Here is a 57,671-nt window from a genome sequence, read left to right as displayed (position 1 = left end):
AGGGTGACGGCGGCGACCGCGGCCCCGCCGAGGCCGGCCACCCAGAACGTGCCGATCACCGAGGCGACCACCCCGGACAACAGCTCCGCGTAGACGGGTACCGCCAGTGCCGTGAGCCGGCGCGACTGTCCGCGCATGGCCCTCCCCCTTCCGTTGTGGCGCCCTTCCGCTGTGGCGCTCCTGCTCGGGCTCGGTCGGCGTCGACCCGGATCTCGGCTCGGCCTCGACTCGGCCGCGGCTTGGCGTCGACTCGGCCGCGGCTCGACCGCGGCCTCCCGCTCCGACCTCGAATAGAGATACATCGTTTCGAGGCACATCGACAAGAGGTAACATTGCTGCTCCACAGGGCGCACTCCGACCGAAGGGCTCCAGCCGTGTTGACGCTCGCGATCCTCGGCTTCCTGTACGACCAGCCGCTGCACGGCTACGAGCTCAAGTCCCGGATCACCGGGCTGACCGGCCACGTCCGGCCGGTCAGCGACGGCGCGCTCTACCCCGCGATCGCCCGGCTGGAGAAGGCCGGGCTGCTGCTCCGGCGCACCGAACCGGGCAGTGGCGCCGTTCCGCGGCAGACGCTGGAGCCGACGGCGGAGGGCCGGGCCGAACTGCTGCGCCGACTGGCCGATCCGGAGCAAGTCGAGATCACCGACCAGATCCGCTTCTTCACCGTCACCGCCTTCCTGCACCACCTCGCCGATCCGCCCCGGCAGGCCGCCGTCCTCCGCCGCCGACTGGGCTTCCTGGACGCGCCGAGCAGCTTCTTCCACGACGGAGCGGGCCGACCGGTGACCGCCGAACGCGAGCCGAACCCCTTCCGGCGCGGGATGCTGCTCGTCGCCCGGGCCTCCACGGCCGCCGAGCGGGCCTGGCTGACCGAGACCATCGCGGACCTGGAACGGCCGGGCGGCGCGGCACCCTCGGAAACCGCCGGCACGCCGGCGAAGCCGAAGCCCTCGGAACACTAGGCCGACAGCCGAACCGAAGACGGAAACGAAGGCGCACACCCCTGCCGAACGGCAGAGCGAAGAAGCGGATTTGGGCCGTTCGACACCTGGTTCCCCCCGGGCCCGGCATCGCTATGATGATCCGCCTCACGTCCTCGGCGTCCCCTCCGCGGCGTGATCCGCCACCGCGCCCCGCCGTCCCCCTGGAGGCCGCCGTGCCCACTTCCGAGTCCGCGGTCGAGGCCGCAGTCCACTCCGCGCCGCTGAAGCGGGACGACATCCCCGGCTGGTTCTTCAGCCTCGACCGGGCCGCCTTCAGCCACCTGCTGTCCGCCCAGACCTCGGCCGGCGTCACCGGCGACATCCTGGAACTCGGCAGCTACCTCGGCCGCAGCGCCGTCCTGCTCGGCGACCACCTGCGGCCGGGCGAGCGGCTGACGGTCTGCGACCTGTTCGACTCCGAGGCCGGCGACGCCGAGAACGCCGCCGAGATGGACATGTCCTACCGCAGGACCCTCACCCGCAGCGCCTTCGAGGCCAACTACCTCGCCTTCCACGGCGAGCTGCCCGAGATAGTGCAGGCCCCGACCGCGGTGCTGGCCGACGGCCGGATCCGGGCGCACAGCTGCCGCTTCGTCCACGTCGACGCCTCCCACCTCTACGAACACGTCGCCGGGGACATCGCCGTGGCCCGCGCCGCACTCTCCGAGAACGGCCTGGTCGCCCTGGACGACTACCGCTCCGAGCACACCCCGGGCGTCGCCGCCGCGGTCTGGGAGGCGGTCTTCACCGGCGGACTGCGGCCGGTGCTGCTCACCCCGATGAAGTTCTACGGCACCTGGGGCGACGCGGCGGCCGCCCAGGCGGTCCTGCGGGAGCGCGACTGGCGGGCCGACGGGTACACCGCCGACGAGGACACCATCGCCGGCGCCCGGGTGATGCGCCTCAACTACCAGGTCAAGGCTCCGGTCCAGCGCTCCGCCCCGCGCCGGCTGGCCCTGGAGCTGCTGCCGCCGGTCGCGACCAAGGCCACCCGGCGGATGCTCCGGACGCTGCGCGAGCGCCGCGCCGCGCCCCCGGTGCCGAGCCCCTGAGCCCCCGGACCCCTGAGTCCACACCGGACCGCACGCAGGACCGCACGCAGGACCCCGGCGCCGGGGCCCGCCCCTCACCGGGCGGGCCCCGGCGCCGTCCTGGCGTGGACGGCCCCGTCCTGCCGAACTGTCGACAAGTCAGCCCTCTTGTAGGACTTACCTTTTTTGCGTCTTTCCTATTGTCGACGCCATTTCACTCTAACGAGGGAATCTCATCTAAAGATTTGCCCACGGAACGTTAAAGGGCGCATAGTGATGACACCTCAGTTCGGTCTGATGAAAACCAAGTTCAGGCAAAGTCATCCCCAGTGAGGAGAAGACCTTGTTCCACGGAAACACGGCATCGGACAACCCCGGGCAGCGGCTGCGCGCGGAGATCGCGGGCCCGGGGACGACGCCGCTGATCGGCGTCTACGACATGTACTCGGCCTCCATCGCGGCCGATCACTACGACGGCATGTTCGTCTCGGGCTTCGGCTTCGCGGCCTCCTACTACGGGCTGCCCGACATCGGCTTCATCGCCTGGCCCGACATGGTGGGCTTCGTCGAACGGCTGCGCGGGGCCTTCCCCCGGCACCACCTCCTGGTCGACATCGACGACGGCTACGTCGATCCGGAGGTCGCCTGCCACGTCGTGCGCAGGCTCGAACGGATCGGCGCGTCGGGCGTGATCCTCGAGGACCAGAAGCGTCCGCGCCGCTGCGGGCACGCGGACGGCAAGCTGGTGCTGCCGCTGGAGGAGTACCTGGAGAAGCTGGAGCTCGTCCTCGCCAACCGGACGGACTTGGTGGTGGTCGCGCGCACGGACGCCACCGACGAGGACGACATCCTGCGCCGGGCCCGGGCGCTCGCCGCCACCGACGCCGACGTGGTGCTGGTGGACGGCGTGCGCAGCGAGGAGTGGATCCGCCGGATCCGCCGAGTGGTCGGCGACAAGCCCCTGCTGTTCAACCAGATCGCGGGCGGCAAGTCGCCCCGGCTGTCGCTCTCGGAGCTGTCGGCCCTGGGCGTGGACGTGGCCATCTACAGCACCCCGTGCCTGTTCGCCGCGCACCGGGCGATGCACGAGGCGCTGGCCGGGCTGAAGGACGCCGACGGGCGGCTGCCGGCCCCGGCCGGGGGCCGGGAGCAGGTCGGCGTGCGGGAGTCCACCGAGTTGCTGGAGCGGAACATCTCGCGCTCCCGAGGGCTGATGGCGGTGACGGCTTGAGCAGCGGGCTGCGCGGGTTCGCCCCGGCGTCGCCGGCCACCGCCCTGCGGGCCACCGCGCTGGGGCTGGCCGGCGCCTGCGCCCTGCTCGCGGGAGCCGCGTCGCCCGCGGCGGCCGGTGGCGGGCTGATCACGGTCGTGGACAACTCGCACGCCGACTCCTGGCTGGAGGTCGACCGGACGGCCAACCTCCAGAACGGCAGCGGCTCCGCGGGCAGCGACCACGACGGCGCCGGTTCGCTGGTCGGCGGACTGCTCGGGCCCGGTTCCTCGTCCGGGCACTCGGTCCGCCCGGCAGCGGAAGACGGCCCGTGACCGACCGCCTGGCGCGCCCGGAGCAGCCACCAGGGCTCCGGGCGCGCGGGGACCGGAGGATCCGGGAACGGGCGCGCGGGGGGAGGCCATTCGGGGAACGGTCACGCGCAGAACGGGCGCGCGGGGAAGGCACCCGGGCGCCGCGGCCCGGCCCCGGGCCCCGCTCCCGCAGGCTGCTGCCTCGCTGGCTGGACCCGTACATGGCTGCGCTGGCCGGGACGGTCGGGCTGGCCGCGCTGTTCCCGGCCTCGGGTGGCTCGGCACGGGTCGCCGAGGTGGCCTGCGACCTCGCGGTGGCGCTGCTGTTCTTCCTCTACGGCGCCCGGCTCTCCACCCGCGAAACGCTGGCCGGGCTGCGCCACCTGCGGCTGCACGGGCTGGTGTCGGCCGCCACCTTCGTCCTGTTCCCACTGCTCGGCGTGGCCACCGCGCTGCTCACGCCCGTCCCGCTGACCGAGCCGCTGCAGACCGGGGTGCTGTTCCTCTGCCTGGTTCCCTCGACGGTGCAGTCCTCGGTGGCGCTCACCGGCGCCGCCGGGGGCAACGTCCCCGCGGCGATCTGCGCGGGCACCTACTCCAGCCTGGCGGGGCTGGTGCTGACGCCGCTGCTGGCGGCCTGGCTGCTGGGTTCGCACACCGAGCTGTCCGCCGACGGGCTGCTGCGGATCGGGATCCAGTTGCTCGCGCCCTTCCTGCTCGGGCAGGTGCTGCGGCCGTGGCTCGGCGGCCCGCTGTCCCGGCACAAGCGGGTGCTCACACCGGTGGATCGCGGCTCGATCCTGCTGGTCGTCTACACGGCGTTCAGCGCGGCGGTGTCCCAGGGCATCTGGGGCCTGGCGACTCCCCTCGCCCTGCTCGGGCTGCTCGCGGTGCTGCTCGCCCTGCTCGCCACCGCCCTCGCGGCCACCGCGCTCGGCGCGCGGCTGCTGGGCCTCGACCGGCCGGCCGCCATCGCGGCGGTGCTCTGCGGCTCGCAGAAGAGCCTGGCCAACGGCCTGCCGATGGCCACCGTCCTGTTCGGGGCACAGGCCGGGCTGATGGTGCTGCCGCTGATGCTCTACCACCAGCTCCAGCTGATCGTCGGCACCGTCCTCGCCGGTCGCTGGTCGCGGGCACCGACGGCCGGTGCCCCGCCCGGCGCGGCACCGGCCGCGCTCACCGGCCCGGGCGCTCCGCCGACTCCCGGGTGATCCCCCCGCACCGGCCTGGCCGAGGCCCCGGGCCGGCCGCCGGGCCGGTGCGGGGCACGGCCCTAACCGGCGGCCGGCCCGCCCCAGTCCACGGCGACGGGGGTGCTGAGGGCGGTGGCCGGGAGGACGGGCGGCGGCCCCTCGGGCGGCAGCCTCCAGGCGGCCGGATCCGTGGCGAACGGTCCGGTGCGGTCCCGGAGTTGGGCGAGGGCGAGGTCCCGGGCCAGGTCCATCTGCCGGTGGGTGGCCTCGTCGACGACGCCGAGGCGCCGGGCATGGGCGTACTCGTCCTCGTCCTTCCAGCTGTACTCCGACAGATCGGGGTGATCACGAGGTCCAGAAAGAGGTCGAAGGTGTCGAGGCCGATGGCCGTCCGGCGGTACGGGCGCTCGAAGTTGACGTACCAGTGCAGCGGTCGGCCGGCGGGCGTCAGGAAGCGGTGCACACTGAACGGCGCTCCGGTGGTGAAGCGGCTGAGCACCACGGTGTCGCGCCAGGTCCACCGGTCGAGTTCCCACCGGCCGGCCGCGAGGTCGTCGATGCAGTGCAGGCGTGCGGTGTCGTCTCCGGCGCGGGTGGCCGCGGTCCAGCCGGCCGGAGCCAGGGTCTCCGTCCCCGGGCGGGCGCTCAGCGTCAGGGTCGCACCGTCGTCCCCGAGGACCGTGTAGGGCATGGCCGACCAGACCAGGCCATGGGTGACGTCCCGCCGCACCGCGGTGTCGCCCGGAGCGAAGACCGGCGCCGTCATCGGACGTAGTAGGCCCGGTTGTGGGCGGCGACCGGCGGGGACTGGTAGGTCCAGACCCCGGCGGCCGGCGCGTCGGCGATCAGGTGGGCGAGGTCGCGGGCGGACTCCTCGGCGGGGTTGCCGAGGTCGAGCCGGACGCGGTCGGCGGTGCGGTCGTCCAGGGCGTAGTAGCGGTAGGGCTGGTGGACGTTGAGCGGTCCGGCCAGCAGCCGGCCCTCCTCGTCGGTGCCGTAACCGGTGATCGGGGTGTTGTTGACGGACTCGGGGGTGAGGCCGATCAGGTTCACGTCCAGGGCGAGGAGTTCCTCGTCGTGACGGCTCAGTCCGTCCGGCCCGAGGGTGGCCCGGCGGCAGGAGACCGACCAGCGTTCGCGCACGGCGGGCGCGTTCAGGGAGGGCAGGGTGGTCTCGAACCAGCCCGGGTGCTTGGGCTCGGCGTACAGCCGGCGCCCGGCGTCGATCGCATGGGGGTTGTCGCAGAGCACGTGCAGCCGGGCGATCCCGAGCAGCTTGGTCTGGTCGTACCCCCGGGCGTACTGCCCGTAGTTGACCACCGGGATCCGGTCCTCGGCGAAGATCGGGTGGGCGATCAGGTTGATCTCCAGCTCCTGGGTGATGCCGCCGCCGTTCGGGTACTGGGCGAAGTAGAGCTGGTAGTTGAGCGAGACGCAGGCCCCGCCGTCGAAGGCGGCGACGCTCAGACCGGGGTGGCGCTTGGCGAGCAGCTCACGCGCCCGCACCCGGTCGACCAGGTAGTCGACGCCGATGTTGTGCAGCGCCCCGTAGTGGAAGGGCAGGTGGTACGGCTCCGGTACGGGAGGCAGCGGCAGACCGGTCATGAGGACTCCGGGGACGACGAGTCGGATGATGGGGACTGGACGGTCGCCGGGCGGTGCAGCTCCAGCAGGTCGCGGTGCATCCGTTCGGCGCTGCGCAGCGCGAGGGCGGCCATGGTGAGCGAGGGGTTGGAGGTGCCGAGGGAGGGCATCGAGCCGCAGCCGACGGCGTACAGGTTGGGGTGCTCCCAGCAGCGCTGCCAGTGGTCGACCACCGAGTTCGCGGGCGAGTCGCCCATGATGTGGGTGCCACCGGCGTGGCCGGCGCCCCGGTAGCCGTGGACGGTCCCCCGGTGTTCGAGCCGCCCCGGCCACCCGGTCGCCGGATAGGCGGTGTGGTCCTCGGCGCCGAGCAGCGCGAACAGCTGGTCGGAGACGGCCCGGGCGGAGGCCATCCCCTCGCGGACGTACTCCGAGAGGTCGTAGCGGACGGCCGGTCCCGGCAGACCGAGCGGGTCGCGCCGGTCCCGGTCGAGGGTGACCCGGTTGGCCGGATCGGCGGGCTGCTCCAGCTCGAACTGGAGCGAGAACTGACGGCCCAGCCGGTCGCCGAGCCGCTCGCGCAGTTCCTTGCCGCGCAGGCCGGCCGCGAGCAGCGCCGAGGCCTCGGCCTCCGGCGCCCCGCCCGCCCAGGACCAGCCCCAGTTGCCGATCTCGATCCGGAACGGCGCCCGGCGGGCGCGCCCGGGGCCGAACCGGAACGCCTCCAGGCCGCTGGTGGACCCGGGCCCGCGGTAGGGGCCGACCGGGCGGGGCATCAGCCCCCAGGTGAGCAGGGCCGGGTGGTCCATCAGGTTCCGGCCGACCTGGTCGCTGCGCTCGGCCAGACCGGAGAGGAGCAGCAGTCGGGCGTTCTCGATCGCGTGCGCGGCGAGGACGACCAGGTCCGCCGTCACCCGGTGGGTCGTGCCGCCCGCGAGGTACTCGACCTCCCGGGCCCGCCCGGTCCGCGGGTCGGCCAGCACCCGGCTGACGACGGCCTCCGTGCGCAGCTCGACGCCGGCCGCCCAGCGGGCCTGGGTGCGCAGCGGGGTGTACTTGGCGCCGCTCGGGCAGGCCGGGACGCAGCCGGCACTGCCCGCGCAGAGCGGCCCGTCGGCGGAGCCGGGCCTGGTCGCCACGCCGTTGCGGGCGTGCGGGGTGGCGGTGACGGTGAGCCGGGCGGGGCCGGGCACGGCGGGGTCGCGGACGGTCCGGCCGTCGAGCGCGCGGGCCAGCTGCCGGTCGAGGTAGCTCGCCGGGACGGCCCGCATCGGGAAGTCGTAACCGTCCGGGACGGGCAGTCCGACGGCGTGGCGCTGCTCCCGGGCGTCGGCGGCGACGCCGAGTTCCCGTTCGGCCTCGCGGTAGTGGGGTTCCAGGTCGTGGTAGCCGATCGGCCAGTTGCGGCCGTGGCCGAGGTCACCGGTGCGGAAGTCCTCGGGGTGCATACGCGGGGTGAGCCCGGTCCAGAGCAGTCCGGTGCCACCGTTGACCCGCAGGTAGCCGCTGGCGTAGGGCAGCGGACCGTACTGGCGGAGGTGGCCGGTGGCGATGAAGCCGCCGTCCGGGCTTCCGGTGAGGTCCGTGACGTCGGGTGACGGCGCCTCGGGGCTGTGCGGGTAGGGCGAGGTGGGTGGTCCGCCGCCGGCCGCGCGGTGGACGGCGGAGGCCTCGGCGCCGGTGGGCGCGGCGCGTCCGGCCTCCAGGACGAGGACCCGCCAGCCCTGTGCGCCGAGGCGGTGGGCGACCAGTGTCCCGGCGAAGCCCGCGCCGACCACGACGGCGTCCCAGCGGGGGCTCATCGGCCCTCAAGGTCGTCGTCGGGTGCGGCGGCGCCTCCGGGTGCCCCGGACCGGCCCGGTGCGTCGACGGCCCCGAGGCCCCCGGCACCTCCGCGCTCCCCGCCGCCTCCCGGGTCCTCGGCCCCTCGGGGTGCCGCGGCCCAGCTGCCGTGTCCGGGGGAGGTGGCGCCCGGCGGGGCGGCTTGGAAGGTCCGCCAGACCAGTCCCTGGTCGTGGGCGCGGGCGGAGGAGGGCGCCTCGCCGGGCCAGGCACCGACGTACCAGAGGTGGACCAGGGCGTGCTCGTCGCGCACCTGGTGGGCCAGCGTCGTGCGGTGGTGCTCGTCCGCCATGCCGGTGGAGCGCAGTTCGGGCACGTCGAAGCCGGTCAGCTCGGCGCAGACGCGCAGGAACTCGTCAAGGTCGGCCAGGGCGTCGACGTACTTGTTCGCGACGGGGTCCCAGCACTCCGCCAGGTCGTAGTCGGCCGGGCGGTCGTCGGACACGGGCACGCGGGCACCCCCCACGATCGGCAACGGGTGGCCGAGGCATGTCAGGCCGTACGGTGCGACGGACCGCACGGCGCGACAGGCCCCGGAACGAGGCGGGCTCCGGGGCGCCGACCCTCGCCGGACACCCCTGCCCACCACCGCGATCCTGCCGCCCGCCCTCACCATCGGAAACGCGTTGCGCGAATCTGCCCGGACTTCGTCACCCCCTGTCCGGTCGACCGCCCACCACGATCACCCGGCGTCCGCTTCCGGTCGGTCCAGCGCCCGTACCGCCGCCAGGACGTCCAGGCCCAGCTCCGGGTCGGCCTCCTCCGGGAGGTTGACGGACAGCCGGGTGACCAGGCCCGCGTACCGGTGGTGGATCTCCCGGGCGACCTCCTCCACCGAACCGCAGACCGCGAAGGTGTCGAACACCTCGTCGTCGATCAGCGCGGCCATCTCCGCCCAGCGCCCGCGCACCGAGTGGGTGTGCAACTCCTCCTGGAGCCCCTCCCAGCCGTGCTGCGCCAGCACCGGGCGGTAGGCCGGCGTGGAGGCGTAGAACGCGAGCCGCTCGCGGATGGCCGCGCGGTTCGCCGCCAGCTCCTCCTCGGTGCGACCGGTGGCGGTGAGCACGTTGCCGACGATCTCGAACGGCCGCTCCGTCCACGCGGCGCCCTCCGCCTCGGCCCGGGCCCGCTCCTCGGTCAGGCCGGGCAGCACCTGCTCGGCCAGGTAGGCGGTGGAGGAGAACGGGTGGCTCAGGAAGCCGTCGGCCACCGCCCCGGCGGTCCGGGTCATCAGCGGTCCGACGCCCGCCAGCAGGATCCGCGGCACCCCGGACGGGACCGGGTCCGGCGAGAACACCGGTGTCATCACCGTGTGGGTGTAGAACTCGCCCCGGAAGCGGAGCCGTTCGCCGGTCTGCCAGCTGTGCCAGATCGCCCGCACCGCGTGCACGTACTCGCGCATCCGGGCGGCCGGACGGTCCCAGGGCATCCCGAAGCGCTTCTCGATGTGCGGCTTGACCTGCGAGCCCAGCCCGATGACGGCCCGTCCGCCGGAGGCGGCGTGCAGCCCCCAGGCCTGGTAGGCGAGCGTCATCGGGGTCCGGGCGAAGGCCACCGCGATGCCGGTGGCCAGCTCGATCGACTCGGTCCGGTCGGCCGCGCGGGCGAGCTGGAGGAACGGGTCGTACGCCGTCTCGGCGACCACCAGCCGGTCCATGCCCCGGCGTTCGGCCCGCTCGGCGGCGTCCAGGATCCCCGCCGGGTGTCCGGAGGCGGTGGCGTCGAGGCGGAGGGCGGCGGGTCGGTCCATGGCGGTGCTCCTGGTCGCGGACGGCGGTGCTACACGGGTAGCCTGCCACGCCCCGGTCCTGGCACCCGACGGGCCGCCGCCCACCAGACGCCCCACCGGCCGCCCCACCCGCCGCCTCACCCACGGCCGATGGCACCGCCGACAGCCCCGCCCGCGCCGTCCGGCGCCGCGAACAGCCGCTCCAGGTGCCGGTCGACGGCTGTGAGCACGGCGGCGGGCTCGACCACGCCCAGCTCCAGCAGCGTGGTGAACCCGGTGAGCGCGAGCAGCAGGTCCGTCTCCACCGCCGGGTCGCGGTCGGCCGCGAGCTGCCCGTCGGCGATCGCCTGCCGGACCACCTGTTCGACCATCGCCCGCCCCTGGAGCAGGCCGCCGCGCGCCCGCGCGCGCACCTCCTCGTCGTGCAGCGCCTCCAGCACGTAGGCGGCGCTCATCCGGCTGGTCGCCCGCGCGTCGGCGTGCAGCGGCAGCAGCTCGACCAGCATCGCCCGCAGCACGTCACGCGGGTGCGGGCGCTCGCCGAGTTCTTCCAGCGCCCGGCCGACCCGCAGCGCGTTCTGCTCGCCGGCGAAGTCCATCGCGAAGGTGAGCATCTGCGCCCGCGAGCCGAAGTAGTGCTGGAGCTGCCCGAGCGAGATGCCGGCCTCCCCCGCGACCTCGCGCATCGTCAGGTGGGTGGCGCCACGCCGCTCCACGACCCGCCACAGCGCGCGGGCGATCGCCTCCCGGCGTTCCCGGTGGTCGACCTGCTTCGGCATGGGCGGCGGCTCCTCGGCTCTTCCCGCACCCGGCGGAGTCTTTTCCATACACTTGACATAATACAGTTGACCTATAACGCGGGAAGCCTTCCGAGGGAGGAGCGCCCACATGCCGGAGCAACCCGTCATCCGCACCACCGAGGGACTCGTCCGCGGCCGCTGGGAGCAGCCGCACGGACCGGAACAGCAGCAGGGACAGCAGCACGGACAGCGGCAGGAACAGCCGGCGGGCCGCGCGCTCGCGGTCTTCCGCGGCATCCGCTACGCCCAACCGCCCGTCGGAGCCCTCCGCTTCGCCGCACCCGCCGAGCCCGAGCCCTGGGACGGCGTCCGCGAGGCCACCGCCTTCGGCCCCGTGGTCCCACAGTCCGGGCCGATGCCCACCGAAACCGTCGAGTCCGCCGAGTCCGGCGAATCCGCCGAGGGCACCGCCGTCTCCGAGGACTCCGACTGGCTGACCCTCAACGTCTGCACGCCCGATCCCGGCGCGGCCGGCCTGCCGGTCCTGGTCTGGATCCACGGCGGCGGGTTCATCTCCGGGACCGCCAACGACCCGCTGTACGACCCGACCGCGCCGGCCTCCGCCGGGCTGGTCGTGGTGAGCGTCAACTACCGCGTGGGCGCCGAGGGCTTCGCCCTGCTGGAGGGCGCCCCGGCCAACCGGGCCTTCCTCGACCAGATCGCCGCGCTGCGCTGGGTGCGGCGCAACATCGCCCGGTTCGGCGGGGACCCGGCCCTGGTGACCGTCGCCGGGCAGTCCGCGGGCGCCGGGTCGGTCGCCGCGCTGCTGGCGACCGACGCCGCCCCCGGCCTGTTCCGGCGGGCCGTCGCCCACTCCGTACCGGGCACCCACTGCACCCCCGCCCTGGCCGCCGAGGTCACCGCCGAGCTCGCGAAGCTGCTCGGTACGGCCCCGACCGCCGCCGCGCTGGCCGAGGTGCACCCCCGGCGCCTGGCCTCGGCCGTCACCGACCTCGGCGCCGCGCTGCCGGAACGCCTCGCGCGCTGGGGCCGGCTGGCGCACAGCGGCATCGCCACCGTCCCGGTGGTCGACGGCGAGGTCCTGCCCGGCTCGCCCTGGTCGGCGCTCACCGAGGGCGTCGACCTGCTGGTCGGCCACACCCGGGACGAGTTCCGGCTGTTCGGTGTCCTCAGCGGTCGGCACGGCCGTTTCACCGAGGAGGAGGCCCGGCTGGCGCTCGGGCTGTTCGCCCCGCCGCCGGGCGGCCCGGACGCCTACCGGGCCGCCCTCCCGGGGGCGACGCCCTCCGAACTCCTCGAAGCCGTCAGCTCCGACGCCCTGTTCCGGGTGCCGTCCCTCCGGCTGGCCGAGGCCAACGCGGCGGCCGGCGGCACCTCGTACCTCTTCGAGCTCGCCCTGCCCGCCCCCGCCCTCGGCGGCGTCTTCGGCGCCTGCCACGGCCTGGACGTGCCGCTCGCCTTCGGCACCCTGGACAGCCCCGCGGCGCGGCACTTCCTCGGCGACCCGCCCCCGCCGGAGGCGGTCCGGGTCTCGGCGGAACTGCGGGAGGCGTGGGTCCGGTTCGCCACCACCGGCGACCCGGGGTGGCCCGCCTTCGAGCCGGACGGACAGCTCACCCGGGTGCTGGACGCCCGCTCGGAGACCGTCCGCTACCCGGAGCAGGCCGCCCGCCGGATCTGGGCGGGGCACCCCCTCACCGCGTACGACCTCTCCTGACGGCGGGCACCGGCCCGCGGGGCGGGCCGTCCGGACACCGGTGGCTGGCGGCCGGGCACCGGTGGCTGGCGGCCGGGCACCGGTGGCGTGGCGGCCGGACGGCGGGCCCGTTCGGCCGCTACGCCGCCGGCGCGGCCAGCAGCTTCAGCAGCTCGGCGGCCACCAGGGCCGAGGAGGCGGGGTTCTGACCGGTCACCAGGTTGCGGTCGACCACCACGTGCGGCGCCCAGGGCGCGCCCTCCTCGAAGTCCACGCCGAGTTCCACCAGCCGGTCCTGGAGCAGCCACGGCGCCCGGTCTGCCAGGCCGGCCTGGGTCTCCTCGGCGTTGGTGAAACCGGTCACCCGGTACCCGGCGAAGGGCGAGCCGGCGCCCTCGGCCCGCGCGGCGAGCAGCGCGGCCGGGCCGTGGCAGACCACCCCGAGCGGGCGCCCGGAGGCGAGCGCCCGGGTGAGCAGCCGGCCGGAGTCGGGGTCGACCGCCAGGTCCTCCATCGGGCCGTGGCCGCCGGGGTAGAACACGACGTCGTAGTCGGCCGGGTCGACCTCGGCCAGCACCAGCGGCTGCCGGAACTCGGCGATCTTCTCCACTTCCTCGGCCATCGCCGGGTCGGTCAGGCTGGCCCCGTCGGCGACCGGGACGACTCCGGCCGGGGTGGCGACGGCGACCCGGTGGCCCGCCTCGGTGAAGGCGCGGTACGGGACGACCGCCTCCTCGGCCCAGAAGCCGGTCGGGTGCGCGGTGCCGTCGTTCAGGGTCCAGTACTTCGCGCCGGTCACGACGAACAGGATGTCGGCCATGGGGTGTGCCCTCCAGGGGTGCCGCGGTCTCCGCCGCGACGGTCCGCCGCGGCGCTCACGCCGGAGACGCTAGACGCGCCCGGCCTCCTGGAACCAATGGGCCACGCGATGCGAGGCATCGGGATTCCGATACCTCACCCGGATCGTCCAGCGGCCGCCCGGCCATCGGAATCCCGTACGCTCGGCGGCATGAGCGATCGGCCGATCACCGGATCAGGCCCGCTGGACCTCAACCAGCTGCGGACCTTCCTCGCCGTGCACCGGGCGGGTTCCCTCACCGCGGCCGCGCACCTGTTGGGCCTTTCCCAGTCCACGGTGACGGCGCAGATCCGGGCGCTGGAGCGGCGGCTCGGCCGGGAGCTGTTCGAGCGCCGGGCCCGCGGGGTCAGCCCGCTGCCGTACGCCGACGAGCTCGCCGGGCGTCTGGCCGTGCCGCTGGACCAGCTCGCGGGCCTCGCCGACGGGCACGGCGGCGGCGTGCCGGAGCCGGTCCACCTCGCCGGGCCCGCCGAGTTCCTCGGCACCGTCCTGCTGGCGGAGCTGGCCCCGCTGGTCGCGGAGGGCGTCCGGCTGCGGGTGACGGCCGGGCTGACCGACCCGCTGCTGACGGAACTGCGGGCCGGGCAGCACGACCTGGTGGTCGCCACCCACCGTCCGCGCGGCCGGACGCTGCTCGCCGATCCCCTGGCCGACGAGGAGTTCGTCCTGGTCGCGGCCCCGGTCTGGGCCGAGCGGCTGACCGGCCGGGAGCTGCCCGGCGCGCTGGCCGAGGTGCCGCTGCTCAGCTACGCCGAGGACCTGCCGATCGCCCGCCGCTACTGGCGGCACGTCTTCGACCGGCGGCTGCACGCCCGGGCGGCAATCACCGTGCCGGACCTGCGGGCGGTGCTCTCGGCGGTGACCGCAGGCGCGGGCTGGAGCGTGCTGCCCGGCTACCTGTGCCGGGCCGAACTCGCCTCCGGGGCCCTGCGGTTGCTGCACGAGCCGGCCGATCCGCCGATCAACACCGCCTACCTGGTCCGCCGCCCGGCCGGCTCGGCCAACCCGCACGTGGCCCTGGTCCGCGAGCGCCTGCTGGCCGCGGCCCGTACCTGGGGCTGACCGGGCGGCCCGCCCGGGACCGCCACGTCCCCACCTCAAACGGCCAGGTCCCGCCGCTCCAACAGCACGAAGGCCGCCGCCAGCCCGAGCAGTCCCACCCCGAGCAGCACCCCGAAGGCCGCCCACGGCACCCCGCCGTGGGCGAGCACGTCGCCCGGCGCGTAGTAGTGGAACGGGCTGAGGTAGCGCAGCGACCTGGCCGGGGACCAGGCCAGCGCGACGAAGTTGAGCGCGAAGCCGACCGCGCCGAACGCGACGGCCGCACCGATCACATGGGCCCGCCGCCGGCTGATCGCGGAGACCGCCAGCACCGGTCCGGTCAGGCAGAACGCGAGGGCGCAGCCGAGCAGTCCGGCGGTGAACACCGCGCTCTGCGGGACCACCGCGCGCAGCTCCGGGGAGGCCGCCACCCCGATCGCGAGGGTCAGGGTGGCGGCGGCGTTGAGCAGCACGGTGGCGGCGATCAGGGCGCCGGCCCGCTCGGCGAGCAGCCGGCGGCGGGAGACCGGGCGGGTCATCAGCAGCTCGATGGTGCCGGACTCGACGTCGGCCGCGACGGCGGCGGCGCCGAGCGAGCCGATCAGGGTCAGCTGGAGGGCGATCCAGAACGGGTGGGTGAGTCCAGCGCCGAGCAGGCCCGGGTAGCTGGCGATGGAGACGTCGCCGTTGGAGCCGCTGAAGGCCTTGAACGCGCCGGGCGGGGTGCGGCGTTCGCCGAACAGGTCACCGGTCGGGACGGTTCCGGCGATCACCACGATCAGGGTCTCGAAGACCACCATGCCGAACAGCAGGGAGAGCAGCATCCGGCGGCGCCGGTGCAGGGAGAGCCAGACCAGCGGGAGGCGGCGGTTGACGGTGCCCGGGTTCACGGCTTCTCCTCCGGTTCCGACGGGCCGCTCGATGACGGCAGGCTGTTCGGTTCCGACGGGCCGCTCGGTATCGGCAGGCTGCTCGGGTCCGACGGCCCGCTCGCCTCCCGCAGCCCGCTCGGTGACGGCAGACCGCCGCCGTTCGGACGCTCCTCGTCGCCGACGGACCGGTAGAAGTCGAGGAAGGCCTCGTCCAGACCCGCCTCCTCCACCGTCAGGTCGGCCACCCGCTGTTCGGCGAGCAGGGTGCGCACCGCCTCGACCACGTCGTCCGGCGGCACCAGCAGCTCGACCCGTGGGCCGTCCCAGCGCGGGGACCACCGCTCGGCGGCGCCGAGCGGCCTGGCGCCCCGCCCGTCGCGGAACAGCAGCCGGACCCGGCGGGCCCGGGCCTGGCGCAGCTCGGCCACCGAGCGGACGGTGACCAGCCGGCCGTGGCGGACGATGGCGACCCGGCCGCAGGTCCGCTGCACCTCGGGCAGCACGTGGCTGGAGAGCAGGACGGTCCGCCCGGCCGCGGTCTCCTCGGCGAGGAGTTCGTAGAAGGTCTCCTGGACCAGCGGGTCGAGCCCCTCGCTCGGTTCGTCCAGCACCACCACCGGCGGCCGGTGCTGGAGCGACTGGACGAGCCCGAGCTTCTGCTTCATGCCCCGCGAGTACTCCCCCACCGGCCGGGCCAGGTCGGCCCGGGAGAGCTTCAGCCGCTCGCACAGCTCGCCCCGGCGCGGCACCGGGGCGCCCTGGAGGGCGGCGAGCAGGTCGAGGGTCTGCTGCCCGGTGAGTTCGGGGTAGAGGCGCAGTTCGCCGGGCAGGTAGCCGATGGAGGGGGCCAGCCGACCGTGGTCGGCGACCGGGTCCAGGCCGAGCACCCGCACCTGTCCGTCGCTGGGGCTGAGCAGGCCGACCAGGCAGCGCAGCGTGGTGGTCTTGCCGGCGCCGTTGGGGCCGAGCAGGCCGAACACCTCGCCGGCCTCGACCGACACGTCCAGCCGTTCGATGCCGACCGTCTCGCCGTAGCGTTTGGTGAGCGAGCGCAGTTCGATCACCGGGCCGGTTCCGGTGCCCCGACGGTCGACGGCTGGGTCCGGGTTGCCCGGCATGACCACCTCCTGTGGCGGATGCGCTGCGGTGACGGCTGCGATCCGGTGACGGCTGCGATCCCGTGACGGACGCGTCCGACATCCAAGCGCGCCCGGCCGGGCGAGTCGAGGGACGCGCCCGGACCGGTCCGGCGAACTCACCCCGGTACGCCCGCCCCTGCGCACATCACCCACGCGTCACCCCTTGCACACGCCCAGCGGCACCAGCCGGGCGACCTGCCGGGCGAGCCCGGCGGCCTCGGTGACGGCGGCCACCGCGTCGACGTCCTTGTACGCCTGCGGGGTCTCCTCGGCCAGCGCCCGCCAGGAAGCCGGCCGCACCGCGATCCCCTGCGCCTCCAACTCGTCCTTCAGTCGCTCGCCGCGCACGGTGCGCAGCGCCTGGTGGCGGCTCAGCACCCGGCCGGCGCCGTGGCAGGCGGAGCGGAAGGCCTCGTTGCCGGGCAGGCCGACCATGACGTACGAGGCGGTGCCCATGGTGCCGGGCACCAGCACCGGCTGCCCGGCCTGCGCCAGGTCGGCGGGCAGGTCGGGGTCCCCGGGCGGCAGCGCCCGGGTGGCGCCCTTGCGGTGCACGCAGAGTGTCCGGAGCTCGCCGTCCACCTCGTGGGTCTCCAGCTTGGCGAGGTTGTGCGAGACGTCGTAGACCAGCTCCAGCCCGACGCCGAGCGCGGTGGCGAAGGCTCGGCGGGCCGCCTCGGAGAGCAGCTGCCGGTTGGCCCGGCCGTAGTTGGCGGCGGCGGTCATCGCGCCCAGGTAGGCGCGGCCGCGCGGGGAGTCGACCGGGGTGCAGGCGAGCTGGCGGTCCGGGACCTCGATCCGGTAGCGGTGCATCTCGCGGTCCATGGCGCGGACGTGGTCGGTGCAGATCTGGTGGCCCAGGCCGCGCGAACCGCAGTGGATCATCACGCAGACCTGGCCGGGCCGCAGTCCGAAGGCGGCGGCGGTCTCGGCGTCGTGGACCCGGTCGACGGCCTGCACCTCCAGGAAGTGGTTGGCCGAGCCGAGGCTGCCGACCTGCTGCAGCCCGCGTTCGACGGCCCGGGTGCTCACCTCGCCGGGGGCCGCGCCGGCCAGCACACCGCAGTCCTCGCAGCGTTCCAGGTCGCGGGGCACGCCGTGGCCGTGCTCGACGGCGTAGCGGGCGCCTCCGAGCAGCAGTTCGTCCAGTTCCTCCGGCCCGGACAGCCGCCACAGTCCGCCCCGGCCCAGGCCGCGCGGGACGGTGTGGTCCAGCAGGTCCATCAGTCGGCCGATCCGGTCCGGGTCGAGTTCGTCCCGGCCGACGCCGGCCGCCAGCAGCCGGACCCCGCAGGAGATGTCGAAGCCCACCCCGCCGGGCGAGACCACCCCGCCCCGTTCGACGTCGGTGGCGGCGACCCCGCCGATCGGGAAGCCGTAGCCCCAGTGCACGTCGGGCATCGCGAAGGAGGCGCGGACGATCCCGGGCAGCGTCGCCACGTTCGCCACCTGTTCCAGCGCCTTGTCCCCGGCGGCCTGCGGCAGCAGCGCGCCGTTCGCGAACACCACGCCGGGCACCCGCATCGGCGGGCGCGGCTCGATCCGCCAGCGGTTGCGGCCCGCCTCGGCCAGTGCGATCTCCACCTCGCTCACCCCGCTCCCGCAGGTCCGGTCCGCCGTGCCCGGGCCGGCGCTCAGACGTCCACGGTGACCCGGCAGGTCCAGCCGTCCGGCCCGGCACTCAGGTCCAGGTCGTGCAGTGACACGGCCTTCGGCACCGCGCCGACCAGCGCGGCCGTCGCGGCATCGGCCATCCGGAAGCGGACCGCCACCCGACGGGCGCCGTCCAGGCCCTCGATCGGTCCGATCGCGACGGCGACGGGCAGTTCGCCGTCGACGTCCATCCGGTAGACGACCTCCTCCAGGACACCCGCGAGCAGGTCCGGGTCACTCACGGCGAGGACGGTGCAGCCACGCTCGCCGACGACCCGCGCGCCGGAGAGGTCCACGAAGCTCCCGACCACGCCGTGCACCAGCTCGCCGATGCACCCCTCGGCCGTCGGCGCCCAGGCCTCCACCCGCAGGTCAGCCGTGTGCGGCACACTCCGGTGGCCACTGGCCGACTGGCCCGCAGGCTCGCCTCCGTCCACGAGCAACGCCTCCCACACCCGTTGCCGTCTTTCTCCTCCAGCGTCATCCCGCGGGCCGCCCGGCGGCAAGTGCGGGTCGCGGCTCGGGTCTCCTCGTCACCGGCCCCACCGCCAACCGCGCCTCGGCACTACTCAGGCGGCCCTTGAGTACGCCCGCTCATGCACTCCGGCCGGCCGCTTCCTACCGTGATGCGCATGGACACGAACGCGGCTCCCAGCCAGCCCCGGCCCTCCGCCAGCCCGCACTGGGCCACCATCTGCGGGATCGTGCTCGCGCTCCTCACCGCCTTGGCCGTCCTCGGAGCCATGGCGCTGGCCGAGTTCGAGGACTCCCTGACCCAGCACGGGTACGTCAAAGGCCCCGGAACCGTGGTCGAGCCCCTGCGCGCCGGCGGGACCGCCCGCTACGACGACGGCCTGCGGATCACCGTGAGCCCGCCCCACCGGGAACCCGACAACAGCTACAGCTTCACCATCACCTACGACAACGGCACGGGCCAGGAACTGCGCCCGGGCGGGACGTCCCCCGACACCGGCCTCGGCACGACCGGTGGCTCCGCCCCCGTCGTGGTCCGCGCGGGGAAGGCCATGGACTCCGGCGCCCCATCCCCCACCCCCACCTCCGGTGCCGGCTCCGCTCCCGCCCCTGCTCCCGGTATGACCTTCCTGGACCGGGCCGAGTCCGTCACCGCCCTCACCCCGCCCCTCGGCACGGAGCAGAAGCGCACCGTGCCGGTACGGGTGAAGCCCGACAGGGAAGGAGGCCCGGTCACACTGGAGGTCGCCCCGAAGTCGCCCGGATACCGCGACACCGCGTACTGGCAGTTCGACCTCGGCTGACCAGCCGGCCCACGTGCGGGTGCCGCGCCTGCCGACCCGATGTCCGTCGGTCGGACCCAGCACTGCCGGGTGCGTTGCGGGGGTGCGCCCCCGGGAAGCACCACGGTGAGCGGCTGACGGTCAGGTCTTGCGCAAGAACTCGGGCACGTGCGAGAGCTCGTCGACCGGATGCTCGGCCCGACGCCTCAGAAGGGTCACGGTTCTGATGGGACTGGCGCCCACATCCGCTGAGAAGGCCATCACAATCTTTCTCCAGCAGCACCCCTTCGGTGCCGCCGGCCCGAACCCGAGCGGCTTCCTCGGTGGGCTGCTCGTCCAGGTCACTGCGGGGATCATTTTCATGGCCATCGCCTACCTGGTCGCGCACGTCCCGTCGGTCTGGCACTGACCACTCTCCCCCGGGGTCGGCGCCTCAGCAGTCACCAACGGGGGCAGGAGTGGGATCTCAACATCACCTTCGACCGATGACACCCCTCGCGCGGCAGGCAGTACGGACGGCGGCTGCCCGCCGTGGACGGGCCCATTGGACTGGGCAAGTCCACCGCCGTCGACTCCACCACCCGCGAACTTCGGCTCTGCCAGCAGGCCGCCCCCGTGCTCGAACGGCTCGGCTACCGGCTCCACCCCTGGACACCACCCGCCTCACCCCGGCCAGACCGCACGGTCCACCTTGGAAAGGTCCCACCCGGGACGGTCAACACTAAAATGCTGTACGGGAGTCAGAAAGAACGCGAGCACAACCAGCGACACCAGCGCTGCCACCGCCAGCCGCCCCGCCTTCGATGGTGGACGTCCACGTCATCCTGCGCCCCGGACGGCCTGACTACCCCGGCTGGCCTGACTACCCCGGCTGGCCGCCTGTGTGACGGCCCTGGCGTACCCGTGCTCGCCCTCTGGCCCCTTGCTGGCCCCCACGGGTCATGGCCCGCCTCTAACTCGGCCGCTCCGCCGTCTACGACCTGCTCCGCACCCGGCAGCTCGCCTCCATCACCCTCGGCCGCGCCCACCGCATCCCCACCCACGCGCTCACCGACTTCATCCGCACCCGACTTGAACAGGACGCCGCCTGATGACCACACCCCGCGACACCCCCGCCTCCCGCTGAATCCACGCCAACGGCGACGGCACCGTCTACCAGCGCAGGGCCGGCCGCTGGGAAGCCGCCGGCTACGTCCTCGCGCCCGGCGACACCAGCAAGCGCATCCGCGTCTACGGCATCACCCGCAAGGAAGCCCTCGCCAAACTCATACAGAGAAGATCGCCCACCAGCAACCGCGGCGTCCCCATGGTCTCCGCAGGGCAGCGTCGCGGCATACCTGACGTACTGGCTGGAGCACATCGCCATCCACCAGCTCCGCGAGACCACCCACACCCGCTACACCGCCTGAACGAACCGCTACCTCATCCCCGGCCTCGGCAAGAAGAAGCTCGCCAAGCTCACCGCCAAGGACGTGCGCACCTGGCTCAACCAGCTCCGCACCACCTGCCAGTGCTGTGCACGCGGCCTCGACACCGCCCGGGCCCAGCCCCGCTGCTGCGCGATCGGCACGTGCTGCGGCAGGCGGCTCTCCCCGCTGACCCTCGCCTACATCCACTCGGTACTCAAGTCCGCCTTGGAGCATGCCGCCCGGGAGGAAGAGATCCCGCGCAACGTTGCCCGCAACGTTCGCACCGGCACGCCGCGGCCCCGCCGCTTCGAACCCCTCACCGCCAATGAGGCCCGCACCTTCCTCACCGCCGTGCAGGGTCACCGCCTTCAGGCCCTGTTTGAGCTCGGCCTGCGCACCGATCTCCGCAAGGGCGAACTCCTCGGCCTGCGCCGGGAAGACCTCGGCCTCGACGCCGACACCGCCAGCATCCGCCGCACCCTCCAGCGCACTCGCACCGGCGGCCTCACCACCCTGCCGACCAAGACCATCAGTTCGGAACGCCGCATCGTCCTCCCGGCCAACCTGCATCACCTCGCTCCGCGCGCACCGCGACCGGCAGGCCTGCGAGAAGCAGCAGGCCGGTGAAGAGTGGGTGGACAACGGCCTCGTCTTCACACGCCCGGACGGCCACCCCATCGAACCCGCCACCCTCACCCGCCACTTCAACGCGCTCCTCCGCCGCTCCCGCCTGCGGGCGATCCGGTTCCACGACCTGAGGCACTCGACCGCGACCCTCCTCCTGGAACAGGGCGTCGAACTGGTCGTCATCAAGGAGCTGTTGGGTCACGCCCACCTCGGCGTGACCGCGACGGTGTACGCCCACGTCCGCCTCCGCCTCCAGCGAGACGCGGTCGACCTCCTCGGCCGTACTCTCGGCAAGGCCTCCGGGGCTGCCACCGACCCCGACCACGGCGACGACCCACCGCTTTATGCAGAACCAGTCCGCTGACATTGCCATCAACTACTGCCGTCACCCCACGCAGAAGCCCCGCCGATCCCGGCGGGGCTTCGCGTATGCCATCACATGCTCGGCCTTGATCGAGACCGAACTGATTCAGCCCTGGCTACCGCTCCCAGTGACCCAATCAACTAGCTTCTCGAACTCGGCTCCCAACCAGTCGGCACGCACGTCGGACAAGTACTTCTCACAGGGAGAAGGGTCGACCTCATAGTCAATAGTCGACACTTGAACCTCACCTGAATTCCAGACTGTTAGATAGAAGCCCCTCCCGTTTTTCTCGACATAGACCCCAAAGGACTTCTTCTCCGCGCGCTCCGAGGAGTCAAACACCTCAAGCGTAAATCCCGCCCCTTCAAGCCGAGGGCCACCGTCATGGATTCGCGCTCTTAGCACTTCAGGTAGAGGTTCGTTCATTTTCTTCCTACAATCCTGAGGTTCTCAAATGAAGGCATTTCCGGCGCCGGGAGGCCGCGCTTGGCATTGAGTTTCGAGTAAATCGGATGCTGCGGTCCGGGTATCTGAGCCCACCCGGGTTCACCAGCCGGCTTCAGGCAGGAACACGGCACATCGAACTCCACGTAGATCGACCCTGGCGCAGCCTGCTTCCGGTAGGCATCGGCGTTAGCGGGATGCGCTACGTACGTTGAAGTGTTGCCACTTCCCGCTTGCACCTTTCCCGTGTCAAGCATTGCCTGATGCTCGTCTTCTGACATCCATCGACCCACGGTGCAGTTGCTGTTGTGAACGAGTACCGGAGTCTTACCTGCCAGCACATAGTACGTGTGGAGGTCAGCGATTGTGAGGTCGTAGGCAACCCGGGGAGCGGTGTCGTAGTTCCTTACTGCCAGGACGGTGGGAGTGCGGCCGTCTACGGTACGGACGGTGTCGCCGGGGGTGAGTTCGGCGGCGTTGGTCCACTGGCGGGTGGTCTCGTCCCAGAACGGGTGGTGCTGGGTGCTGGTGAGAGTCTCTACCGTTCCGGGACTGCCGTTGGAGTCGTTGACCTGCAACTGCAGGTCGGTGAAGTGCTCGTCGTCCGGCGTCCGGATGGTGCGGATGACCGACTTGTTCTCGGTTTCTCCCGTTGTCGGGTCGGTAGCCTGGACCTGGTCCCCGAGCTGGAGGGATTCGATCGTCTGGGTCGTACCGTCAGCCAAGAGAACACGTGTGCCCGGCGGGAAGCTGTGCGTCGCACCCGCCTGGGCGGGATCGCACGAGAGGATCGACAAGGCGTCGGAAGCCTGGTCGGCTACGTTTTGGGCCTTGTCCGCCGCCAGGGCGGCTTTCCCTGCCTTTCCGGCCATCGCGAAGAGACGCTCACCGGGGATGGCGCCCGCGAGGCTCTGGGCCGCACTCATGTAGTGGCCGTCGTAGGCGTCCATGACGGCAGAACCGATAGCCCCGACGCCGCCCAATCCAGGGATGAACTGGACCGAGTCGAAGATTTCGCGGATGGCGGACTTGGTCGTTCCGCCGTGATAGATGATGTAGACGTGTGGGCTTACGACGTTGGGGTGTTCCTTGCTCCCGCTCCAGTGGTTCCAGTAGTTCTCGGTCCAGGTCCCGTCACTCTCGAGCTTGAACGTCTCGTTGGTGACGTTGCCCTTGTCGTCGTAACAGGTACCGAATCCACCGCAGACTCCCTCGGGACGCAGTCCGCTCGGGTCGCTGAGGTTGACGGGGTTGTTGTTGCCGTAGGCGTAGCCGTTGATCTGTTGCGGGTCGGTGAGGTCGAGGACGGGGTCGACGGAGATGAAGCGTCCGTTGGCCGCGTCGTACTCGCGGGCTCCGAGGTGGGTTAGGCCGGTGGTGGCGTCGTTGGTGCCGCCGACAAAGCCTCGTTCGGTGGGCCAGGAGGCCGGCTTTTTGCCCCGAGGGGTGCCGAAGGCCGTGGTGTCGCCTCGGGTGTACGCCAGGTTGTCGGCGCTGATGGTGAGTTGGGCGGTTCCCTGCTGGTCGTTGATGAGGTAGTTGAGGGTTCCGTCGGAGGCCTTGACGACGGTGGCGTTGGCGACGGCGATGTAGCGGGTGCCGGTGACCTTGTTGGCGGTCTTGTCGAGCTTGAGTTCCTGGCCGTCGAGGTAGAGGGTCACCGAGTCGGGTTCACGGCGCAGGAGGCGGTTGCCGTTGGCGTCGTAGAGGAAGGTCGTGCTCTTGCCCGCGGTGGTGGACTTGGCGAGGTGGCCCTCGGTGTCCCATTCGAGGGTCTGGTCGCCGTCGGCGGTGACGCGGCGGACGGTGTTGCCGGCTCCGTCGTAGGTGAAGGTGTCGGTCCGGGCGCCGGTGCCGGTGATGTCGACACGGCTGAGTGCGTGGGGTCGGGTGCCTCCGGGGGCGGGGTAGGTGGAGGTGCGCTGGGTCTGGTCGCTCGGCGGGTTCTCGGGGACCTGGGTGAGTTGGCTCCAGGGCATCCAGGTGCCGGTGGAGTAGGCCCGCTTGGTGTAGTTGAGCGTTCCCCCGGCGACCGTGACGAGCTTCAGGTCCCCGCCTGAGCTGACGACCGACGCCGACAGCGGCTGGCTGAGCTGGCCGACGACCTGGCTGACGTTGCCCCAGCCCGCCCAGACGCCGTCGGGCCTGCGGATGGTATGCCAGATGCCTCCACCGGCGATGACGGCGACTTCGAGGCCGGCGCCGGTCGCGGTGGCGGTGACGCCGGTGGGCGTGATGAGAGCGCCGGTGGCGCCGTAGACGTTGCCCCACTTCTGCCAGACACCATTGCCGAAGCGGATGGTGTGCCAGATGCTGTCACCCGCGACCACGATGACCTCGAGGCCGGAACCGGTGGCCGCACTGGCGACACGAGTGGCTCCGGTGAGGCTGCCGGTCTCGCCGTAGACGTTGCCCCAGCCCGCCCAGACGCCGTCGGGCCTGCGCAGAGTGTGCTTGAGCACGCCGTCGGACAGGGCGAGGACCTCCAGGCCGGAGGCGGTGGCGGACAGGGAGAGCTGGCTGGGGTTGGCGATGGGGCCCACCACGCTGGTGACGTCGCCCCACCCTCCCCACTTGCCGTCTGCGCCGCGTAGGGTGTGCCAGACCCGGCCGCCGGCGATGGCCATGATCTGCAGGGTGTTGTCGGCCCAGGTCGCCGCGACGAAGTCGACGGGGGCGGGCAGTGGCCCTGCCTGGGTCTTGTGCAGGTTCTCGAAGTTGGCCCAGGTGCCGTCGGCACGCTGCTGAGAGAGGTAGACCTGGCCGTCCGCAACCGCGACGGCGCTGGTCTGGCCGTCACCGGCGATGGCGACGGAGGTCACCTTGCCGGTGTCCATCAATGGGCCGGGGGCGGCGCCGAAGGTGCGGTTGGTGGCTTGGGTGCGGTTGCCGGCCGCGTCGTAGGTGTAGCTGCTCCAGTACGGATCCACTCCGCCGACGTGGGGGTCGCTGGTCGCGGACGGCTCGACGGCACAGTTGTCGGTCGCCGACCAGGCGTTGGTCAGGCGCTGGGCGAAGTCGTACGTGTAGCACTGGGTGTCCGTGACGGTGGCGTTGTCGCGGTCGTCGCGGACCCGGGTGATGTTGCCGACCGGGTTGTAGGTGTAGGTCTTCTTGTTGAGGGTCTGCGGTCCGCTCTTCTCCCGATCGGTCTGGACCAGCGCGAGGCGCTGGGTCGCGTCCTCGTAGAGGTAGGTCTGAACGGCACCGGATCCAAATCGGCCGATGGTGCTCTGCTCGAGCTGGCCGAACGGTGAGTACGAGTTGCCCCGGGAGTAGACCTGGTAGCCGCCGTCGCTGACCGTGGTGGGCAGGCCCAGCAAGGTGTAGTTGCGGTGGATTGTCTCCTGCGGGAGTCCTCCGCCGGCCGGGTAGGTCGTGGTGTCGACCAGACCGGTGTCGGGTGTGTAGGTCTGGGCCGCGGTGTAGGTACCGGCGAGGAGCCCTTCGCTGTCCGGGACAGTGACGGTGTTGCCCGTGGGCCGCGCCGCACTGTCGAATCCGGTGACGGCGGTCGTGTAGGCCTTGCCGTTCTCCCAGCGGGTGCTGCCAGTGGCCATGCCATTGCTGCCGGGCAGGCTGTCGTAGGCCCACTCGGCCAGCTTCGGGCCCGCCGCGGAACCGTCGAACATCGCCGTCTTGCGGCCGAGGATGTCGTAGGTGTAGGCGAGCGTCTTGCCCCGGCCGTCGGTGACGGTGGCGAGGGTGCCATCGGGGTTGAAGGCGCTGGTGGTGGTGCCCTTGTCCGGGTCGACGGCCTTGGTCTGGCGACCGAGCAGGTCGTACTCCCAGGTCCACGCATTGCCGGCGGCGTCGGTAAACCGGGTGAGCTTACCGGCCGGGTTATAGGTGTACTTCAGGGTCTCGTACGCTGACGCGGCGGCGTCGAAGTCCGGGCTTCCGCTCTTGTAGTGCCTCACCTCGGAGGTCCGACCGTGGGCATCGGTGATCGTGAGTGTGGGGGTGCCGCCCTTGGGCGGGGTGGTCGCACCCCAGTTCACGCCGTAGCGTGTGGTGGCACGCCACTTCTCCACGTTCAGGGACTTGAAGATGCTGGCGGTCGGTCGGTCGAGGCCGTCGAACTCGGTCTCGGTCTGGGACGGGACCTTGTTGTCCAGACCGATCCACAGCGCCGCTTCCGGCACCCCGGTCGTGTAGTAGGCAGCGTTGGCGCGGTAGACCCGGCCGTGGCTGTCATAGAAGCTGTCGGTGATGGTGCGGCCGCCGTTGTGGGCGGTGCTGCCGCCGTGGGCCTCCTCCTGGACCTGACGCGGGCGGAGCAGGCCGTCGTACAGGGCGATGCTGGTGCGGTAGTCGCCGCCTCCCAGCAGGGTCCTGGTCGTGACGGCGGGCTGCTTGCCCGGCTCGATGGTGTACGCGTACGTGGCGTTGGGCGAAGCGTTCTTGTCCCGGCCCGGGTTCCACACGGCCGTGGTGCGGCCCATGGCGTCGTAGTCGACGTAGGTAGTGCGGTTGTTGGCGTCGACGACCTTCATCGGGAGGGCCCGTAGGCCGTCGTAGGTGGTGGTGGTCGTGAACTGCTTGGGGTTGGTGGACTGGACGACGGTGGCCTGGGAGCCGCTCGCCGGGGTGTAGGACGTCGTGGTCTCCGCGTTGTTGACGTCCTTGACGGAGATGGCACGCCCGTACTGGTCATAGGCAGTGGTGCTGACCGTCACGTAGTGCGGAGTGGTGCCGTCGTAGCGGTCCAGGGCCTCCGTCGCGGTGGCGTAGCCCCTGCCCGGTTCCGGAGCGGACCCGAGCGGCTTGCCGTCGTAGACCGTCCTGGCTTCGCTCGTGACGGTCACCGGTGTGGCGTTGGCCGAGCAGAGCGTGCTGGTGGTCTGGACGGACTGCGGGTAGGAGATCAGCCAGTTGACGGTGTCCGGGGTGACGTAAGCGGTGCGGGTGCACTGCTCGTCACCGGTGACGTTCGTGTCACCTTCGTCGGAGACCGCCGTGGTCTGGCCGTAGCCGTCGAAGGTGCGGCTCTCACGGAGCGTGCGGGCCGTGCTGCCGTCCGGCTGGAACGCGTTGGTGGTCACGCTCTCGGTGCGGACCATCGTGGCGGTTACCGGGGGCAGGGCGGCGGCCTCGGAACGGCCGGTTTCGCCCGGCGGGGTCGCGGTGGGCTTGCCGTCCTTGCTCGGCAGGGCCTTCACCGCGCGGCTCGCGGTGCTCCGGAGCCAGGGGGTGTTGACCGTGCTGGTGAGGGGCTTGCCGCCGTCCTGGTCGTAGACGGTGCTCTCGCGGCCGAAGCCGGCGAGTTCATTGCTGTCCTTTACGCCCTGGAGGAGGTTGACCGGCCTCGGCTGGCCGTTGGCGAGGGTGTCGCCGTCCATGCCGCGGAAATAGACGGTCTCGGTCAGGCTCTTGCCGGAGTCCCCGACGCGGGTGCGGACCCGCTGGTAGCCGCGGAAGTCGTTCCAGGTGCGCTGCTTGTCCGGGGTGAACTCGGAGTTGTCGCGCCGCCAGGCCGCCCCGTCGAGGTACTCGTAGGCGGTGACCTTGTCGGGGGAACCGGATCCGGCCACCATGTCGTGTTCGGTGACCTTCTCGACAAGGTACTTGTGGAACCAGTCGAGGACCGGGTCCACCGCGCCGTCGGGAGTCCACCAGGTCGGGTAGCAGCGCCTGGTGTTGCTGTCCGGAGCGGGCAGGGCTCCCGCGACGCAATCGATGTCGGTGTACTTGACGTCGGTGTTGGAGCCAGTCTCGGAGGTGATCCGGTTGACGCGGTACCGGTTCATCGGCGGGCGGCCCTCGGCGGAGTCGACCCGGTTGGGACGCAGGTCCCCGCCGAACGTCACCGGCTGGAGAGTCAGCTGGGTGGCGCCAGCCTTGGCGGTGCGGGTGATGGACTGCAGCCACAGGGCCCGGCCACCGCTGTCACCGGTGGCGGGGAAGTACTGGTCCAGGCTCCAGGCGTCGATGTCCCGGTAGCTGCCGTTGCTCTGCAGGGCCTGCGTGCTGATGCCCGTGAGCCGCCTCTTGGACCAGAAGGTCGGGGCGCCGTTGCGGCAGTCCTGGTCCTTGTCGCAGGACTGGTCGACCGGGGTGTCGTACCAGTTGGCGGCATTGGCCTTGGTGAAGGAGCAGTCGGTCGCCACGCACCGGTCGGTGGTGGAGAAGGTCACCTTGCCCGCGGGAGAGGCACCGTAGACCTGGCCGGCCCGGTGGCCGTACTCGATGCGGTTGAGCGTGACGGCACGGGTGTAGAGCGCATCGGCCTTGGGAGTTCCGGTGGCGGCACTGATGTTCTTGGCGTAGGCGTTCTTCTCCTGGTCGTAGAAGTACGCGATCGCGTTGCCGTGCGGGTCGACGGTGTAGTCCAGCTGCCAGCGCCACGCGCGGTCACGCGAGGAGTCCTTGAACGCCGGGGCGTAGCCGGGTTCGCCGGGCTGGTTGCCGAACACAGGCACGGTCAGGGCCGAGCCGGTCTCGGGCTTGCCGGTACTCCAGCCGGGCAGGCGGTTCTTGCCGAAGAGGTACTGGGTGCCGTCGGTCGTGGTGACCTTCCAGTACTCGTTGTCGGTGTCGCCGTTGGCGGTGTCCGTCGCGGTGCCGTTGAGCTTCTCCACGCGCGAGCCGTCGTCGTTGGACAGCTTCCACGTGCCCGTGGCGTCGTCACGCACCAGCGCGGAGCTGCTGCCGTTGAGCGAGACCGTCGCGTTGTCGGACTTCCAGCACAGGTCACCACCCGTGGCCGGAGCGTTGCTGCCCGAACCCTTGTCACCCGCGCAAGCGGTGTAGCTGCGCTCGATGAAGCCCGGGTTGTAGTCCCAGCCGTCGCCGATCCAGGAGGACTGGTTGTTCGTCGATGCGGTGCGCCCGTCGATGGCCGCGGACGAGTAGCCGAGGGCGACCTTGGGGGACAGGTCGCCGGGCACCGGAGGCACCTGGATCGGGTAGGACCAGTTGAAGGAACCGGTGTTGCCGCTCACCGACCACGTACCGGATGCCGCCAGCGACGTCGCCTTGTAGTCGCCCTCCGGCCCCGATGCCCCAGCGGTGGCGGCCAGCACCGTGGCGCCGGCGAGCGACGTGCTCGCCGCTTGGACGAACGACGACTTGACGACGCCGTCGGAGGAAGCCTGACCGACGGGTGTGGCCACCGCGACGTCTACCGTCAGTGTCCCGGCCTTGGTGTCGTTCGAAGTGGCCAGTGGCGTGGCTGTACGGCACTGCGGCTGGTCCGGCGTGGTCAGCGCGCACGCGGGCAGCTGGACGAAGGTCAGCCGGGAGCCCCAGTCGGCCCCGAACGACTCACGGAAGGCCTTGTAGTCCAGCTGGACCCGGGCCTTGTCCGGCGTGGCGCTGCCCGCCACCGGCTCCAGGTTGACCAGGACACCGTCAAGACCCACGGTGGCCGCAGCGGCGCGGTCCGACAGACCCACCCGGACCTTCGACTGCCCGCCCGCTGCCGGATCGTGCCCGACGGAGGTGACGCTCACCGGCAGGCCCGGCGCCTTCGCCTGGGGGACCGACTTTTGCGTCGGAGCCGCCGGAAGGTCGAGCTCGGCCTTCCCCGGCTTGGGCCAGGCCGCGGCCGGCGGCGCGGTCGGGGGCTGGCCCGCCTTCGGGTCACGGCGTTCCGGCTCCACCTTGGAGAGCGGGACGGACTCGGTGTGCTGGACGGGCGGCAACTTGAACTCGTCGCCGGCCGCTACCGCGACGGCCGGAATCTGTAGGGCGGCGGCTATCAGAGCCGTCACGGCCATGGGCGCGACTTTACGGAGCACAGGGCGTGTTATTGCCTCGGACCGACGCGTTCGCGGTCCGGGCGAGGCGCCCGTGTCGGATGGATACATCCGTATCTTTCCTCTTGGTCGTGTTGTGCGGGTGCGATCACACCCGGCGGGACGCTACCAAGAGCCGCCGACGGGACGTCCCTGATTGTTCGCCAACCACTCTTCCTACAGGGCCATTTATCTCTCTTTTATAACTCCTTCACATCGAGGGCGGCAGCCCTCGGGGCAGACATCACGTCACAAAGAAGTGATTTTTCCGCCTTTCTCCCACCATCAGGCCGAACCTTCGCGCGCTGTGATCACAATGTGGCATCCGATTCGCCCTCCCATCCGGACAAAGACCTCCGCATCCGATCGGACCGTCACTGCCGGCTTGCATGATGGGGACGTCTGCGAACCGCACAGAAAGTGAAGGGGATGCACCGTCACAACGCCCACCGAATAGGGCGAACCACCCGGAGAACGGCAACCGCGCTGATCGCGGCCGCCGCCGTGAGCATCGCCGTACTGGGCCATGTCCCCGTCTATGCCGACACGGGAAGTCCTTCCGCCCCTCCTCAGGCCGACACCCCCGAACGGTCCGCTGTTCTGAAGGCCCGCCAAAGCGGCAAGCCCGTCGAGATCACCGAACGACAGGACGAGACGACCGACCTCGTCGCCAACCCCGACGGCAGCTTCACCCAACGCCGGCACGCGCGGCCGGTCCGTGCCAGGGTCGGCGGGCAGTGGCAGCCGGCCGATGCCACTCTCGAGCGCCGTCCCGACGGGACCATCACTCCGAAGGCCTCCGTCTTCCCCATGACCTTCTCCCCCGGCGGGAACACTCCGCTGGCGGCCATGCAGAAGGACGGCAAGTCCCTGGCCATCACGTGGCCGACGCCGCTGCCGCAGCCCGAGTTGAACGGCAGCACGGCCCTGTACCGCGACGTGCTGCCCGGGGTGGACCTGAAGATCCTCGCCGAGGCCGACGGTTTCTCCCACCAGCTGGTCGTCAGGACCCGCCAGGCCGCCGAGGATCCACGCCTGGCCCAGGTCACCTACGGCCTCAAGACCGCGGGCATTACCCTCAGTTCGGGTCAGGACGGCCGAATCGCCGCGACCGACGGCTCCGGCGGCACGGTCTTCACGGCGCAGGCCCCACGGATGTGGGATTCCCACGCCCCGGCCGCAACTGCCCAGCAGCCCGCCACGACCGCGCCCTTGCCGGTGGCCAAGAACGCGCCGGCAGCGGCCGCGCAGTCCGCCGACAGCACCCCGCCGTCGACCCCGGCCGCGCCCGGTGCCACCGAGCACGCGCCGAAGGCGATGGCCACCGAGATCACCTCGGACACGCTGCGGCTGACCCCGGACGCCGAGCTGCTGCACGGCGCGGACACCGTCTTCCCGGTCGTCATCGACCCGACGTTCACCGACGGCTGGCGCAACCGCTGGGCGGTCATCTACTCCGCCACGCCGGGCGCCGCCTACCCGGACGGGAACGGCTGGAACTCGGACAATCCGGCGGACGAGCCGCGCGTCGGCTACAACGGCAGCGGCAACACCCGCTCCTACTTCGAGATGAACACCCACGGCCTGGCCGGCGCCACCATCATGTCGGCGACCTTCCACGTCGAGGAGACCCACTCCTGGGGCTGCGACCCGGCCGCGGCAGGCAACACCGAACTCTGGGCGACTGGCCCCATCAACACCACAACGCCGACCTGGAACAACCAGGCCTCCTGGATCTGGCAACTGGACGCCAAGGCCTTCGCCCACGGCAACCCCACCTACTGCCCCGGCGTCCAGGGCGTGGACTTCAGCACCGAGAACCTGCGCGCCGTCGTCCAGGGCGCCGCCGACCGGGGCGACGACAGCGTCGCCTTCGGCCTGCGCACCCCGGACAATTACCTCGGCAACAAGAACAGCTACAAGCGGTTCAAGAACAACCCCTGGCTCGAGGTCACCTACAACCGGCCCCCGGTCCTCCATGACTACGCGGCGTGGGAGAGCCAGTGGACACCGGGCAGCAGCAGCAACGTCAACGTGCCGTGCATCAGCGACCCTGCGGCCTGGCCCACCGTCGGGCGCAACGACGTCGTCCTGACCGCCAGGATCTCCGACCCGGACAGCGACGTCGCCCTGAGCGCCAAGTTCGAGGCCTGGGACCACAACACCGGGCAGTTCTTCCCGCCGGTCTGGGCGAGCGCCCCCAACGGCTCCTGGGCCATCACGAGACTCGGCGCCGACAGCCTGCGTGACGGCGGCCGCTACAAGTGGCACGTCCAGGCCGAGGACGGCATCACCGGCTCAGGCTTCGGCCGTGACTGCGGCTTCAACGTCGACCGCACAGCACCGTCCAAGCCGACCGTCACCTCAGCCGACGGCCACAGCATCGACACCGAGGACGTACCCGCCCGCAACCCGCGCACGGTCAAGTTCGCCTCCAGTGACCAGTTCGGCCTGAAGGGGTTCTGCTACTCCCTCAACAAGCCCCTGCCCGTGGTCAACCAGGGCTGCGGCGGAACGTGGGTGGACGCCGGCCCGGACGGGACCGCGACCGTCACGATCACGCCCACCATGTATCCGACCAACCGGCTCACCGTCCAGGCCACGGACAAGGCCGGCAACCTCTCCCCCTACGACGGTTCGGACGGCGGCCCCAACTCCAGCACCAGGCTGATCACGACCGCGTTCCCCACCTTCGTCCACGACAGCACCGATCCGGCACTCGTCCGCGACCGTCCCGGCGACCTGACCGGTGACGGCCACGCCGACCTGGTGGCAGCTACCAGCACCGGCGAACTCGTCCTCTACTCGGGCCGCGGAGACGGCACCTTCGACCTGCCTCGGACCACCGCCAACCCGGGGTGGTCCGGCGCCCTGATCACCCACCGGGGCAACTTCACCACCCAGAACCCGGGCCAGACCGAGGACGGCTACGAGGACTTCCTCGTCAAGCAGGGCACCCGGCTCTACCTCTACCCCGGCAACGGCATGGGCGCCCCCGACGAGTCCCGGCGTGCCGAACTGGCCCACCCCAGCGGCGGCGACTGGTCCGCCACCAACCAGATCCTCGCGGTCGGCGACCTCGACAACCGTCCGGGAAACGACCTGGTCACCAAGGACGGCGATGCCCTCGTCCTCTACAGCGGTACAGCCGCAGGGCCCCTCGCCGGCGAACCCGACACCAACAGGCTGAAGCCCGGCACCGTCGTCTCCGCCTCCGGCTGGAGCGACTACGACGTCCTCGCCCCCGGCGACGTCAACGGTGACGGCATCCCCGACCTGCTCGCCCGACGCAACACCACCGACCCGAACGACGCCGAGTACGGGCGCGTCCGCCTCGTGCTCGGTGCCCGTAACGCCGACGGCCGCGGCTACCAGGCCGCCGCCCCCGCCACCGGCACGGTCTACGCCACCGGCCTCGACCCCCAGCACCGGCCCCTGATCACCACGCCCGGCAACCTGCACGGCAGCGTCGCCGACAGCGGCAGGGGCTACCCCCTGTTCACCCCGACCCCGGGCCAGACCACCGGCGACGTCCTCGCGACCACTCCAGCCGACTCCGCCACCCCGGTGACCTACTACACCCCGGACGGAACCGCCCAGACCACCACCTGCCCCACCGGCTGCCTGCTGATGTACCCCGGCACGCCGACCGGGCTCGGACAACCGCGCCTGGCCGCCCAGGGCAACCTGCACACCGTCACCGCACTCGACGGCGGACAGACCCTGCGCAGCCCCGCCACCACCATGACCCGCGCCGCCAACGGCACGCTCGTCGCGGTCAAGGTCACCGCCGACGGCAACCTGTGGGCGACCAGCCAGACCGGCACCACGGGCGGCTTCCGCAACTGGTACCAGCTCAGCAGCCAGGGCCTCCACACCGGCGACCCCGCACCGATCCTGTCGCCGGCCGCCGGCGGCACCGTCCACGTCTTCGCCCGCACCCGCGCCGGACAGATCGTCGACTACGCCCAGGCCGGCCCCGACGCATCCTTCAGCCCCGCTACGGCAGTCGGCGGCTCCGCGCCGGTCTTCGCCCGTGACCCCGCCGTCACCCTCACCGCCAACGGCAGCATGACCGTCACCGCCATCGACACCGGCGGCGACCTGTGGGCGACCACGCAGACCGCGCCCGGCTCCGCCTTCGGCACCTGGTTCAAGGTCAGCGCCAGCGGCGGCCTCACCGGCCGCACCGCAGCCGTAACATCCCCCGCGGGAGGCGGCACCGTCAACCTGTTCGCCCGCACCACCAACGGCCACATCGGCTTCTTCGGCCAGGGCAGCCCCACCAGCGGATTCAGCCCGGGCGCCTACCTCGGCACCACCTCGCCCGCCTTCGCCGGGGACCCCAGCGTCACCACCGCCTCCAACGGCACCATGGTCGTGGCCGCCATCGACGTCAACGGCGACGTCTGGGCCATCGACCAGGCCGCACCCGGAACACCGTTCCGCGAGTGGTACAAGATCAGCCTCACCGGCGGCACCAACGGAGCCACCAGCATCGTCCTGTCCCCCGGAGCCGGCGGCACCGTCAACCTCGTCGCCCGCACCACCAACGGCCACATCGCCCTGTTCGGCCAAGGAAGTCCGACCAGCGGATTCAGCACCGGCGCCTACCTCGGCAACCCGAACATGATCTTCGCCGGCGACCCGCGCGTCATGCTCTTCGACAACGGCGCCATGATCGTCACCACCACCGACACCGCAGGCACCACCTGGGCCATCGACCAAGGCTCACCGGGAGAATCCTTCCGCTCCTGGTACCAGGTGTAATCACAAGGACAAGAAGATCAACAGGTCGACCGGCCTGGCGGAACACGCCAGGCCGGCCGACCTGTTGCCGTAGATGTCACCGGGGACATCGAAGCAGGCGTGGCGCATCGGCACCGCGGCCTTCGCAGCGCCCAACGGGTCGTGTGGCACCGTCAGCCGAATCCTCGGAGGCGTTCTCACAGGGGGCCGTCAGCGACAGCGCAGGCGGCGGCACAGTCGAACGCTGGTGGAGGGCGACCGGAAGGTCGTGGACGAGCGGCTCGGCTTGATCTGCCCGCAGTGCCCAGCGGCGTCCGATCCCGTCCTTGAGCGCCTGAAGGCCGGTGGGCTCGTCCGGCTGCGGGACGGAGATCCACGGCTCGTCGTGCCGGGTGGTCACCCGCTGCCCGTGAAGGGCCGTGGCCGACCAGGCCGCTCAGCCCGTTACGGTGGCCAGTCCGGCGGTTCCGACATGTGCAGACGTGTGCGGAAGTTGTGGCATGCGGTCAGCAGGCGCCACTCTCATCCGGCGCCGTCCTCGCCGAGCTCGGCTCGAGCTGGGCGAGGACGGGGGGTCCCCGTGGAGGTGGTCGCCGGGGCCGGGTGGCCTACCAGTGCTCGTGGCGGTCGCAGCGCATGTCGTGCTTGTCGTGCTTGTCGTGCTTGTGGTGCTTGTGGTGCTTGATCTCGGTGGGATCGGTGGCGGTGTGGATGGTGGTGTCCCCGCCCCCGGTGACGGTCGCGCTGTTGGTGACCTCGTCGTCGGCCTTGCAGGAGACATCGACCTGCAGCGTGATGGGCGGGTAGCTGCCCCCGGCGGGAAGGGCATCACTGCGGGTGCAGGTGAGGGTATCGCGGTCGCAGGTCCAGCCCGTGCCGCTGATGCTGTCGGCTTTGAGTCCCGCGGGGAGGGTATCGGTGACGGTGACGGTGGTGCCGTCGGTTGCGCCGGGTCCGGTGTTGCCGACGGTGATGGTGTACTCGCCGTCCCGGCCTTGGACGAACTTGCCGGTGTGGGTCTTGGTGATGGTCAAGGACGGGGTGACCACCGTGTAGGAGATGATCACCTGACCGTTCTGGTTCGCCGTCCCGATCGTCGAGGCCGTATAGGCCGTCCCGGCGCCCGTCGGAGTGGCGAAGCTGCTGCCTCCGCCACCACCCGCGCGGCCGAAACCGCTGCTGCCGGGGGTGGCGGAGCCGCCTCCGCCGCCACCGAAGTACCCTCCGCCACCGCCTCCTCCGGCCCCGGCGGCCACACAGTTGCCGCCGGTGTTGTTGCCGCCGGCGCCGCCGGCGCCGACCGTGGTGCCGGTGAAGCCGCTCCCCGGGTCACCGGCGGCCGGCGTGCAGCCTCCCGTGGGGGTGGCCGCCGCTCCGCCGGCGCCGCCCGTCGCGGTGCTGGTGCTGCCGCCCTGCCCGCCGGATCCCGGCAAACCACCGCTGTCGGACGCTCCGGTCGTACCGGCGGTGGCGTCCGGTGTGCCGCCGGCTCCCCCGTCTCCCCCCGCGACCGTGCCGGCGAAGGGGGCGCCGCCGTCGGCACCTCCGCCGCCGGCGACGACGAGGAGGTCGGTCCCGGTGCTGACGCTGGACGCCCCGCCCCCTCCGGAACCCCTCCGGAACTGGCCCGTGGGCTGGCTCGAGGTACCGCCCGCGCCGCCGCCATTGTATCCGCCGGTGCCGGTTCCGTTGCAGCCGGCGGTGCCGGTGCCACCGACGTTGACGGTGTAGATCGTCGGGGCGCTGGTGACCGGCAGTGTGGTGACGACGCGCGCCCCCGTCCCCCCGCTCCCGGTGAAGCCACAGGCGGTGCCGGTGTTGTCGGCGCCGCCCGCGCCGTCCGCGGTGATGGTGACGACCGCGTTCGCGGGGACGGTGAGGGTCTGCGGCGTCCCGGTGAAGCCGAAGGTGAACGACGGATCAGCCCCTCGCGCCTGCACCGGGGCGGTGGCCGGCGCGGCCCCCGTCTGTGCGGCGGTCGCGGGCGTCAGTCCGGCGCCGGACAGGACCACACACAGTCCCGTCACCACCCCCCGCCCGCCGCCACTGCTCACGAGTTCCGACGCCCCTGCGGGCTTGGCCTCGTCTCACCTCCACTCCGGAGGGCGGTTGTTGTAGGGCGTGATGTCTGATCACGATGTCTCCTGACGTCCTGGCTTGGGTGAAGCCTGTTTCCGCCGTGCGGCAACGCGGCAGGCCATAGCCGACCAATCACTTATTGTGATTTCATTTGTGCGATAAGTGATGGCACGTGGGGCCGTATGGCTGCAGGGTCCGACCTGGTGGCGCGTCATCCGGACCTCGGCTTGAGCGGGGCTCGGGCTCCCTCGAATGGCGGACGTCGGTCAGGGTGGTTCAGCTTGGCGCCGGCCCTTGGTGGAGTCCAGCCAAGGTACGGGCAAGAGGGGCCATGACACCCGGAGCTGAAGGGCGGTCGCGTGGCGTTCACCGAGGCGAGGAGCGTCCCCGAACCACCCCGTCCAACCCCGCCCGTGGAGTGACCAACGCGTCGCCCCAGGTCAGCTGTATCCGTTGCTTCTGCAGCCGATGATCCGGCTACCCGCCATGCCGGCATCACGAGCGACGGGCCCCGGTTCGCGTCCCGGAGCCGCGGGTCACACCGGCAGGCCCCAGCCGGGCCCGTCCTCGTCGCCGAGCCAGACCCGCTGCCCGTCGCCGGTGACGGTGATGCCGAAGTGCTCCAGGTGCGGTGCGCCTGCCGCCTGCCAGGCTTCGACGGCGTCCTCGACCTGATCCCACAGGGGCAGCGGGCCACATTGGGTGACGGCCCATCCGTCGTGGCCGTCAGGTCGGGTGTGGGCCTGGTAAACGAGCCGACCCCGCCACCATCACCACCTGGACCGGCAGCTGGGCCGACCGACTCGCCGCACCCTCCGCCGAACGCGTCTTTCCACGGTCCTCGCCTCGATGCCCGGGGTCGGACTCATGACCGCCGCATCTCCGACGCCGTCCTCGACGCGGCCTGCGAGGCCCTGCGGCTCAGCGCGGGGGAACGCCGCTACCTGCGCAGCCTCGCCCGGTCGACACGCGCCGCCGGGATCCGCCTTCCGGCCTAACGACGGCCGGACCTGCAAGCGGTGCTCGACTCGATGGCCCTCACACCCGCGTACCTGGTCGGCCCGGGCAGCGCGATCCTCGCCTGGAACCAGCTCGCCGCGGCACCTTCTTTAACTTCGGGCGCCTGCGCCTGGAGGAGCGCGTCGTCAGCCGACTGGTCGTCACCGACCTGCGGGTGCGCCGACTCTAGGTCGTCTGGGAGGCCAAGGTCCGGGAAACCGTCGGCCTGCTGCGCACCGAGGTCGGCAGGCGGCCCCGAGACGCCGCGCTCGCCCGCGAGATCGGCGAGTCGCGCGAGCACAGTCCGGTGTTCCGACGGTTCCGGGACGAGCAGGCGGTGCTGGAGCAGGCCCATGCGACGCTGCTGCTCGGCTCCCCGGGTCCGACGGCGATCCCGGTGTACACGGCGGTGCCGGGGTTGGATTCCGAATCCGCCCCGCACCGGCTGGCACGCGCTGTCGCGCCGTCCGGCGAGTACGACTCTTCCGGGGCCGCGTCATCGATGAGACGCTGGATGTGAACTGTTCTTGCCCAGCTTGCTGGCAGCAAGAGGTGGTAATTATGAGTAATCATGCCGATCATGTGACGGGTTTGGATGCTCGCCGCCTCGGTTGGGCGATAGGAGCCGCCGCAATCGCTCTTCTGGGCGTCCTGATTGCCCGCCTGGCCCAGGGGGACATTTCTGATCTCCTTGGGCTCGGACTATTGGCTCTGGCCCTTCTGGTCCTGTGTGCTCTCCTAGTCAGCCCTGACCTCCTGGGTGACTTCGAAGTGGGTGGGATCTTCAAGGTCAAGCGGATCAAAGATCTTGAAGAAGGGATGAAAACGGTCTCCAAGACGGCGTTCCGCGGAATTTTGGGGAAGCATGAGCGCGCCCACCTCAGGAAACTGAACGGGCAGGAGGAGGACCGGGTCGACTATCAGCAGGGCCTCAAGCAGGAATGCGAGCGTCTGGAGGCCCTTGGGTACCTCCGGGCAAAAGACGGGAATCGCGGACTGCAAGCGATGAAAGACGAGGAGGGGAAAGGAGGATTCCCGCTGGAGAAATATGCCAGCATCACGGACGACGGGAAGGAATACCTCGATCTCTATGCCAAAGTAGCTCCCGAAGGTCAGCCGTAGACGCTTTCCGCCGGTTCGCGTCCGGGAGCCGGCGGGTTACACCGGCAGGCTCCGGCTGGGCCCGTCCTCGCTGCAGCCTCCTGTCAGGCAGTTCGTTCGGCACCGTAGTAGCCGTGGCGCAGCCGGAACCTCATAGGGTCGGTGCCGTCCGCCTGGATGTGCGCGATCAGCATCGACCGCAGCGGCTCGGCCAGGTCCTTGCCGTGCGCGGTGGTCCACTCGAAGGAGCTGAAGAGTTGGGCCGCGCCGTCGAGCTGGCCCGGGCTCGGCGTGCCGGTGGCGAGCGCCGCGATGATGAGGTCAGGGTCCTCGGCGAGCAGTAGCTGCTGGACCGCCATGTCGTACCACTTCAGGCCGCCGGTGGACTCTCTCGCGGGAACCCCGGCCCATGCCAGCAGGGCACGGATCCGCTCGATCCCGTCGGGACAGCCATCTTGGACGAGCGTGGCGAGCTGGACCTCGGCGTCGTGAAGCCGATCCGACCAGGCTTCCGGGTCACGCCCCGGCGGGTTGGAGACCTCCATGGCCGCGTCGCGCAGCCGGGCGGGCGCCGCCTGGAGCCAACGCAGCCGACGCCGGTCTTCCTCCGCCTCTTGCTCCGCCAGTCCCGCCTGAACCTCCTGCGATCCGGTCAGGCCGCGCTCCGCCAGCCACTCGGTGAGTGCCGGACCGTCCTGAAGGTCGGCATCGCAGTCACCGATGCCTCGAAGACCGGATTGGTGGTGCAGCGTCCAGCAGGCGATCAGCTCGCCCTTGACGTCATGCACCGTGATCGTCGGCCAGCCATCGCACAGGCACCGGTCGCCGGTACCACCGTCCACAATGGCCAGCACTCGGGCCAGGTCTGCAATCTCAGCACCGGTCACCACGATCCGCGCCACGCCGGCGGAGTCCGCCTCGTCAGGAGATCCCTCGGCGATCACAACACGCTCAGTACGGTTCAGCACCTCGCGGAGGCGCGCCGTTGTCGGAGCGCCCTCATCCATGCCCATCGTTCCCTCGTCGATCACGCCCGCGAGGATATCGGCGCCGATCCGGTGGCGGCCCGCAGGTTTCGTCGGACCGGCTTCGACAAGCCATCGCCGGCTTTCGTCCCGATGCCCCCCGGGTCCCGCACGACGGTGGCGGGGTGCCGCGGGCACGTGGGGGGGCGGACGTCACAGGCTTCCGGCGGCCGGCCAATGGGACCAATGGGTGTTCGCCGGGAGTGTGGGCCGGTAGCGGGCCGGGTCCCCGGAGTCCAGGACTTCGGCGATCATCCGGAAGGTCTCGTGCGCGCTGGGCTTGACGTCCCAGAAGTCCTCCGGTTGGTTCCACTCGTCGAGCCGCAGCAGCTCCGGCAAGTCGGAGGGGATGGCGGACCGCAGTTCCGTCTCGTCGGCCAGCAGAAGCCCCCTGTTCGCGGGCGCCAGCCTACGGAACACGTCCTGCAGTGGGGTGCCCGCGGCGGCGTCCACTGCCAGCGCGGTGCCGCGGACGACGACCGGCACCTCTCCCGCATAGACCTCGGTGCCCTCGGGATCGATCTCCGTCATGTTGTCCACCCGGTCCAGGAAGCCGCTGAAGCCGGGCTCGCCATGTGTCAGGCAGTTGCCGAAGCTGTGGACGACGTCGATGAGGTTGCCGCCGCGCGGGCTGTAGCCCAGCAGCTCGGCGACCATGGCCCAGCGCGTGCTGTCGCCGAACAGGCGGATCCGCGCGTCCACCGGGTAGTAGTAACCGTTGTCCAGGTCCGGGAACTCCGCCTTGTCCGCACAGAGATCGAACTGCCCGAGGATCGACGAGATGGTCATCACGGCTCAAGGCTAGGACGGGGCTTTCGGCCGCATGCCGACGGGAGTCCACAGTCGCGTTCGCCTGTTGCCTCGTGCGCGCGGCGGGGCCGGGCGCTGCGCGTACGAGGCGGGGAGTGGCGGTGCTAGCCGAGCGTGGCGAGGTAGGCGGCGGCCAGGTCGGGGGTGGCCAGCCAGGCGGCGTGGTCGCTGGGTTCGGCGTAGGTGTTGGCGAGCCGGCGGCCGACTTCCGGGTGTTCGGCGGCGGCCGCGAACACGCCTTGGAGGTGGTCCGGCACGGTCAGCATCGCGGCTGTGAACTCCACGCTGTGGCGGGCTTGTTGCTGCCAGAACCGCTCGGCGGTGCGGCACATCCAGTCGGCCGTGTACGGGGCGTCGCCGTGTTCGACGACGGCCCGGCGGTAGGCATCGGCCGCGCGGGCGGCGTTGTTGGCGCCCTGTCCGGTGATGGGGTCGGTCACCACCACCGCGTCGCCGAGGCCGAGCACGTGGACGGCGTCCACGCCCGAGCCGAGTTCGGCGACCGGGTGGCGGACCACCGGGGTGACCGTGCCGAACAGTCCGGCCCCCGCGTCGGTCGGCTCGGCCTCCGTCCAGAGTTCCGCCTCCCAGGGCAGGTACTCGCCCAACAGCTCGCGGATCCGGGCCAGTTGGACGTCCGGCGGCGGGGCGTCGCCGAAGGCGTCCAGCGGGCTGCCGGGCAGCGCCTCCCAGAGCAGGATGTCGCAGGGGCCGGAGAGGGTGAGCGCCGGCTGCAGGTACAGCTCGCCGAGGCCGGGCAGGGCGTTCATCCGGGCCCTCGGTCCGGCGGCCGGGTCCGGCGAGCCGACGCCGTGGGCGTACAGGCAGGACAGCGCCCGCTGCGGCCGGTCGAAGGGCGAGCGGACGGCGTCGCGTTCGAAGATCCCGGACAGGGCGCCGCGTCCGGCCGCGACCACGGTCAGCTCGTGCCGCAGGGCCAGCTCCTGCAGTCCGCCGCGGTCCAGCGTGCGGTACTCGATCTCGCCGCCGCGTTCGGCCAGCAGTTCCAGCCAGGCGGCCAGCTTGAGCCGCTGGTCCACCGACTGGGCGGGTTCGTCCAGCGTCATGGTGTACTCCAGCGCCCGCACGCCGGGGGGCGCCGCCAGTACGGCCTGCACCGAGGAGACGGCCGGCGCCTGCTCGGCCCAGAGGTCCAGCCCGGCCGCCGCCTCGATCCGCAGCGCCGGGCCGAACATCGCCTGGGTGGACAGCACCCGGCCGCCGCGCAGCTGCTCCGGGGTGCGCTCGGCGACCAGCGTCACCCGGTACCCGTCCGCCACCAGCCCGAGCGCGAGCTGGAGGCCTGCCTGGCCCGCTCCGACAACGGCGATCCGGCGCACGGTTTCCTCCCGGTGATCCACTGATGGTCCGTCAAGCAGGCACAGTAGTCGAGCGGGCACGCTCCGGTCATCGGTACTGGCACGCTGGTTCGAAAGTCGGAGAAATGTCCGGCGCGGGAGCCGACGCGGCGGCCGATCCGCGCCGGCGGCCGCTTCCGCCCGAGCGCCCCCGGCGCGCCCGGATGTGCCCGGGCGTGCCCGCCCGGACCGGCTCAGCCGCGCAGGTGCGCGGTGAGCACCTCCACCACGTCCGCGGTCCGGTCGGCCAGGTAGAAGTGCCCGCCGGGGAAGACCCGCAGGTCGAAGGCGCCGGTGGTGTGCCGCTCCCACTGGCCGACCTGGTCGACGTCGGCGTTCGGGTCGGACTCCCCGGCCAGGGCGGTGATCGGCAGCGACACGGTCGAGTCCGGGGAGCTGTGATAGGTCTCGATCGCCGTGTAGTCGGCCCGCAGGCTCGGCAGGATCAGCTCGCGCAGGGCGGGGATGGCGAGGACCCGCTCGTCCGTGCCGCCGAGCGCGGAGATCTCGGCGAGCAGTTCGTCGTCCGGCAGCTGGTGGATCCTGCTCGTCCGGGCCAGCAGGGGCGCGCGGCAGGCCGAGACGAACAGCCGGTCGGGGCCCTTCACGCCGTCACGCTCGAAGCAGCGGGCGGTCTCGAAGGCCACGGCCGCGCCCATGCTGTGCCCGAAGAAGGCGAGCGGCCGGTCCGCCCACTCCCGCAGTTCCCGGGCGAGTTCCTCGGCGAGCCCGGCCACCGAGCGGATCGTCGGCTCGGCGATGCGGTTCTGCCGGCCCGGGTACTGGACCGCGAGCACGTCGGCGTGCGGGGCCAGGGCGTTGGCGTACTCCAGGTAGTAGCTGGCCGAGCCGCCCGCGTGTGGGAAGATCACGATCCGGGCGGGCGCGGAGTCGGACGGGTTGAACCTGCGGAACCACGGATTCTCGACAACGGCGCTGCTGGACATGCGGGGTGTGGCCTCTCTCGGTGACGAACTCTGCCGGCTCCAGTCTGGCAGTGCCGGGCGCCGCCGCGGGGCCAACCGGCGATCATGGACCCCTGGTAGGCCGGTTCTCGCCCGTGGCGGCCCCGCCCGTGGCCGGTGGTCAGCCGGCGGGCCCGAAGCGCACCGCCTCGGCGCGGGAGCGGGAGACGGCGTCCAGCAGCAGCACGGACGAGGCCTCGGGCGTCGGCATCGGGCCGCCGGAGCGCACGTGCCGGGTGAAGGCCGCCAACAGGCCCTCCAGGCCTCGGCGGTGACGGGCGAAGACCCGGGTGGAGGCGCGCCGGCCGCGGGCCCGCTGGCCGTCCAGCGCGGTGGCGGCACCGACGTCCAGCAGCACCAGGTGCAGTTCGCGGCCCCGTCGGCCCGCCTCCCGGGCGAGCCAGCGCCGCATCCAGGCGCGGCTGCCGCAGTCGTGCACCAGCAGCGGACCGCCGCGGCGCACCGAGGAGCGCAGCAGCCGGAAGTGCTCCAGCCGGGCCCACGGCCGGTACACCGCGTACGGCAGGGCGGCGGGCATCACGGCCTCGCAGGCCTCGTGCACCGTCCGTGGGTCCACGGCCCGGACCGCCGCCCCGGACCAGCGCCGCAGCAGCGTGCTCTTCCCGGCCCCGGGCAGCCCGGACACCACCACGACGGCGCCGGCCGGGTAGACGGTGACGAACCCCGCCCCGTCCTCGCCCCGCAGATCGACCACGCCGCGCGGCGCCACGACCGCATCCACTTCCACCCCGCCGCCCACCAGCCCGAGCCCCCGTTCACGTCCGACCAGGACCCTAACAACAACCTCCGACACCGCTCACCCCTTGCCCGCGCGCGCCCGCCGGTGCCGGTGGGGCACCGGTCGCCGCAGTGCATCCGTGGGACCGGCCATCCACTAGGCTGACGCCCCGTCACACAGGAGGAGGGGCCATGGCCGAGGCGGCTCCGACGTACACCGCGCTGGTGCTGGACGGACTCGCGGGCGATCCCGGCCGGGTGGCGATCCGGTACGGGGACGAGGTGTGGAGCGCGCAGCGCTGCCTGGACCTGGTGCACCGCACCGCCCGGGCCCTGGAGCGGGCCGGGCTCGGACGCGGGGACGGCGTGACGGTGCTGGCCGGGAACCGGCCGGAGGCGTTGCTGGTGCGACTGGCCGCGAACCTGCTGGGCTGCCGGGTCGCGATGCCGTTCCCGGACTGGCCGGTCGCGGAGCAGGTCGCGCAGGCGGAGTCCGTCGGAACCTCCGCGCTGGTCTTCGACCCGGTCCGGTGCGCGGCGGCGGCCGACGGGATCGCGCGGGCCGTGCCCTCGGCCGTCCTGCTCGCCCTGGGGCCGTCACCGCTCGGGCTCGGCACGGACCTGCTGGGCCTCGCCGCGGCCTGCTCCCCCGCCCCGCTGGAACCCCGTTACCGGCCCGAGGACGTGATGGCGGTGAAGTTCACCGGCGGCACCACCGGGCGACCGAAGGGGGTGCTGCGCCGCTTCGCGCGCCCGCCGCGCCCGCGGCTGCTGTCCGGCTCGGTGTTCCTGCTGTGCACCCCGCTCTGCCACGGCGGCGGCACCACCGCGGACCTGGCCCTGGCCTCGGGCGGCACCGTGGTGATGCAGGACGGGTTCGACGCCGGGGCCGTGCTGGCCGCGGTGGAGCGGCACCGGGTGTCCCGGATGTTCCTGCCGCCGCACCTGCTGTACCGGCTGCTGGACCACCCGCTGCTGCCCACGACCGACACCGGGAGCCTGCGCCGGGTCGGCTACACCGGCTGCGCGCCCGCGCCACGGCGCCTGGCCGAGGCGACCCGGCGGCTGGGCCGGGTGCTGCACCAGACCTACAGCCTGACGGAGTGCGGGCCGGTCACCCGGCTGAGCCCGGACGAGCACCTGGCACCGCGCCTGCTGACCACCGCCGGCCGCCCGTACCCGGACACCGGGCTGCGCATCCTGGACGAGGACGGCGTCGAGCTGCCGCCGGACCGCACCGGGGAGATCTGCGTCCGGACGCCGACCGCGATGGCCGGCTACTGGCGCGACCCGGAGCTGACCGAGCGGGTGCTCAGGGACGGCTGGCTGCACACCGGGGACCTGGGCAGCCTGGACGCGGCCGGCTATCTGACGGTGGGCGGGCGGCGCGACCCGATGGCGATCGTCGAGGGGCGCCACGTCTTCCCCCGCGAGATCGAGGAGCCGCTGCGCACCCACCCCGAGGTCCGGGAGGCGGTGATGTTCACGACCACCGACCCGGACCGTCTGGAGCGGGTGCACGCCGCCGTCGCGCTGGCGCCCGGCTCGCGGCTGACGGCCGAACAGCTGCACCGGTGGGGGCGGGCGCACGGCTTCGGCCGGAGCGCCCCGGACACGCTCCTGCTGCTGCCCGCGATCCCGTTGAACGGCCTCGGGAAGCCGGACCTCGGCGCCCTACGAGCCCAGGTGGACGGCGGGACGGGACGGGCGGCCGCCACCGCTGGGGCGCGCGACATGGCGTGACGCGCCCTGTGAGTGCATCGAGCGCCCACGTGTGCGGTCTCTCGTGCGCCGCCCGGCGGGAAGAACCGTCCGTGGGCACTCGACCGTGCGGCCCGACCTGCCGATACCTCCCCGGCGGCGTCGCGCACGTCGCTGTGGGCCGCACCGTCCCCCGGGAGGCACTCCTTGACCTGGCTCCGCGTCCTGACCGCACTGGGCATCCTCGCCGTGGCGGCCAGTGCCCTGATCGTCTTCGCGCTCTGCACCGCCACCTCCCGCGGCGAGCGCGCCGCGCTGGAGGCGCCGCCCGACCTCCGTACGGACGCCGAGGGCAGCGGTCTGTTCCAGCGGATGGGCGGCGACGGCTGACCACCCCGGGAGGCGGCGGCCACCGCCTCCCGGACGCCCCGACTCCCGGGCAGCGCGCCCCCCCGGACGCCCCGCCTCGCGGACGCCCCGACTCCCGGGCAGCGCGCCTCCCGGACGCCCGTCCCCGGGCACCACGCGGCGCGGGTCAGTGCCCGGCGAGGTCGTCCGGCCGGACCTCGATGTGGTCGGCCGCGAGGTCCACGGCCACCCGGTGCTCCATGCCGAGCGACTCCAGGAACTTGACCGGCAGCTGCACCCGGCCGCTGCGGTCCAGCATCACGTACTCGCGCTCGTTCACCGACTCCTCGCCGTGCTCGTCCGTCACCGTGCGGCGCAGCACCTCGCTGGCGGTCCGCCCGTCCCGGATCGCGACCGTGCGGCGGACCTCGCCCGCGACCATCGGGTCGTGGGTGACGATCACGACGGTGGCGCCGAGCTCCCGGTTGACGGTGCGGAAGGACTCGAAGATCACCCCCGCGGTCTCCGAGTCCAGCTCGCCGGTGGGCTCGTCGGCGAGCAGCACCGGCGGGTTGTTGGCCATCGCCACCGCGATCGCGACCCGCTGCTGCTGGCCGCCGGAGAGTTCGTTGGGCCTGCGGTGGGCGAGGTCCCCGATCTCCAGTGCCTCCAGCAGCTCCGCGACCCGGGCCGCCTGCTGCCTGGCCCCGCCGGCGCCCGAGCGGCGGCCGCGCAGCTGCATCGGCAGGGCGATGTTCTCGGCGGCGGTGAGGAAGGGCAGCAGGTTGCGCGCGGTCTGCTGCCAGATGAAGCCGACCACCTCGCGCCGGTAGCGCAGCCGCTCCTTGACCGACATCTCCAGCAGGTCGCAGCCGGCCACCGTGGCGGTGCCCGCGGTCGGCACGTCCAACCCGGCGAGGATGGTCAGCAGGGTGGACTTGCCGCTGCCCGAGGCACCGACCAGGGCGACCAGGTCGCCCTGCCGGATGGTCAGTTCCAGGCCCTGGAGCGCCTGGACCTCGACCCCCTCCGCGCTGAAGATCCGCACCAGCCGGTCGCAGACGATGGCCGCGCCCTCGCCGTGCGCCTTGGGCGCGGCGGCGGCCAGGGCCCGCTGCTGGAGCTCCTGGAGGCTGGGGGCCTCGGCGACCGTCCGCTCCTGGGGAGTGCTCATCACCGCTCGTCTCCTGTCTCGACTGTCCGCTTCATCGCACCGCTCTCCACTGCTCGGGCGGCCGGTGCCGCCGTTCCCGGTCTCACTGCCGCTCCCCCGCCCGCAGTTCGGAGGCGATCTGGCGCCGGCCGGCGACCAGCGTCTCCAGCACCACCCCGAGGCAGACCACCAGGGTCAGGCCGGCGGTGGGCAGCAGCACCGGCAGCAGCGCCGGGGCCAGGGTCTCGGCGACCGGGGCGCCGACCAGCGCCGAGAGGTCGAAGGCGCCCCCGAGCAGGGCGACCGCCGCGACGGCGATCAGGCCGCCGCCGACGGCCGCCGCCAGGGTCTGCGGCAGCGCCTCGGCGATGATCAGCGCCAGGCCCTGCCGGGGTCGCAGGCCCATGGTGCGCAGCCGGGCGAGCACCGCCGTACGGTCCGGTGCGGCCCGCAGCAGCGTCAGCAGCACGGCCAGCAGGGCGAACCCGGCGGCGGCGAGGCCCGCGTACCAGAACAGCCGTCCGGCGGCGAGCTGCACCGGGTCGTCGGCCAGCTCGGCGGTCTTCTCCCGGCTGCTGTGCACCACGTAGCCGGGGGGCAGGCCGGAGCTGGTCCTTCCCGCCGCCGTGGCCTCGTCGTTGATCAGCTTGGCGATGCCCGACACCTGGGTGCTGCTGCCGATGCCGCGCTCCCGCAGCAGGGCGCGCACCCGGTCCGGGTCGACGTCGCCGACGGCGAACCACTTGTTCACCCTGGTCGCCCGCTTGAGCTCCGGCAGGTGCTCGGTGGCGGGGCCGGCCGGCACCACGACGAAGGGCTTGCCGGGGTCCGGCAGGGCGGGGGTGGCGGTGACGATCCCGGCGACGCTGGTGGTCATCTGGCTGCCGCTGGGCGTGCGCACCTGCGGCGCGCCCCCGGTCAGGCGTTTGGCCAGGTCCTGGCTGAACAGCGCGGGGACCGGGGTGTCCTTGCCGCCCGGGGCGGCGGCCAGCTTGGCCGGGTCGTACCCGCCGACGCCGACGGTGCGGGAGATCTCCGCGTAGGCGCCGGGCTCGACCACCACCAGGATGGCGTCGGTGGTGTCCCGGTCGCCGCCGATGAAGGTGGCCCGCTCCTCGATCCAGGCGCCGGTGGCGGCGCGGACGCCGGGCAGTTCGCCGGCCTCCTTGGTGAAGGCCTCCGGCAGGTTGGCGTAGATCGGGACGCCGACGGACACGTCGCCGCCGGTGGCGATCCGCCCGGCACGCGTCCGGGAGTGGTCCACCGTGTCGAGCACGGTGGCGCCGAACCCGGTGGCGGTGACGGCGATCAGCAGGGCGAGCAGGGGCAGTACGGAGGGCCTGCGCCGGCCCGAGTCGTCGCGGGCGGCCCGGACCAGGCCGAGGAATCCGACCAGTCCGCGGCCGCGGGCGGCGAGTGCGGCCAGCCAGCCGACCACGACCGGCTCGATCCGGGCCAGCAGCAGGCCGCCGGAGACGGCGAGCAGCAGCGGGGCGGCCACCAGCAGCGGGTCCACGCCGCCGCCCGGGTGGCCGACACCGCGACGGCGGACCTCGGCCACGGCCGCGGCGGTGACGGCGAGCACGGCGAGCTCGCCGACCGCCCGGCGCCGGCCGCCGCCCGCCCGCGGGCGGCGCCAGAGCAGCGCGGCCCGGGCCGGGAAGGCCAGGATCGCGAGCAGGGTCACGGCGAGCGCCACCAGCACCGGGTCGACCCACCGCGGGGTCGGCAGCAGCACCAGCGCGAGGACCGTCCCGAGCACGGCGGCGGGCAGGACGGTCACCGCGCCCTCGCCGAGCAGCCGCAGCAGCACTCCGCTGCGCGAGCCGCCACGGGCCTGGAGCAGCCGGATCTCGGCGGTGCGCCGGTCGGTGCTGAGCGCGGCGGCCAGACAGAGCACCACGACCGCGACGCCGGCGACGCCGGCCGGTCCGATGGCGCCCAGCGGGGCCGCGGCCTGGTAGCGGTCGGCGGCCCGGGAGAGCACGTCCGGCATCAGCGAGGTGGCGTGCAGGTCGGCCCGGAGGGTGGTGTCGATCAGGCTGGTCATGCCGGGGCCGGCCGTGTACGAGCCGATGGCCTGACGGGTCCGGTCGATCTGGTCGGCGCGCAGCGAGCCGGCGTCGACGGGCAGCCGCCAGAAGTTCTGGCCGACCGAACCCCAGCGGCTCAGCGCGGTCAGGCTGGCGCCGTCGACGAAGCCGCTGGTCGAGTACCACGCCTCGTCGCCCTTGAGGCTCAGGCAGGCCCTGGCCGGACAGCCGAGCCCCTCCCAGAACGGGTCCTGGGGGTCGTTGACCCGGTAGAGGCCGGTCACGGTGCTGCGCAGCGGGACGGGTCCGTCGGTGCCGCTCTCGATGACGTCGCCGATCTTGATGCCGATGGCCTCGGCGGCCTGCTGGCTCAGCACGATCGGCAGCGGGCCGTCGGCCGGGGCGGGGCCCGGCCAGGTGCCCGCGGTCAGGGTCACCCGGTCGGCGAGGCCGTGCAGGTAGAACAGGCCGAGCATCGGGTTGGCGTTCGGGGAGAACCGGGTGTACCCGGGGTTGAAGATCGAGCGATCGTTCTTCACCCGGGTGCCGAAGACCCGGCCGACCGGGCTCAGCGGCAACCGCTGTCCGATCTGGGCGTCGAGCTTCTGCTGCAGGGTCTCCAGCTCGGTGGCGGTGTCGCCGGGGGCCGTCCCCGAGGTGACCTCCAGGTTGGTCACGTTGGCACCCAGGCTGCGGGTGAACTGCTGGAGCGCGGTGTCCGCGCCCCGGTCCGCGAGGCGCGGGAACGCGGCCGCCAGGAAGACGGTGACGAGGGCGAGGGCCGCGGTGAGCAGCGCGGCCAGCGGCATCGCGCGCAACCGGGTACGGACCCAGGGCGCGGGCCGGGGAGCCCGCGCGGGCGCGGGGGCGGGCGCCGGCGCCGGCGCGGGGGTGGGCACGGTGGTGCCGGCCTTGGCGGTCACATCTCCTCCACGTGGCGCAGCCGGGCGGCCACGTCTCGACGCCGGCGCCCGATCAGGAAGGCCGACAGCAGCGGGACGACGGCGATCGCGGCCGCGAACAGCAGCGCCTGACCGTACGGCAGCTCGACCACGGCCTCGGGCACCGGGCGGCGGGCGGCCGGGGTCAGCACCACGAAGGGGACGATCAGCCGGACGAGCAGGGTGCCCAGGGCGAGTCCGACGATGCTGCCGAGGCCGACCAGCACCGCGTTCTCGATGGCGGCGGTGCGGGCCACCTGCTTGCGCGGGGCCCCCAGGGCGAGCAGCAGCGCGGAGTCGCGGGAGCGCTCGTGGGCGGAGCCGGCCACGGCGGCGGCGAAGCCGATCGCGGCGAGCACGGCGGTGGCGATCGCGATGGCCATCAGCGCGCTCTGCGGCGCGGCGCCGACCGGGTCGCCGAGGAGGTTCTCGGAGACCTCGTCGTAGAGCGCGAGGTCCTGGCTGCCGGGGGCGCCGCGCAGGGCGGCGGCGGCCTCGGCCGGGGCGCGGTCGCCCGGCCCGGCGGCGGGCAGCCACCACTCGGTGCGGGTCGGCAGGTTGCGGTCCTGGGCGGACAGCGTCCGGGCGACCGAGTCGAGGTCCAGCACCAGCGCCCGGCGGCCGGCCACCGGCACGGCCTCGACGGCGCCGGTCACCTTGACCGGGAGGACGACCCCGCTGAACGGGACCTGGACGGTGTCGCCGACCGAGGCCCCGAGGGTCTTCAGGTAGTCGCGGGTGGCGACGCCGTTGAGGGCGGCGGGCAGGGCGGCCCCGGCCGGGCTCAGCACGGCGCGCACGGAGTCGCCGATGCCGCGGCCGGACTGGTAGCGGACCGTGAACAGGCTGTCGGCGGTGGCCGCTTCGGAGGCGAGCTCGGCCTTCGGGGAGCTGTTGACGCCGGGGCGGGGCGCCGGGGGCTTGAGGTGCCACCCGGTACCGGCCGGCACCGGGACGGCGGTCGAAGGTCCGTCGGCCGTCTCCGAGACGGCCAGGTTCCGAACGGTGACCTCACCCGTGCTGCGGTCGCCGAAGCCGACGGTCGCACCGACCACGGTCAGCGGGGCGGCGACCGAGCCCACCGGGGCGTCGACCAGCGCGCCGAGCGGGATCGAGGCGCGGACCTGGCCGTTCAGCGGGAGCTCGCCGAAGGGGACCTTGTGGACCAGGCCGAAACGGTCGCGCAGCAGCAGCCGGACCTCGGGGTGGACCGGGCTGCCGGACCAGGTGGACCCCAGGTCCTGCTGGTTCACCGCGATGTCGGCGTCGATCCGCAGGGGGTGGCCGGGCAGCGGGACGGCGGGGGCGGGGCCGGGAGTGGCGAGCGTGCCGAAGACCTCCGCGCCGCTGTGGCCGTCGAGCAGGTCGGAGCGGAGCGGGACGCGTGCGGCGAAGGCGGCGGAGTCCACGGCCAGCAGCTCGCCGGCGCCGCCCTGCATCGGCTGCTCGTCGCGCACCACCGGGACCAGCCGGTCGCCGCCGGGCAGGCTGCCGTAGCGGCCGCCCTGGCCCATCTGGGCGTTGTGCGAGCCGGAGATGCGCAGGCCGCCCGACGTGGCGAAAACGGCCTGGTCGCGCTGGGAGGCGGTCCAGGTGGCGTGCTGACCGAGCGCCAGGACGCCGGTGGCCACGGCCATCACGAGCAGCAGTACGGGGCCGGTGGCGCGGCCGGGCCGGCGGGCCAGCTGCCAGCCGACCATGGCGGGGCCGAGGCCCTTGCCCCGGGCCGCCGCGCGGGCGCCCAACCGGGCGACGAACGGGAGCAGCCGCAGCACCACGAGGGTGCCGGCGCACAGGGCGAGCGTCGGGGTGGCGACCAGCAGCAGGTCCACGTCGAGCCGGCCGCTGGAGTCGGCGGACAGCCCGCCTCCGTACTGGTCGAGCTGCTGGTAGGCGAGCACGGCCAGGGCCAGCACGGCGAGGTCGCCGCCGTTGCGGGCGACGCCGGAGACCACGGCCTGGCGGCGGCCGGCCCGGCGGCGCAGGGCGGCGCCGACGCCGCGCACCACACTGGGCACGGTGGCCAGCAGGATGCAGGCGAACGCGCAGGCCGCGGCCACCGGCCAGAGCGACCAGGTGATGCCGGTGTCCAGGGCGACCTTGTGGGAGCTGCCGAGGCCGCCCAGCGCGCGGACCAGCACCGGGGTCAGCAGCGGCGCGAACGCGGCCGCGGGCAGGGCCAGCAGCAGCGACTCCAGGGCGGTGAAGGAGCCGAGCCTGAGGGCCGAGGCGCCGCGCGCGGCGAGCACCTCGTTCTCGGACTCCTGCCGCGCGGAGATCAGGTGGACGACCAGCAGCAGCGCCGCCGCGGCGAGCACCGCCAGCTGGAGGGCGCCGATCAGCAGGGTGGACCGGGCGACCACCATGCTGTCGGACAACTCGTGCATGATGTCGGGAAGTTCGGTCTTCGCGCCGAGGGAGGCGGTGGTCCGCAGCTCCCCGCCGAGGCTCTGGGCGCGGTCGCCGAGGGCCTGCGCGGCGGCCCGGTCGATGCCGGAGAAGTCGGCGTCCAGCGACCAGCTGCGGCCGCTCTGGACCAGGCCGGCCGTGGTGAAGACGCTCTGGTCGACCATCATCGGGCCGTAGGTGGTGAAGCCGCCGACCTCGATCTCGTGGCCGCCGACCGGGTCGATCCGCCAGTACGGGGCGGTCGGGTCGGTGGCCCGGTAGACGCCGGCGACCCGGACGGTCAGCGGCGTGCTGTCGGCCCGGTCGACGATCCGGACCTCGGCGGGCAGGGCCTGCTCGGCCAGGCCGAACCGGTGCAGCAGGCTCTGCGGGACGGCGACCTCCGGCGCGGCGGACCGGACCGGGCCGGTGGCGGCGCCCGGCCAGGCGCCGGCCAGCAGTTGGACCCGGCCGCGGTCGAGGTCGGCGAGGACCGTGAGGTCGAGCTGGGCTCCGGACGCGGGGCTCCCGGACGCGGTGCCGCTCGCCGGGTTGCCGGACGCTGCGGCGCCGTTCGCGGCGGTGCCGTTCGCCACGGTGCCGTTCGCCGCGGAGCCGGAGCCCGGCAGGCTGTAGGACCGGCTGCGCGTCACGCTGTCGGTGTGCACGGGCAGGTCACCGAAGAGCTTCTGCCGGTAGGCGGCGAGCGCCGCCTCGTCCTTCTGCCGCTGGTCCAGGCCGTGCTCACCGGTGACCGCCACCGTCGTCCGGGCGTGACCCGGCCCCTGGAGCGCCTGCCGCAGGCCTGCCTCACCGACGCTGCTGTTGAAGGCCACCAAGGCGGTCAGCACGGACGTGGTGATCAGCACCGCCAGCAGGACGGCGGCAGCCAACGGCAGTCGCCCGCGCAGTCGGCGCACGACGAAGCCGAGCATCAAGTTCCTCCCCCGGATTCACATCCCCGGTTGCACCTCCGGGCTCCGCCCATCGATCCGGTCCGAGTACAAATCGGCCACAGATGGACACTTCACGAGCACACCGGCGCATTGACCACCGGCAATGGTCGCCGGATAGCGGACGATGCTGTCAGATTCGATCCAGGAACGGAAGGGACTTGCGCGAATCAAGTTTGAAGTGAGCAAATTCCGTTCATTGGTAGCATCCCGGCCGGGGACGCCCCCGGTTGAATGCCATGCACACTTCACAAATCCGGCCTCGGCGCGCTCCTTCAGCCCGGGACACCGGTTTCCCGGATTTGCCGCCCGGAACGTGAACGCCGGAACAGCCATATCCGTAGAACCGGACGGGACCCGAACGCGACCGGGCCGCCACGCCCACAGGGGGACGCCGCATGACGCACCATCAGGCCGCCACCGCCGACACCGCCACCCAGCCGATGGTGGCCGTGACCGACCTCCGCCGGAGCTTCGGCACCGGCGAGCGGGCCGTGCACGCCCTGCGGGGCGTCTCGTTCACCGTCGGCCGCGGCGAACTCACCGCGCTCAAGGGCCGGTCGGGCTCCGGCAAGACCACCCTGCTCAACCTGGTCGGCGGCCTGGACACACCGACCGGCGGCAGCATCGCGCTGGACGGCGTCGACCTCGCCGGGCTGGACGAGGACGGCCGGCTCGCCCTGCGGCGGGAGCGGATCGGCTTCGTCTTCCAGTCCTTCGGGCTGATACCGATGCTCACCGCCGCCGAGAACGTCGGCGTGCCCATGCGGCTGCGCAAGACCCCCGCCGCCGAGCGCGAGGAGCGCGCGCACACCCTGCTCGCCCTGGTCGGCCTGGCCGACCACGCCAACCAGCGCCCCGGCGAACTCTCCGGCGGCCAGCAGCAGCGCGTCGCCATCGCCCGCGCGCTGGCCAACGAGCCCAGCCTGATCATCGCCGACGAGCCGACCGGGCAGCTGGACTCGGAGACCGGTCGCGCGATCATGGAGCTGCTGCGCGCGGTGGTGCGCAGCGAGGGCGTCACGGTGCTGGTCGCCACCCACGACCCGACGCTGATGGGGCTCGCCGACCGGGTGATCGAGGTCCGGGACGGCCGGGTCGTCGAGGAGGGGGCGGAGCAGGCCGCCTGACGGAGCGGGCAGTTCGGCCTCGGCGGGCAGCGGGGCCCCGGGCCCGTGGCCACGGGCCCGGGGGTGGGGATGCGGGGGTGCGTCCCCACCCCCGGCCGGATCGATGGAAATCCAGTGTGACTGAACGTTATTCCCACTGGTCAATCGCGGTCTTGACCTTCGACACCGCAGCGGAACCCCCTTGTCAGTGGCATGGGCTACGGTCATCGACGACTCACGGGAATCCGCTCCGCCGGAGGTTCGATGACGATTCACCACCGCATTCCGCGGGCCTTCCACGCCTTCCGGGAATTCGCCGGAAAAGCAAGGTCGTGGTGGCCGGCAGCACCGCCGACCACCACGACCGTCAAGCCGCCCCCACGGTCACCGGGGGCCGTTGCGTCAGACCGCCGGGAAGATCTCCGCGTCCGGCTTCAGCAGCTGGCCGGCGGCCGGCGCGGTGCCGTCCACCAGGTAGCGGGTGACGAGCTGGTTCAGCGCCTTGCTGCGGCCCACGGCGCAGTGCTCGATCGAGTCGACGCTGACCAGCACGGCGTTGCCCAGCTCCTGCTGCATCCGCTGGGCGAACTTGTACTGGGTGGCCGGGTCGTAGAGGTTGCCGATCACCATCACGGTGTTGGAGGTCTTCTTGTTCCACGGGCCGGAGAAGCGCTCGGCGTCCCGGGCCGGGGCCGGCCAGCTCGCGCACGCCGGCGCGTCGAAGGCCTGGTAGCGGCCGAAGGTCGGCATGTCCTTCTCCCACGCCTTGGCCGCGGTCGCGAACACCCGGTCGTTGGAGGGGTACGGCTTGTCCTGGCAGTTGACGGCCAGGTAGGAGTCGTCCGCGGTGTACTCGGAGTCCACCGGGGCCTCCCGCAGCGCCGTCCGCGGGACCTCCACCGAGAGCAGCTTGGCGTCCTCGTCCGACACGTTCGCCTGCGGGGCCAGCAGCGCGGTCGCGGCCGGCTTCTGGAACTGCTGGTAGGTCGCCTGGAGCGACTTGGCCAGCGGGGCCAGCTTGGCCTGCGAGTACAGGGCGCTGGCCACCTCACCGGTGAAGCTGCTCAGCGTCACCTTGGAGCCGTCCGGCAGCGTGATCGGGCTGGTCCGCAGGTGGTCCCGGAGCTGGTCGAACTTGGCCCGGGTGTCGCCGTCGCCGAAGGCGCAGCGCGGGGCGCCGGCGGCCTGGCAACGCTTGAGGAACTCGTCCAGGGCGATCTCGAAGCCGTTCGCCCGCTGGCGGTCGTACTCCATGCCGTTGTGCAGGCGCAGGTTCGGGTCGACGTTGCCGTCGACGATGATCGCGCGGACCTTGTTCGGGTACATGTTGGCGTACGTCGACCCGATCAGGGTGCCGTAGGAGAACCCGGCGAAGGTGAGCTGGGAGTCACCGACGGCGCGGCGCATCCGGTCGAGGTCGCGCACCACGTTGATGGTCGACATGTGCTCGATCAGCGGGCCGGCGTTCTTGCTGCACGCGTCGCTGTAGTCCTGGTCCGCGTCCAGCGTCCCGTCGATCTCGGCCTTGGTGACGGGCACGCCGATCATGCGGTTGGTGACCGCGTCGGCGTCCTCCTGGGTCTTGAAGCACTTGAGCGGGTTGCTCCGGGCCACGCCGCGCGGGTCGAAGCCGACCAGGTCGAACTTGGACTGCACCTCGGCCCCGAAGCGGGAGGTCGTCGCCCACAGGTAGCCACTGCCGCCCGGGCCACCGGGGTTGAGGAACAGCGAACCGATCCGCTTCGACGGGTCGCTCGCCCGCCGCCGCATCATGGCGATGCCGACCTTCTCACCCGAGGGGTTGTCGTAGTCCAGCGGCACGGGGTAGACGGCGCAGTCGTAGATGCCGGGGTCCGGCTTGCTCGGGTCGGGGTTGCACGGCGTCCAGGCGACGGGGGCGACCTTCGCCTCGGCCAGGCCGGGGGCCTGGTCGATGGGCGCGGCCGACGCGGCGACGGCGGTGCCGGTGACAAGTGCGAGGGCACAGGTGACCGCTCCGGCCAACGTGGATATGCGGGACAAGGAACCTCCTCGGTACTGAAAAGGGCGGCCCCAGCCTGTCAGCCGGAGATCTCCGTGGGAAGACCTGGGGGCGGCGTAATTCCTCTGATCGAGAGGCAACGCATCACGAAACATTCTGTGAATGAACCAACTTGACGGTTGATTGACCTGATGCCTCATCATCCGGTCTCGCCGATCGGCCGTCGAGCTTCCGGGTTCGGTGAAGACGAGCCGGGCCACCCCGGGCGATTCCCCGCGCGCCCCGCCCCCGGGAGCACCACTTTTGTGTGGCCGTCCGGGAATTCACGGTCGAGCCGCGCCGGTGCCGCCCGGCGCTCAGCTCACGGGCGCTCCCCGCAGGGCGGCCGCCACCAGCCCCTGGATCGCGTCGGCCTCGGGCTCGCCGCCGCTCACCAGGTGCTCGAAGACCAGGCCGTCGACGCAGGCCAACAGCGTGGCGGTCCGCCCGTCGGGGTCGACCACGCCCCGAGCGGCGAGGAACGCGCGGACGGCGGCGCGCCCGGCGTTCTCGCGCGGGACGAGGATCTCGCGCAGCTCGGGGTCACGCACGCTCTCCACCGCGCAGGCGTACCGGGCGAGCGAGCGCCGCCGCCCGTCGCCGGACAATCGCTGCCGCATCAACTCGGCGATCCCGTCGGCCAGTTCCTCCTCCGATCGGACCGTCACCCGTTCCCCCATGGTGTGCAGCTCGCCCTGGTCCAGCTCCACCAGCCGCCGTACCAGCGCGGTGAGCAGCGCCTGCCTGGTCCGCAGGTAGGCCGAGGTGGTTCCGACCGGCAGCCCGGCCGCCGCGTCGACCGCCCGGTGGGTGAGTCCGCGCACGCCGAGGTCCGCCAGCACCCCGATGGCGGCGTCGGCCAACACCGTCCGCCGGTCCGGCCGCCCCGCATCGTCCCGCTTCTGGTCCTCGTTTCGCCGCATTCCCCCTTTCTACCGGGCCCGCCGCGCCCGTCGCGCATCCCCTCGGGCCGGACCGGCCCCCAGCCCCCGATCGCCGACCGCCCGGCCCGACCCACCCCCGCTCGCCCGCCGACGGCCCGTAGTACGCTCCTTCTACAGCTGTAGAAAGCAGTGGGGCGACGCAGGAGGGACCGGGCATGAGCAACAACAGCGCGGTGGTGGTCGGGGGCGGGATCGGCGGACTGGCGGCCGCGATCGGACTCCGGCTGGCGGGGTGGGACGTGACCGTGGTCGAACGGGCGGCCGTCCTGGACGACGCCGGGGCCGGCATCTCCCTGGCCGCCAACGGGATGCGCGCGCTCGCCACCCTCGGAGTCGGCGAGGCGGTCGAGGCGGCCGCCCGCCGCCAGTACACCGGCGGCACCCGGGCCCCGGACGGCCGCAGGCTCGCCGCCATGGACGGTGCGGCGCTGGAACGCGAGCTGGGCGCCCCGATCGTCGGGATCCCCCGCGCGGCCCTGCACCGCGTCCTGCGCGAGGCGCTGCCCGT

At 72.6% G+C, this 57,671-nt stretch carries 41 protein-coding genes and 3 pseudogenes (2 of these 44 running past the window's edge); 18 read left to right on the top strand and 26 right to left on the bottom strand.

All coding sequences use genetic code 11. From position 1 onward, the window contains the following. Positions 1–137 carry the start of an MATE family efflux transporter gene (locus ACIQ87_RS28550; protein WP_402411845.1) on the bottom strand. It extends 1,282 nt beyond the left edge of the window, so only the first 137 of its 1,419 coding nucleotides appear in the window; the start codon lies at positions 135–137; the stop codon falls past the left edge of the window. A gap of 237 nt (positions 138–374) precedes the next feature. Here ACIQ87_RS28550 and ACIQ87_RS28545 point away from each other — a divergent pair, with 237 nt between their 5' ends. From ACIQ87_RS28545 to ACIQ87_RS28525, 5 genes are all read left to right on the top strand, one after another. Further along, positions 375–965, top strand: coding sequence for a PadR family transcriptional regulator (locus ACIQ87_RS28545; RefSeq protein WP_402411842.1), 591 nt, complete (start codon positions 375–377; stop codon positions 963–965). A gap of 194 nt (positions 966–1,159) precedes the next feature. Continuing rightward, the gene (locus ACIQ87_RS28540) at positions 1,160–2,038 is read left to right on the top strand and encodes a class I SAM-dependent methyltransferase (RefSeq protein ID WP_402411840.1); all 879 of its coding nucleotides are present in this window, start codon (positions 1,160–1,162) and stop codon (positions 2,036–2,038) included. Between the two features lie 322 nt (positions 2,039–2,360). Next, on the top strand, positions 2,361–3,248 hold the full coding sequence (locus ACIQ87_RS28535) for an oxaloacetate decarboxylase (protein ID WP_402411838.1): 888 nt from the start codon (positions 2,361–2,363) through the stop codon (positions 3,246–3,248). Next, positions 3,245–3,562, top strand: coding sequence for a hypothetical protein (locus ACIQ87_RS28530; protein ID WP_402411835.1), 318 nt, complete (start codon positions 3,245–3,247; stop codon positions 3,560–3,562). The genes ACIQ87_RS28535 and ACIQ87_RS28530 overlap by 4 nt, the downstream gene beginning before the upstream one ends. 200 nt (positions 3,563–3,762) lie before the next feature. Next, positions 3,763–4,752, top strand: coding sequence for a bile acid:sodium symporter family protein (locus tag ACIQ87_RS28525; RefSeq protein ID WP_402411832.1), 990 nt, complete (start codon positions 3,763–3,765; stop codon positions 4,750–4,752). Positions 4,753–4,814: 62 nt separating this feature from the next. On the opposite strand, the gene ACIQ87_RS28520 is transcribed toward ACIQ87_RS28525, so the two are convergent. The 7 genes and pseudogenes from ACIQ87_RS28520 to ACIQ87_RS28490 all read right to left on the bottom strand — a co-directional run bounded on the left by ACIQ87_RS28520 (position 4,815) and on the right by ACIQ87_RS28490 (position 10,668). Next, positions 4,815–4,985: a hypothetical protein gene (locus ACIQ87_RS28520; RefSeq protein ID WP_402411867.1), complete on the bottom strand. Its 171-nt coding sequence runs from the start codon at positions 4,983–4,985 to the stop codon at positions 4,815–4,817. A 149-nt stretch (positions 4,986–5,134) separates the two neighbouring features. Then, a pseudogene (locus ACIQ87_RS28515) lies at positions 5,135–5,425 on the bottom strand (DUF402 domain-containing protein); the annotation flags it as partial. A 71-nt stretch (positions 5,426–5,496) separates the two neighbouring features. After that, complete coding sequence (locus tag ACIQ87_RS28510) at positions 5,497–6,339, bottom strand: hypothetical protein (RefSeq protein WP_402411830.1); 843 nt, start codon at positions 6,337–6,339, stop codon at positions 5,497–5,499. After that, positions 6,336–8,120 carry a GMC family oxidoreductase gene (locus ACIQ87_RS28505; RefSeq protein WP_402411828.1) on the bottom strand — a complete coding sequence of 595 codons (1,785 nt, stop codon included), beginning with the start codon at positions 8,118–8,120 and terminating at the stop codon, positions 6,336–6,338. Before ACIQ87_RS28505 ends, ACIQ87_RS28510 begins: the two co-directional genes overlap by 4 nt. Then, the gene (locus ACIQ87_RS28500; protein WP_402411825.1) at positions 8,117–8,611 is read right to left on the bottom strand and encodes a hypothetical protein; all 495 of its coding nucleotides are present in this window, start codon (positions 8,609–8,611) and stop codon (positions 8,117–8,119) included. Before ACIQ87_RS28500 ends, ACIQ87_RS28505 begins: the two co-directional genes overlap by 4 nt. A 231-nt stretch (positions 8,612–8,842) precedes the next feature. Next, the gene (locus tag ACIQ87_RS28495) at positions 8,843–9,910 is read right to left on the bottom strand and encodes a TIGR03617 family F420-dependent LLM class oxidoreductase (RefSeq protein ID WP_402411824.1); all 1,068 of its coding nucleotides are present in this window, start codon (positions 9,908–9,910) and stop codon (positions 8,843–8,845) included. 116 nt (positions 9,911–10,026) lie between these two features. After that, positions 10,027–10,668 carry a TetR/AcrR family transcriptional regulator gene (locus tag ACIQ87_RS28490; protein ID WP_402411821.1) on the bottom strand — a complete coding sequence of 214 codons (642 nt, stop codon included), beginning with the start codon at positions 10,666–10,668 and terminating at the stop codon, positions 10,027–10,029. A 109-nt stretch (positions 10,669–10,777) separates the two neighbouring features. On the opposite strand from ACIQ87_RS28490, the gene ACIQ87_RS28485 reads away from it, so the two are divergent. Continuing rightward, positions 10,778–12,367, top strand: coding sequence for a carboxylesterase/lipase family protein (locus ACIQ87_RS28485; RefSeq protein ID WP_402411819.1), 1,590 nt, complete (start codon positions 10,778–10,780; stop codon positions 12,365–12,367). Between the two features lie 118 nt (positions 12,368–12,485). Here ACIQ87_RS28485 and ACIQ87_RS28480 read toward each other — a convergent pair whose 3' ends face one another. Then, a complete protein-coding gene (locus ACIQ87_RS28480; protein ID WP_402411816.1) occupies positions 12,486–13,166 on the bottom strand; it encodes a type 1 glutamine amidotransferase domain-containing protein in 681 nt (226 codons plus the stop codon). 189 nt (positions 13,167–13,355) lie between these two features. On the opposite strand from ACIQ87_RS28480, the gene ACIQ87_RS28475 reads away from it, so the two are divergent. Further along, positions 13,356–14,267: a LysR family transcriptional regulator gene (locus tag ACIQ87_RS28475; RefSeq protein ID WP_402411813.1), complete on the top strand. Its 912-nt coding sequence runs from the start codon at positions 13,356–13,358 to the stop codon at positions 14,265–14,267. Between the two features lie 35 nt (positions 14,268–14,302). On the opposite strand, the gene ACIQ87_RS28470 is transcribed toward ACIQ87_RS28475, so the two are convergent. The 4 genes from ACIQ87_RS28470 to ACIQ87_RS28455 form a co-directional block, all read right to left on the bottom strand. Then, the gene (locus ACIQ87_RS28470; protein WP_402411811.1) at positions 14,303–15,136 is read right to left on the bottom strand and encodes an ABC transporter permease subunit; all 834 of its coding nucleotides are present in this window, start codon (positions 15,134–15,136) and stop codon (positions 14,303–14,305) included. Further along, positions 15,133–16,236 (bottom strand): ABC transporter ATP-binding protein, encoded by a 1,104-nt coding sequence (locus tag ACIQ87_RS28465; protein WP_402411808.1) that lies wholly within the window; start codon positions 16,234–16,236, stop codon positions 15,133–15,135. Before ACIQ87_RS28465 ends, ACIQ87_RS28470 begins: the two co-directional genes overlap by 4 nt. A 177-nt stretch (positions 16,237–16,413) precedes the next feature. After that, positions 16,414–17,841 carry an RtcB family protein gene (locus ACIQ87_RS28460; protein WP_402411805.1) on the bottom strand — a complete coding sequence of 476 codons (1,428 nt, stop codon included), beginning with the start codon at positions 17,839–17,841 and terminating at the stop codon, positions 16,414–16,416. Positions 17,842–17,891: 50 nt separating this feature from the next. Beyond that, positions 17,892–18,299: an archease gene (locus ACIQ87_RS28455; protein ID WP_402411802.1), complete on the bottom strand. Its 408-nt coding sequence runs from the start codon at positions 18,297–18,299 to the stop codon at positions 17,892–17,894. 243 nt (positions 18,300–18,542) lie between these two features. Here ACIQ87_RS28455 and ACIQ87_RS28450 point away from each other — a divergent pair, with 243 nt between their 5' ends. The 4 genes and pseudogenes from ACIQ87_RS28450 to ACIQ87_RS28435 all read left to right on the top strand — a co-directional run bounded on the left by ACIQ87_RS28450 (position 18,543) and on the right by ACIQ87_RS28435 (position 21,566). Next, the gene (locus tag ACIQ87_RS28450; RefSeq protein WP_402411800.1) at positions 18,543–19,187 is read left to right on the top strand and encodes a hypothetical protein; all 645 of its coding nucleotides are present in this window, start codon (positions 18,543–18,545) and stop codon (positions 19,185–19,187) included. A gap of 127 nt (positions 19,188–19,314) precedes the next feature. Beyond that, positions 19,315–19,575: a hypothetical protein gene (locus tag ACIQ87_RS28445; protein WP_402411798.1), complete on the top strand. Its 261-nt coding sequence runs from the start codon at positions 19,315–19,317 to the stop codon at positions 19,573–19,575. Positions 19,576–20,107: 532 nt separating this feature from the next. Next, a pseudogene (locus tag ACIQ87_RS28440) lies at positions 20,108–20,257 on the top strand (DNA-binding protein). 35 nt (positions 20,258–20,292) lie between these two features. Continuing rightward, positions 20,293–21,566 (top strand): annotated as a pseudogene (locus tag ACIQ87_RS28435) (tyrosine-type recombinase/integrase). A 105-nt stretch (positions 21,567–21,671) separates the two neighbouring features. Here ACIQ87_RS28435 and ACIQ87_RS28430 read toward each other — a convergent pair. Next, positions 21,672–21,992 carry a hypothetical protein gene (locus tag ACIQ87_RS28430; protein ID WP_402411795.1) on the bottom strand — a complete coding sequence of 107 codons (321 nt, stop codon included), beginning with the start codon at positions 21,990–21,992 and terminating at the stop codon, positions 21,672–21,674. Further along, positions 21,989–29,731 carry a polymorphic toxin-type HINT domain-containing protein gene (locus ACIQ87_RS28425; RefSeq protein ID WP_402411792.1) on the bottom strand — a complete coding sequence of 2,581 codons (7,743 nt, stop codon included), beginning with the start codon at positions 29,729–29,731 and terminating at the stop codon, positions 21,989–21,991. The genes ACIQ87_RS28430 and ACIQ87_RS28425 overlap by 4 nt, the downstream gene beginning before the upstream one ends. Before the next feature lie 447 nt (positions 29,732–30,178). Between ACIQ87_RS28425 and ACIQ87_RS28420 the strand changes: the two genes are divergently transcribed. Then, positions 30,179–34,519 (top strand): hypothetical protein, encoded by a 4,341-nt coding sequence (locus ACIQ87_RS28420; RefSeq protein ID WP_402411789.1) that lies wholly within the window; start codon positions 30,179–30,181, stop codon positions 34,517–34,519. Between the two features lie 587 nt (positions 34,520–35,106). Here ACIQ87_RS28420 and ACIQ87_RS28415 read toward each other — a convergent pair. Then, on the bottom strand, positions 35,107–36,510 hold the full coding sequence (locus tag ACIQ87_RS28415; RefSeq protein WP_402411786.1) for a hypothetical protein: 1,404 nt from the start codon (positions 36,508–36,510) through the stop codon (positions 35,107–35,109). A gap of 1,292 nt (positions 36,511–37,802) precedes the next feature. Between ACIQ87_RS28415 and ACIQ87_RS28410 the strand changes: the two genes are divergently transcribed. Together ACIQ87_RS28410 and ACIQ87_RS28405 are read left to right on the top strand one after the other, a co-directional pair. Next, complete coding sequence (locus tag ACIQ87_RS28410) at positions 37,803–38,096, top strand: hypothetical protein (protein ID WP_402411864.1); 294 nt, start codon at positions 37,803–37,805, stop codon at positions 38,094–38,096. Positions 38,097–38,137: 41 nt separating this feature from the next. Continuing rightward, complete coding sequence (locus ACIQ87_RS28405; RefSeq protein WP_402411784.1) at positions 38,138–38,698, top strand: hypothetical protein; 561 nt, start codon at positions 38,138–38,140, stop codon at positions 38,696–38,698. A gap of 83 nt (positions 38,699–38,781) precedes the next feature. On the opposite strand, the gene ACIQ87_RS28400 is transcribed toward ACIQ87_RS28405, so the two are convergent. The 5 genes from ACIQ87_RS28400 to ACIQ87_RS28380 form a co-directional block, all read right to left on the bottom strand. Further along, entirely contained in the window at positions 38,782–39,708 is a 927-nt protein-coding gene (locus tag ACIQ87_RS28400) for a hypothetical protein (protein WP_402411782.1), read from the bottom strand. Positions 39,709–39,855: 147 nt separating this feature from the next. Further along, a complete protein-coding gene (locus ACIQ87_RS28395; RefSeq protein ID WP_402411861.1) occupies positions 39,856–40,491 on the bottom strand; it encodes a DUF7003 family protein in 636 nt (211 codons plus the stop codon). 125 nt (positions 40,492–40,616) lie between these two features. Continuing rightward, on the bottom strand, positions 40,617–41,852 hold the full coding sequence (locus ACIQ87_RS28390) for a styrene monooxygenase/indole monooxygenase family protein (protein WP_402411779.1): 1,236 nt from the start codon (positions 41,850–41,852) through the stop codon (positions 40,617–40,619). Between the two features lie 212 nt (positions 41,853–42,064). Beyond that, entirely contained in the window at positions 42,065–42,817 is a 753-nt protein-coding gene (locus ACIQ87_RS28385) for a thioesterase II family protein (protein WP_402411777.1), read from the bottom strand. A 139-nt stretch (positions 42,818–42,956) separates the two neighbouring features. Further along, on the bottom strand, positions 42,957–43,583 hold the full coding sequence (locus tag ACIQ87_RS28380) for an AAA family ATPase (protein WP_402411774.1): 627 nt from the start codon (positions 43,581–43,583) through the stop codon (positions 42,957–42,959). 182 nt (positions 43,584–43,765) lie between these two features. On the opposite strand from ACIQ87_RS28380, the gene ACIQ87_RS28375 reads away from it, so the two are divergent. Together ACIQ87_RS28375 and ACIQ87_RS28370 are read left to right on the top strand one after the other, a co-directional pair. Then, complete coding sequence (locus ACIQ87_RS28375; RefSeq protein WP_402411772.1) at positions 43,766–45,316, top strand: AMP-binding protein; 1,551 nt, start codon at positions 43,766–43,768, stop codon at positions 45,314–45,316. Between the two features lie 165 nt (positions 45,317–45,481). After that, on the top strand, positions 45,482–45,664 hold the full coding sequence (locus tag ACIQ87_RS28370) for a hypothetical protein (protein ID WP_402411769.1): 183 nt from the start codon (positions 45,482–45,484) through the stop codon (positions 45,662–45,664). 145 nt (positions 45,665–45,809) lie between these two features. Here the strand turns inward: ACIQ87_RS28370 and ACIQ87_RS28365 are convergent, their stop codons facing one another. From ACIQ87_RS28365 to ACIQ87_RS28355, 3 genes are all read right to left on the bottom strand, one after another. Continuing rightward, a complete protein-coding gene (locus ACIQ87_RS28365; protein ID WP_402411767.1) occupies positions 45,810–46,796 on the bottom strand; it encodes an ABC transporter ATP-binding protein in 987 nt (328 codons plus the stop codon). An 82-nt stretch (positions 46,797–46,878) separates the two neighbouring features. Beyond that, positions 46,879–49,731, bottom strand: a complete 2,853-nt coding sequence (locus ACIQ87_RS28360) for a hypothetical protein (RefSeq protein ID WP_402411764.1) — start codon at positions 49,729–49,731, stop codon at positions 46,879–46,881. Then, the gene (locus tag ACIQ87_RS28355) at positions 49,728–53,072 is read right to left on the bottom strand and encodes an ABC transporter permease (protein WP_402411761.1); all 3,345 of its coding nucleotides are present in this window, start codon (positions 53,070–53,072) and stop codon (positions 49,728–49,730) included. Before ACIQ87_RS28355 ends, ACIQ87_RS28360 begins: the two co-directional genes overlap by 4 nt. Before the next feature lie 416 nt (positions 53,073–53,488). Between ACIQ87_RS28355 and ACIQ87_RS28350 the strand changes: the two genes are divergently transcribed. Continuing rightward, positions 53,489–54,220: an ABC transporter ATP-binding protein gene (locus ACIQ87_RS28350; protein WP_402411759.1), complete on the top strand. Its 732-nt coding sequence runs from the start codon at positions 53,489–53,491 to the stop codon at positions 54,218–54,220. 381 nt (positions 54,221–54,601) lie between these two features. Here ACIQ87_RS28350 and ACIQ87_RS28345 read toward each other — a convergent pair whose 3' ends face one another. Together ACIQ87_RS28345 and ACIQ87_RS28340 are read right to left on the bottom strand one after the other, a co-directional pair. Continuing rightward, complete coding sequence (locus tag ACIQ87_RS28345; protein ID WP_402411756.1) at positions 54,602–56,221, bottom strand: alpha/beta hydrolase; 1,620 nt, start codon at positions 56,219–56,221, stop codon at positions 54,602–54,604. 315 nt (positions 56,222–56,536) lie between these two features. Then, on the bottom strand, positions 56,537–57,142 hold the full coding sequence (locus tag ACIQ87_RS28340) for a TetR/AcrR family transcriptional regulator (RefSeq protein ID WP_402411753.1): 606 nt from the start codon (positions 57,140–57,142) through the stop codon (positions 56,537–56,539). 176 nt (positions 57,143–57,318) lie between these two features. Here ACIQ87_RS28340 and ACIQ87_RS28335 point away from each other — a divergent pair, with 176 nt between their 5' ends. Further along, positions 57,319–57,671, top strand: the 5' portion of a protein-coding gene (locus ACIQ87_RS28335; protein ID WP_402411751.1) for an FAD-dependent monooxygenase. Its footprint extends 883 nt past the window's final position; only the first 353 of its 1,236 coding nucleotides appear in the window; the start codon lies at positions 57,319–57,321; its stop codon lies off the right edge, out of view.

Source organism: Kitasatospora sp. NPDC096204, assembly GCF_044763205.1.
Taxonomy (GTDB): domain Bacteria; phylum Actinomycetota; class Actinomycetes; order Streptomycetales; family Streptomycetaceae; genus Kitasatospora.
This window is presented reverse-complemented; position numbering and strand designations above follow the sequence as displayed.

Excerpts from the sequence above, each read along its gene's own strand:
- ACIQ87_RS28525 (WP_402411832.1), top strand. The coding sequence starts at position 3,763 with ATGGCTGCGCTGGCCGGGACGGTCGGGCTGGCCGCGCTGTTCCCGGCC.
- ACIQ87_RS28520 (WP_402411867.1), bottom strand. The coding sequence starts at position 4,985 with ATGGACCTGGCCCGGGACCTCGCCCTCGCCCAACTCCGGGACCGCACC.
- ACIQ87_RS28510 (WP_402411830.1), bottom strand. The coding sequence starts at position 6,339 with ATGACCGGTCTGCCGCTGCCTCCCGTACCGGAGCCGTACCACCTGCCC.
- ACIQ87_RS28505 (WP_402411828.1), bottom strand. The coding sequence starts at position 8,120 with ATGAGCCCCCGCTGGGACGCCGTCGTGGTCGGCGCGGGCTTCGCCGGG.
- ACIQ87_RS28495 (WP_402411824.1), bottom strand. The coding sequence starts at position 9,910 with ATGGACCGACCCGCCGCCCTCCGCCTCGACGCCACCGCCTCCGGACAC.
- ACIQ87_RS28490 (WP_402411821.1), bottom strand. The coding sequence starts at position 10,668 with ATGCCGAAGCAGGTCGACCACCGGGAACGCCGGGAGGCGATCGCCCGC.
- ACIQ87_RS28485 (WP_402411819.1), top strand. The coding sequence starts at position 10,778 with ATGCCGGAGCAACCCGTCATCCGCACCACCGAGGGACTCGTCCGCGGC.
- ACIQ87_RS28480 (WP_402411816.1), bottom strand. The coding sequence starts at position 13,166 with ATGGCCGACATCCTGTTCGTCGTGACCGGCGCGAAGTACTGGACCCTG.
- ACIQ87_RS28475 (WP_402411813.1), top strand. The coding sequence starts at position 13,356 with ATGAGCGATCGGCCGATCACCGGATCAGGCCCGCTGGACCTCAACCAG.
- ACIQ87_RS28465 (WP_402411808.1), bottom strand. The coding sequence starts at position 16,236 with ATGCCGGGCAACCCGGACCCAGCCGTCGACCGTCGGGGCACCGGAACC.
- ACIQ87_RS28450 (WP_402411800.1), top strand. The coding sequence starts at position 18,543 with ATGGACACGAACGCGGCTCCCAGCCAGCCCCGGCCCTCCGCCAGCCCG.
- ACIQ87_RS28430 (WP_402411795.1), bottom strand. The coding sequence starts at position 21,992 with ATGAACGAACCTCTACCTGAAGTGCTAAGAGCGCGAATCCATGACGGT.
- ACIQ87_RS28425 (WP_402411792.1), bottom strand. The coding sequence starts at position 29,731 with ATGGCCGTGACGGCTCTGATAGCCGCCGCCCTACAGATTCCGGCCGTC.
- ACIQ87_RS28420 (WP_402411789.1), top strand. The coding sequence starts at position 30,179 with ATGCACCGTCACAACGCCCACCGAATAGGGCGAACCACCCGGAGAACG.
- ACIQ87_RS28405 (WP_402411784.1), top strand. The coding sequence starts at position 38,138 with ATGAGTAATCATGCCGATCATGTGACGGGTTTGGATGCTCGCCGCCTC.
- ACIQ87_RS28395 (WP_402411861.1), bottom strand. The coding sequence starts at position 40,491 with ATGACCATCTCGTCGATCCTCGGGCAGTTCGATCTCTGTGCGGACAAG.
- ACIQ87_RS28385 (WP_402411777.1), bottom strand. The coding sequence starts at position 42,817 with ATGTCCAGCAGCGCCGTTGTCGAGAATCCGTGGTTCCGCAGGTTCAAC.
- ACIQ87_RS28375 (WP_402411772.1), top strand. The coding sequence starts at position 43,766 with ATGGCCGAGGCGGCTCCGACGTACACCGCGCTGGTGCTGGACGGACTC.
- ACIQ87_RS28365 (WP_402411767.1), bottom strand. The coding sequence starts at position 46,796 with ATGAGCACTCCCCAGGAGCGGACGGTCGCCGAGGCCCCCAGCCTCCAG.
- ACIQ87_RS28355 (WP_402411761.1), bottom strand. The coding sequence starts at position 53,072 with ATGCTCGGCTTCGTCGTGCGCCGACTGCGCGGGCGACTGCCGTTGGCT.
- ACIQ87_RS28350 (WP_402411759.1), top strand. The coding sequence starts at position 53,489 with ATGACGCACCATCAGGCCGCCACCGCCGACACCGCCACCCAGCCGATG.
- ACIQ87_RS28340 (WP_402411753.1), bottom strand. The coding sequence starts at position 57,142 with ATGCGGCGAAACGAGGACCAGAAGCGGGACGATGCGGGGCGGCCGGAC.